Source organism: Rahnella sp. NRRL B-41462 (genome assembly GCF_003263525.1).
Taxonomy (GTDB): domain Bacteria; phylum Pseudomonadota; class Gammaproteobacteria; order Enterobacterales; family Enterobacteriaceae; genus Rahnella; species Rahnella aceris.
Genome location: NZ_JYDF01000046.1, coordinates 1 through 53,171, shown reverse-complemented (window position 1 = coordinate 53,171; position 53,171 = coordinate 1). Strand labels below are relative to the sequence as shown.

Below are 53,171 nucleotides of genomic sequence, written 5' to 3'. Positions count from 1 at the left end.
AGTTGGGTTTGGGGTTTCTAAGGCGGCATCCGCTACGGTGCTTCGAGCACTTATCGCGGGACAGGTCAGACGTTGGGTTGTCCTTCTCATCGGCCACCGCGCCGCCAGAGTAGCCACAGCCATCGCCGCGATACACCCACTGGCAGACATCGGCCAGGATGGTGCGCGCCGGGATTATGGCGTTATCGCAGTCCACCGGCGTGGCGAGGTTGTAGGTGACCGTTTCGAATGTCTCTTCTGCCATCTCTTCAATGACGTAGCGCGAAACCGCCTCCATCGTCGGATCCGCATCAGCGTTTCCGTTAGGGAAGTTCACCACGTCCAGATGCTTAACAAGCACCTGCCGGCGGGTCACCACGGCGCCCAGCGCGTCATCAAAGTCATGGTTGATGCCGGTGATTAGGCCAGTGATGTTCGCGACCTTCATTGTTGGCCGTGAATATGTCCCCTCCGATTTCACCTCAAAGCCTTCAACGGCGATCGGATAGGCCGAGTAAGCGCGGCCCTGCCAAATGACATCGTTGTAATAGCCATTGGTGCCAGCGTGGAAGCGGACCACATCACCGCCGAACGATTGCAAGTCGACTTCAAAAAGGTCGAGCATCGCGCCGACACCGGCATCAACGCTCTCAATGATGAGTTCTGCTGGTATGTCTCTCATCGCGGCACCTGCTCAAACGTTCCGGTTAACGTATATACGCCTTTGTTCTTCTGCATCGACCAGGATCGGCACACATACAGCCCTTGCACGCCGGTATCAGGAGGCGTCCAATAGAACGATTCAACTGCCATGCGCGCGGTCAGGAAAGCATCCACTGCTTTAGCCACGTTTACCCGGACGCATTTGGAATCGTCGTAGCCAATGAAGGTGAGCGGGTATTTCCCCATGAGTGGGTTGATACCCTTCACCTGGCGCTGTTCGTAGCCATCACCCAACTTCACGACGGCTAAATCAGGCGTGCGTTCGCCCGTGAAGCCCGCTTGGGGGCTCCATGTGAAAGTTTCAGGCATTGTTTCACCGGTATTAGATTGGTTAAAATTAGTGCGCTTGAATGTCTCAAGCATTCGAAAGGAAACTACTGATGGAAAAAGAATTACCAACTGAATTGCAAGTTATGGCGATGAGCACGCTACTCACATACGTAATTCATGTATTAAGCGACGAACAGAAGACTGCGCTCCGGCGTATGGTTTCATCAAAGCCCATTGAGGTGCCTGCCGAAGGTGCTACACCAGAGTTGATGAACTATATGCACTCGATGAATAGATACATTCAAGATATCGTTGAACAAACTTTCAAAGCTGCTGAGTAATATATATGGCGACAGATGTCGCCTTATTTAGTCAGCATACCGCCTGGCCTTTTTTGGTCCCTTATCGCGCGCAAAGACTGCTCATAAGCGATTTTTGCAAAGGTTGTTGCCACTTGCTGCTGATCGCCGCTCGCATTCTGGAATGTGAAGTTATTTATCTGCTGAATCATCCCACCAGACGAACCACTTCCGCCGATGTCCTTATTGCTAATCACAGAACCGTTATCACCGGAGATCATGTACTGGCTACCGTTGCTGGCTTTGAAGATTTCAGGTTTGTCACCTTCTCCAACCCGGTACATGCTGTCGGCGCTAACCGGGCCGCCGTTTTTACGAGCCCCAGCTACAGCCATTCCCTTTGATGCCAAGAGAGCTGTTGAATAAGCCGTGGTTCCTACCGTCGAGGCCGACCCCATGGTTGCTATTGATGCACTTACAGCGGCAGGGGCCCACATCCCAGCAGCAGCTGTAGCCTGCGCAGCGGTGGCACCAAGTGCAGCAGTCGCAGCCACTTGCCCCATCATCATGTTTTTCACATACTGCAGGCCCATATCAACCAGCCCACTCACCACGCTGTTGAGGATCGTGCTGCCTATATTGGAAAATGCTTCGCTTAAGCTTTGAGTTCCGTTTAAGAGGCCTGTTATGGCGTTAGACGCACCACCCTGCAGAGAATCGACTGCATCTGCAAGCAGGCTGTTTGCAGCGCTTTGGTTACGGTAAATTTGCCACTGTGCTGCTATACGCTGCTGCTCATACTGCGTATTGGCCGCATTCATCAACGCCAGCCCCTGCTGCTCTGTCAGGATTTTTTGCTGGGTATACTGCTGGATGAGGGCCAACTTTTGAGCGTTTTCGTTTGCCAACTGCTGAACAGGGTCTACAGTACCAGCCGCCTCTGCTGCAGGTGTCATAACGGAGTCTACGTTGGCTTTGGCGATATCATTCGCGTGGTCTTGAGCGAGTTTCAAGGTCTCCTGGTTGAATTGCTGCTGGTCAACGATCCCCTCGTCAAGCTGGCGTTTTAGCTGTTTGGTTGCATCAGAGTAAGTTTTATCAGCGTTTCTAACCGGGTCAGCAGCAATGGCAGCGTTAAGGTCGGACTGCTTTTGCTTGGCATCGAACAAAGCGCCCGCATACTCTCCAATAGCTTGCTTCTGAAGTTCGGTAGCCTTGCTTCCCGCGGATTGCACTGCGTTGTATACCGCAGCCTCTCGGCTGTTTTCATCGTAACTCAGCTTCAGATATTCCAGCTGTCGTTGAAGGTCAGCTATTTTCTTAGCGCCTTCATCTTCAATCTTAGCACCGGCCTTGGCGGCCTTGTTACGCGCCGCTTCCGCTTGCTGCAGGTCGTAGTTTGCCCCTGCAAGTTCGCCAACCTGATTGATGACGTTTTGGTTACCTTCGCCAGCGTTTATCGCATCAAGTCGTGCGGACTTTACAGCCCTAAGGCGCTTATCAGTTATCTGGAGTAATTCATTTTCCTGAGTAAGCTGATCAAGTTGCTTTTGTCCGGCCGCACTAACTCCAACTATCAAGCTTTGAGAGTTGAAATTATCCTTAGCCTTGGCTGCGACGTTCAGCGCATCTCCGAGCTGATTGAAAAGCCCGGCCGCAACTCCGGCCTCATGTCCATCACGTTTCAGGAGGTCAATACCCTGAGCGAATGTACCGTTGGCCTGCGCCTGCAGGATGCCGGTTTTGCTAATAGTCTGGCTGAGTTTGTTTCGCTCTCTCTCAACCTGGGCAGTTAGCTGAATTTGTTCGCTTTGAAGCGTGTTGAGATTGTCGACCGCAGACGCATATAGCAAATCGCTTTGACTCATTCCAGCAACAGCTTTTCTGGCTTCTTCCAAGCGGGCATTAAGTCCGGAAAGCGTGGCCTCATTGTTGCTTAGCAGTCCGTTCTGCACAGCAATAGACTTGTTTGCCTTGTCAATTTCTGCTGTCAGCTGGATCTGACTCATCTCCTTCATCTTGCCAATGAGACCATCGAGTTTGTCAGCAAAATCGATGCTTTCTTGTTTGGCCTGTTGAGCCTTTTGGAAGAAATAGAATATTGCTGCCCCTGCGATGACTGCTGCGCCAGCAGGGCCTCCAATTAGTGACAGTGCTCCACGCGCCAGACTTCCAATGGTTGTTGTGGCAGCAGCTGCTGCTGTGGATGCCGCAACAATAGCAGATGCCTGCGCTATTTGGGCTTCAGCGAATGTTGCTGAACGCTGTATAGCAACGGATTTAATTGTGTTGAGGTTTTCAAGCGCAAACGCCTCAGCGGCTGACCCTTTGGCGACGTTATATTCCGCCTGCGCCAGTGCCAGAGATGAGATCGCAGCTTCTTTGTCCAACAATGCCTTACGTGTTGTGACAGTCGCTGCGACCTCTGCAGCTGCGGCGGCTTGCGCTGTGGCCGTGGCTTGCGCCTGTGCTGCGAGCGTGTCGGTGATGCGAGCGCTGGTGGCCGCAGCCAGGGCGCCGACAAATCGACCACCCATGATCAGTGCGAACCCACCAATGACCGTCGCCACAGTGTCGAGATTTTCACTAAGCGTGATAACGCCTTGGTTAAAGACGTTTAATGTGGTGTTTACGCTTGATGCTTCACCCACAAATTTCGTGATGTTGTTTGTCGCAACAGTAAATGCCTGACTCATTGTCAGCGTGGTATTGCTGAACTCTTGGGCAATCTGATCGCTTTGTTTAAGCAGGCCATTAACCACGACTTCTGTGGTTAATTTCCCCTGAGCAGCCATTGCGCGTAACTGTCCTATCGTCACACCCAGTGAAGACGCCAGCGCCTGTGCTAAACGACTCCCGTTCTCAGATATTGAATTAAACTCTTCACCGCGCAGTACTCCAGATGCTAACGCCTGAGATAACTGAGTCATCGTTGATGACGCTTCTTCGGTTGTGGCCCCGGAGACAGTCAAACCTTTGTTAATTGTCTCCGTCAATTTCACCAGATCCGCTGTGCTGGTTCCGGCACTTCTTGTTGCCCTTTCCAGTCTGCCATAAAGGGTTGCAGTCGCCTCAAGGCTGGAACGCGTATCCTGAGAGATATCAAAAACACGTTGGGTGATAGTGAATAAGTCCTCGTTAGCCTTTACCGAGTTTACTAATTTATTGCTGACGGTGACCCATGCATTGCCGTACGCCGTGATCTGCTGAATGGAAATTGCCGCTGCAACGCCCTTCGCAACATTCGTCAGGCCTGACATGATTTTTGAAACGGTCGCAATAGAACGCTCTGTTCGATTCACGCTTGCCTCAAGGCGCCCCATCGTCCCACTCAGACCGCTAAGCGCTGAATCTACCTCCCTGCGGCCAGCTAGCAGGCGCGCAGTGTCTAAATCAACTTCATATACGATGCTACCTGCGTTAACTGAGCCTGCCATAGTTTCTCCGGGCATAAAAAAACCCCGCCGAAGCGAGGTTATTTGTATTCGATGCAAAAACCCAAAAAGGGTTCGTTTCTATTCCAAGGCGTTTATGACAATGGCTTGCTGCACTTGGCTGAATCCAATGCTTGAAGTTGATTTAGCCTGACTTGAGCTTTTTTCGTAGCTTCTGATTTTGCCATACCATTACCAATCCCAAAATCTCCCAGAGCCCCAAGCACAGTCCTGCCATCAAACTCCCCAGTAGTTTCAATTTCTTTCTGGATGCTGTGAGTTTTAGCAATCTCTTGCTTAACAGCTTGGCAGTCAAATGCCGAAGATTCCTCACCAGTAACAGCGGGCGCTTGTGGATATTGTTTTGTGGCACAGCCCGAAAGAACAAAGAGACTTGCAGCTATCATAAAAATATTTTTCATTGTTTTGTTTCCATTGGTTTCAATAAGAAATATCTTAACATTGAAATTCTCTCAGCAATTCAAAATGATTTGGCTGCAGATTATGTGTTACCCCGCTTTAGCGAGCCTTCGAGCTCTCTTGGCAAGGTAGTCATCCGCTACCGCCTCATACTCGTCTCGCGTCAGGCCTTTTTGATCTGGGTATTTGGCGGCTAGCATTAGCTGAAACTCCGTCATAGATAATTGCTCGGCCTCTGTACGCGACATGCTGAAGTGGTTACGTGCTGCGCTGATGTATTCGAAGGCTCTGAACTCTGTCGTCGCCTTGCCTGTCTCATTACGCTGTAATTGACGCACCTTTGCCTTGCCGATGACGCCGTGCGTAATCAGCGACTGCGCGATGAGTATCATGTCGATGGGGTGCATCAGGCCTTTGCGGTAGACGAACGCCCACTTTCCGGTTTTGCCAGGGATAATCTCGCCGGCCAATGGAGTAGCGTCTTTATCGCAACATGCCGCGATAACGGAGATTGCAGCCATTATTGCAGGTTTAGATATTTGGTGACTATTGGCGTACTGATAGAGCCATGCGGGAATAGTTCCGTAAGCATCCATAGCTCGCTGAAAGAGTGGCGTTACGGCGTCGTTGTGAAGGTCATAGAAGGCGCGGACTATCTCGTCTGGCTCACCAATGCGCGTCATGTTGGCGAATGACGGGCGAAAGAAATAATCATCATCGCCCGCAGTTATCAGGCACTCGCCAATCTCTTTCAGAGGGGCCATTTGCTGTCCTTTGGGCAAAAAAAACCTTCGGGGGCGAGGTTTTATATTTTCGATTTTTTTAAAACTTGCAATTGATATTCTTACCTATAAATCTCTATCTTTCTTTCCGAATGCGTAACCCAGGGCAAGTGTAAGTATTGGCGTAAAGATTGACCATATATCTTTAAGTGCAGCAATTACGTCTATTCTATCCGGATCATTTCTATCAAAAGCAAAATGAAAATATGCCAAAAAAATACACGCACTGAGAATGGCGCCAATATAGAAACAATATTTTAATGTCATCCATATAAATGAATCCTTAGCATGCTCTCCAGTGCCAATTTCTTTAGCTAAAGTACCTGGCATGCTTGCCCCAGAAACCCCTCCGTCCTTTATGGTGGGTATGCTCCCAGAATTTTTTTGGTTTTCTTCAGGGATGGTTACTGAAGGAGTTGCAGTATCATCCATCACTCATCCTCATATAATGAATACATGGTTGCTACAACCATGCGATTATTAGCAGTTTTTTGAAAAAATGAAAGCCAAGAAATATAGATTTTCTTCCCATTTGATTTAGTGCCAACTTCATTAGGGATAATCAATCCACATGGAGCTCCGAAAGCTTGCAAAGGGGCAGAATGCTTAAAAGTTATGCTATTACCCTCTACCGAAACTGACAATCCTTCGTTTTCGGTATGACTATCTGGCAAAATATTTGTAATAATATAAATATTAAGCCCTGCATACACAAGCTTCAAAGTGGCCTCTGAGTTCGTGTCCACTTCAGCATTAAACGTTCCTGACTCTATGAGTATTTTTTTATTACTTGTGGCTAATACAAGCATTTTTATAAAGCTCCCCAAATAATGTGGCTTTTCTAACTGGTTTTATTGAGTATAACTAACCCATCTTTTAAAGGTGCATTTATATCACGGAACATTGGCAAAGAAAAAGCTTGAAAAGCGATGTCGACCATCCCTGCGTTGTGCTTTTTTTAATTATCATCGCGGACACTCGAAAATGCCCGCTGTGATAATTACGCGGTAACAGTGATTGCACTGGTACCAGTTTTCGCACCGTCGGTGGTTGTGAATGTCATGGTGGCTGTGCCTACCGCCACGCGAGTGACGAGCCCGGTTGAGCTGACAGTAGCCTTCGTAGCATCTGAAGATGTCCATGCGCCGGTTTTAATGGTCGCATCGGCTGGCAGCACGTTAGCCGTCAGTTGGACGGTAGATCCTACTGCGCCCGTGGATGTCGCCGGGGTTACTATGACGCTTGCTACCGGCACTTCGGGGCTGACTTGCTCAACTTTTACCGTATTGCTATTCGCTACTTTGAATTCAACAGTGAAGGTAACCAGGTCGTTAGTCCCACCGTCTGCCGGAGTCAGAGCAGTGATGACCATGTATCCGGTGAACTCAATTGGACCCACCTCCAGGCGTACCCAGATGGTCGGCTGGCGAATTGGTTTAGCATTCAACTCATCTGCGAAGTACTTAACCAACTTGCCGAATCCGAACTGATCCAACTTGTCGTTTTTACGCACTTCACCTTCGAACGAAATCGTTGCGTCAGCGTTAGTCACGATGTTTTCTACCCACGCGCCCGTGTCATCAGCATCTGAGTTCACGGTGTTAGGAGAGAAGTCGAGGCCTTTGCTAGTACCAGCCCCCAAAGCCTGCCAGTCGCCCTCAGAAGGCGGAGTTTCTGGGCAGCCCAAAGACACCTCAAGGACGACGCGCGCCCGAATACTGCACCATTGTCGGTTGTGCAACCTTGCATATTAATTACCTCGTTTCAGATATAAAAAAAGGCCACCATTGGCGACCTTGAGGGGATTTGATTGTGCTTATTCAGCAAAAAGACAGGCGAAATGGAGTCGGTAAACTAATCGGCCTTCTGTAGTGAGAACGGGGGACGGGATTCCGCCAAAGTTTTCGATGTGGCCGATGCAATCATTCGGCATTGGGTTGGCCTGCACATTGGCGATTATCGCCTGCGTTGCATCGTCGGCAGCCTGATTGCCGTTCCTGGCACCGATGACATCAACAAGAACAAGGTATTCAGCGCCGAGGTCATTTCTGATGTTCGAGCCGCCATTCGGTCGGAATATCATGAACTTGTCTGTCAGAACTCCTGTGTCGTTCCAAACAAACTTCTGAACCTTGAATCCCGCCGTCAGGCCAGCATCCACGAAGTAATCACGCACCCTGTCAGCCATTGAAGGCGTCATAGCGACATCTCCTGAGCTACTGTTTTGTCGATAAGCCCTCTCTCATCCTCAAAGCCTTTAGTGAGGAACTCTTTCTCAGCCGTAGGGCGTCTGAAGTTCTGCACGTTAGCCGGGTCATGGACGTAAGCAGCATAGTTTGCCGAATATCCCACCCTGCCGGTGATACGAGTGCCGTTTACAACGATTTCGCGGAACTGACTGTTGAGCAGATGTGAGGTATCAATGGGCGTGTACAGCGCGGCCTGTGATGACCCGATAATCATCGCGCTTTGCAGTGCTCTGACTATCTTCTTGCCCTGAATGTTATTCAGGATGGCGTCCATGTTTCGCTGAGCCTGCTTAACGCCTTTAACTTTCACGCCCATATCAGACTCCCGTGAGAATGGCGTAATCATCTGCCACGCGGTCAAAGGTGTCGGCGTAGCAAATGACCTGCATAACCTCATCAGCACCCGCCGCCAGTGGGTCAGCATCTGTAGATGCACCAATAAGGATGTAGTCACCAGAAGCAGCGCTGGAATACTCCGTCCAGATGGTATTCTTCACCACGATTTCAGCGCCCAAGCTAGCCAGACGCTTACTCAGGCCACCCTCGTAATCACAGAAGATTGCCACCGGCGCAGCAAAGCCGAGCGAGTCACCACCATCACTGATTCCGAGATTCTTCCAGATAGTCGCAGTTGCTGTGTATGACCAATTGGCTGCTGCGCTCATGACAAATAGTCCTCGTACTGGTCAGGGCATCCCGGACAATTTAGACACTTCTCACAATCCGGCTTCTCTTCTTTGTCTTCTTCTTTCGGCTCAGACATCAGCAACCTCCTACAACATCGAAGAAACCAACCGATGAGCCAACCGTGATTGGCAGAACGCCTGTGCAACCTGAGGTATCTAGTGCAGACAGAGAATCCCGCAGCCAAGTAATAGAATCATCATCATACTCAAACGAGCGACTCGCTCCCGATGGAGCACTCTGCGATTTAATCTTCCTGGCACCGGATGAGGCAGACATTAGAGCGGCTGCATACATCATGATTAATGTCTGCGTGCAGTCGTCATAGCCTGCCCCATCCAAGCAATCGATAATCGAATTAACTCGGCAGAGGATGGGCGTCAGCAAGGATGAAGGAATGGTGTAGCCCAGCTCGGCGAGAAAGGCTTGAACATCTTCTGGCGTTAGCGGGGCTGCCATGATTACTTATCCTTTTTGGTTGCTGCTGCCAGAGCCGCTTCTGCGTCTTCTGCTCGCTTAGTTACTTCAGCTATAGATTCGGCATGTGCCGCTTCTGCGTCTTCTGCTGCTTTGGTCAGGGCATCAATCTGATCCTGCAAAGCTTTGGTATCAGATGAGACAGGAGGCGAAGGTGTTGCCACCTCAAACAACAGCTTCTCACCTTTCTTCTCGGTGGACTTCTCAGCCTTTCCGCTGGCGATCCATTTTTCAGCAACCCCGTCATCAACATCATATGACTGACCAATCTCCAGTTTCTGGAAGTTGGCACCGGCAAAAAGGTTTGCTACTAAAACTTTTACGAGTGTCATGGTTTTTCCTTAGCTGGATGCGTGGATGACAGAGAAGTGACCGGCGATGTCCTGTTTAACCATCAGGCCAGCAGCACCCCATGTACGCCACACGTAGTCGGAGTTGTAGAACTGGCGAGGGTCGGCAACGGTACCGAAAGCCTGCCCAACGATTGGAGCTATGACACCGGCTTGCAGAGGAACGATCACGATTTCATTGCCAGTCAGCTCAGCATCTTCTTTAATGGCTGAAATACCTGACAACTTCGCGATTTCTTCCAGCACGGTGCGCAGGGAGTTCACATCGAAGTACTGTTCCCAGTTGGACATGATGTCGCTGGAGACGTACCACGTCTGCTGACCATATTGCAGGTTTTGCAGCTTCAGAACGTCGCGCAGAGAAATGGCTGCCCCTCGCATGGCTTTCGGGTCAGTGCTGGTGGCGAAGTTGACGGTCAGGGTTACCTGAGCAACGCGCTCATCATGACGAATGCCCTTCCACGTCTTGCCGTCGAAGCTGATGTAGTTACCAGCCGCGTCGCGGAAACCTTCCCAGATGTAGTCAACATACTGGCGACGGACATCATCAACAGAACCGGCCTGTGCATCAGACAATGAAGCCAGTGCAGAGCCTTTGTTGAACACCGGATCACGCCAGTTGAACTTGAAGCCGCTGTCGTGGATAGGAACCATTGTACCGTCGAAGGTGTAGGATTTAGCATCGAGTGCCGCACCAATCTGGCCTGACATTGATGTGTGAGCCCAACCACGGCCACCGGTGCGAGCGTACTCATACACTGACTCTTCGAGACGAACTGAACGTGACAGAGGCATCAGGTCGTTCAGCAGGGTGAACTCAGTGTTGGGTTCAAACTCTTTCAGAACGGTCTGATCGTATGCTTTGTACAGGCGACGAATATCATCGACTGCGTTCACTGCATCAAGAGCCGGAGCATTGGCAGCTTCACCACGCACGCGAGTACGTGCAATAAAATCTGCTACTGCCTGAGCGCTGGAGTTACGGGCAAACTGAAGCTCGTGAAACTGAGCCATGTTAGCCTCAAGGTTTGCGGTCTCGGTCGCCTTCTTAGTGGAAAATGCAAACATTCGGTGCTCCTTACTTGATGACAACGCGCAGGAGCTGGCCTGCTGTCGCAATGGTGTATGAACGATCTTCTTCTACGTATGCACGGGTAGATTCTCCGGTTGCTTTAGCCTTCACTCGACCGTTAGCAATAGAGAGAGGCTGGCCTTTAGTGTATGTGCCTGCTGCTGCCGGAACGTTGAAGAAAACGCCTGGTGTTGGGTGCATTGCTACAACCCAATCACCCGCAGCAATGGTGTCATCCACCGTTTTGCAGCGCAGGTAGTCGTAGTTCGCGACATACAGGATTGCATCTTCATTGCCATCTACAGAGGCTGTGAATTTCTTGGTGGTGTTATCGAAGAAACCAACTGTCCCCGGAGGGGTTGCCGCCGCTGCCGCACCTTCACGATGCAATTGCGGATTTGCGAAGATGCCACCCGCGTGGATTACGTGCTTTCCATCTTTAGCCATTATTTACTCCGGCATTTCGCTGACTGATTCAGATGAGTTGGCTTGACGGAATGAACCATTCAGGCCGGTGGATGTTGAGCATTGAGCAAAGAGCTCATTCAGTGGTTCGCCGTCGAGCGCATTGACCGCGACATCAGTCATGCCGAACTTGGCTTTAACTGCTGCGCGCTTCTCGCCTTTCTCTTTGTCAGAGTTAGCAGTCAGGCCGGTTTCGATAGCGTTGAGCTTTTCAGCAAAAGGCTTGAACCAAACAGGAGCCTCTTCGTTGTTGGTGGTGGTCTCTTTGGCTTTTTTGTCAGCCTCTTCTTTGTCTTTCTTGGTTTTTTCTTCTGCATCAGCTTTCGCCTTAGCATCGTCGGCAACCATCTGGTTATACGCATCCATCAGCTCAGCCTCGGTCTTACCTTCGACCTCTTTGCCTTTCGCTTTCAGCGCGTTGGTGATGAGTTCTTTCATCGGTTTTGTTTCCTCTTTGACGGGCTTATTATTGGCGCTGAAAAACGCCATGAATTGGTTAAAGAACTGCTTAATAGCGGGGTCTTGCGGGTCGGGAATTGCTGAGTCAGCGATGTTTGCTGTTTCGATTTCTCGCTCATCACCTTCTGCGTTTACGAAGATGCCAACCCCTTCTTCTGGAGTCCCAGCCCCGGGCTGGTCAAGCAATACAGCGACGTGATCGAAGTCCATGTTGGTGACGATTTTCTCGTAACGCTTACCCTTGGATTCGCCATTCGCGGTGATTTCTTTGTGAAGCAGACCGGTTGAGATATGAACGGGGTCAACGTTCTTGCCTGCTGCCATATCATCCAGACGCTGAACGAGGCGTTTTCCGTTGTCGCTACCCTCTGCATAGCGCCGATCAACGTACATATCGCCTGAAACCTTGCCTCCATCACGGTTGACGTTCTGCAGCCAGGCACCTACGTGGTAGTCATTAACCGCTTGAACATCCCGCGCCGAAATATGCTTACCATTTACCTTCGGATGCCCGAACGGCATAGGGTTGCGTTCAAGCGACTTGTAGCTTTTTTCAATCTCAGCTGCCGGGTATAACTTCCGATTCATAACGATGTCGTCAACGATAGGCGTGACGCCACGAACCACGATGTGTGGTTTTCCGTTGATTGTTTCGGTGGTGATGTTTGAAGCGGAGTTGATGACCGACAGCACGTTTACGCAGATGCGTGACATGCTGTGTCCTCTCTGGTGGATTTCAGGCAATAAAAAACCCAGCGCTATGGCTGGGCCTGCAATGGGTTGCGGCTGCTGGACTCGAACCAGCACTCTCGTCAGGCGTCAACATCATGCCGTACCGAGCACGACCCAAGGGTCGCGTTGATGCGTTACTCTACCGATTAAGTTACGCCGCAATAACAGCCTCCTTTCAGAGGACAATTTTAAATTTCATCAGCAAGCGTGAGAATGATGCTTCTGAATCTTTCGTCGTAAGAAATGTAAGGTTCATCTGGCACTGGGTACCCATATGAAACATCATTTCGCCACATAGTGAAGTCTATTCCTGCATCAATCCAATCGTTAATGGCTTTTGCATACTTCTGACTTGGAACTACAATCTCGACGCATTCGAGAATATCAATTTCATCCGCCTTGAGCCGCCATTCCCTTTCCCATGTAAAATCCACACCCAATTTATTGGTGGTGGTTTCTGTCACTGGGTCGTACTGGACGTGTCTCCATCTTATTGATTTATCGATTAATGGAAGTTCACTAGATGGTTGGTAAATTACAGGCCTCCCTCCCATTTCAAATATTCTTTTCTTTGAAAATCCAAATCCGAATGGTTGATATCTTGAAACGTCACTAACAATGAAGTTTCGAGGTGATTCAGTGAAGCAAACGCATTTATCTTTCCCGATGATGAATTTATCGCTTCCTCTGATTACACCATCATGAATGATGCTTTTGATAACATCGAAAGCTGCGGGAAAAAGCACATCCGGATCATCGCTTTCTGTATCAGTTTTGATCCAATGATAAACGTAGTTGGAGGAGTCTTCTCTTTTCACTATCTGCACCTATCTCACGATTTTGTATCACTCATTATCGTCAACTAGTGTCCATAGTTTACGTTCTTTCATCAACTTATCCGCCAACCCCTCATTGAAGATGCTGCCGTCGTAGTTAAGCATCACCGGAATCTGGCTGCAGTAGCAGTGAAATCTATTACCATCTACCGCATACCAGTCGCGGACCTCTTGCGTAGTCCTTACTTTGCCATGCCAGAAAGCGTGAGTCTGTCGAGTGGTGGGTTTCAACGCCGATAAGTGAAGCAGTCCAGTATTTAGACCAAGCCTATCAGCAGCCCAGTCAGTCTCGTTCCATTGTGCCTCACGCAGTGCACCTACCTGTTCAGTCTGAGCAATGTTCTTCGCATCTGACATAGACACATCAAGGCGTTTACTAATCAGGCTGGCCGTTTCTTTCGGATTAACACCGCGCCCAATGCCATCAGAAATCACGTTGGCGAGGTCGGCGCGAGCCTTGTCGCTTATGCCTACCCAATCGCTGTACGTACTCACGTATGCCGCTGCTATCTGGTTCTGGTAGGCCGGTGATGAAAGTAACTGGCTGAGCGTTGTCTGCGATGCGTAAACCGGCGATTGAACAGATAGATTGGTGAAAGCATTCAATGTGCCCCGCTGATACTCTTCGGCGACATACGCAAGCGCCCACATGTCCTGACCTAAACCACCTAGAAGGTGATCATCAAGAATCACCTGCACACGTTCCAACAGGTCGGCGAGTTGCTGCGCAGTCATGTCGTAGACATAAGTGGCCGCATTCACCTGATAGATGATATCGCTATGCACCGCGAATGACACCTGAGCGTTACCCTCTCTTACCCTGCCGGTTAGCCTGGCATCAAGTAGTTGCTTCAGGTCAGTCTTGATGCCGAGATACCTTTCTTCGATATTCCGGTACATCTTGTTTACTGCTCGATATGACTGCGTAGGGTCGGCTTTATTTCGGGGTACGATTGGTGTCCCGAGTCGGGTCGCTGTTGTCATCTCCATTCAGCGGATCCTTACCGGTTGGTTTTGAGTTAGGGTCTGGTTCTGGCGACTCAGTCATTGGTTCAAGCTCACCGGCAGCACGGATTTCGTTAATCTCTACCGCTGGCGTTCCGTATGCCTGCTGAGTTTTCTGCGCGATGTCTGCAAGCTTGCCCATGTTATCGAGCTTCTCGCTGTCGCCTGGCGCGAGTAAGTCTGACCAATCGACGGTGACTTCTCCCGTCGTAGGCTGAGGAATTACCCCAAGATCACACCAGCTCTGAACGACGGTAGTGATGATGTACGATAGCCAACTACTTCTTCGGGAATTGCATCGCGCAGCCCACGCTTTCTTGTCTTCCGTTGAAGCAAGGTTGCCCGTTTGCTTACCGAATAGAATGTTGAATGGGCAGCGGATAGTTGCTGCGTAGCTGTTGGCTGAAACAGTCCATGATGGCGTTGGGTCAGCAGCGGCCACCGATAGAACTGAAGCCTGTCCCGCCTGCATCACCAAAGAAGAGTCAGATCCCCGATTGAGACGAGTTATCTTGTCATTGAGAGCATCACCTAAATCTTTATAGCCTGCTGCCACAGCCGCCTTTTTAAGGGTTTCCATGTCAGTATCTTTGGTGAACTCTATGCCAAGCTGGCGACTGGCGTTCTTCAGGAACCCTTCTGCGCTGCCGCCTTTGGTCTTCTCAATGTCCAGCAGATCATTAAATCCCGCCTCATTGAGAGGTTCACCGGAAAGCATATTGTCGTCTTCTGAGCCCTCGGCAAGAATTATCACTCGATCTGGATGCACTGTGATGCTTCTTACATTGCCGTATGTTCCGTCATCACCGACTGGCTGCTCATTGAACGTGTAGTTGACTGGCTGACTGTAAGTATCTGACCGCGTGTCTATGTCATAACTGCCAGGCTTAATCTGTGATTCCCATGCGGGTATCAACTTAACTAAAGCGGCCTCGCCTAGTCTTGCAACCAGCGCCTTATCTACGGGCTCTGACCAGTCACGATTGTCTTTTATTTGCAGAATGATCGCCGAGTAATGCCCGACCATGTTGCGACGGTCGGCATCCTTGATTTTTTCCCAATACTTTTTAAGAAGCTTGGTTACAGTCTTTTCCCAAGGCGTTTCTTTCTTCTTCTTATCAGCGAGAGGGCCATCAATGATGATTGGCTTATCTATCCAGCAGGAATCTAGAGTCACATGCACACCGGCATATGCGGCTGAATTTCTACGGTATGTTCGATAGAAAGTTGCAAAACTTACGGTGTCCGGGTACCCAAACTCTTCCCATAAGGTGGTGCGCTTGGTGTTCCCGTTAAACTGACCGGCGTATAACGCACGCTGGCGACCCACCGAGACTTGCTCAGCGAGGGCATTTACGAGGAATTGAACCTGATTATTGGCATTGCTCACTGATTGCTCCTTAGAAGAATACAGCGCCGACCTGCTTAGGTGAATGCAGAACGCGATATCGGGTTGCGTCCCAGTCGTGATCTTCCTGCGTGGTGTCCACGTCATCAGGGTTCTTTTCATCACGGACTAAAACTGGAACTCGGCTTATCCAGCCACGGCAATAATCGAATACGTAGAGAGCAGGCTTTTCAGGTATTCCTGATTCGGTCTTCTTGCCTTCAATGACAGCTTCGAGCATGTCGGCGAAGAGTGAAGCGCCGTTGATGCGTGATCCGGGCTTCTTGTTTGACTCAAGCCACTTAACGCCCTGGTTCTCCATCTTCTGGCCTATGGAGAGTTCATTGTCAGCAGTATTGTAAATCGCACTGTCAGCTGGTCCGGGGATAACCTTGGCGCAAATGCCAGGCATGATGTGCATTTGACCTTGCCCTTTAGTTTCCTCTGGCTCGTCAGCATCTTCGCCAACAAGTCGCTTATCCAACCACGCAACACCTTTGGCGACATTGGTAGATGACATGTTCAGGCCTTTGTTCAGCTCATCCGGCGGGCAGCCGTACCACTCACCGATTAGGATGAGGGACCCCGATGGCGGGCAGAAATTAGAACCATCGGGTAACACCGCCTCCGTACCATCTGCCTGAGCCCACCAAAGATTAGAGAATGGCTTAGACTCGCCCCAGTCATGAGACCGGTCTACAGTCCAACTTTCAGGAATAGTGAAAGGCTTAATAACATGTAAGGCGTCATTCCAAAGATGGTCAAATCTGCCGCCGCTGGTGACATCCCATGAACCTTCAACCCAAGCTTTGCGCTTGTTCGGGTCTTTGATGTTCATCAGCGTGGCGATGTATACGGGGTCGAGATAAGGGTTTTCTTTGAATGAACCGTGAATAGCAACGCGAGTCAGAGTTATCTTTTCTTCCTGCTGCGTCTGAGGGTTTGGAACTAATTGCGTGTCACGGATAATCGTTCCACGCGGCGCTGGCTCAATGAATCGCTTCTTTACCCATGTATGACCTATGCCGAATGGGTTAGTCGTGTTGAAAGTTTCAAGCGGGATGTTCGGCAGCAAAGTGCCATCTGCCAGCGGGTAATCCTGCGGCCTGAATGATGAACGCCTACATGAAAACATCGACTCGTAGAAATCAGCATTGGGTTGCTTTGTCAGCTCATTAAAGCCGATGAACGGGAATTCCTGACCGTGATAGTCCCAGTAGTCATTCTCTTCTTTGCCGAAGCGAAATAGTAACTCTTCACCAGTCGGCCATACCCAGCGAAGTTCTGACGCTGAGTTGAGGAATCGCGCACCATCACCAAACAGGCGGTACATACGTTTTGACTGGGTGATTATGTCGGCGAGGTTTTTGTATTCGGTATCGAAGATGACGCCACGCCAAAAAGTGCCGTACCCCAAGCCGACCTTGCGACGAAAGCGAGCCAACTGCGCTGCTGTCTTTCCGGGTCCTCGCGTTCCTTCAAACAATATCTCGTCACAGGGGCAGCTAAGCGAAAGCGACTGCGAGCCAGACAAAGGCTTCCAAACTACGTTGTAGCTCATTTGCCTAATACCTCGCTCTGCTGTTGCTGTGCGGCGGCCTCCCACTCTTCAGCACTGCTGCATGATGGAACTGGCATGATGTTGTGAGTGACTGAGCCTGATTGTTCTACTTGCTCTCTGAAGGCCATGACAGAAATGTGCTTGCCTAGCAATTCGAGGTTCTTGACCTTATCGGGCCATTTAATTTTCTTGAGGATGCCGACCATCTCGCGCTCTTCACCTCGTCCTTCAAACATGTCTGCTAGGTCGAAACCACTCAGGTAGCGACGCCAAGATGCAGGCCACTGAGAGACGGGTTTAATACTCATGTCATCGGTCATGATGTCGAGCACATCCATCTGGTCGATTTCAACCAAGCGTCTCAAAACATAAGCTGCGTCAATGTTAACCTGCTCATTCCGTTCTAATTTAAGTTCAGCGATTCTGTTCTGGACGTCTGGTTTTGTGAGGTTCTCACTGCCAATCTTCCGGGCGGTATTTTCGCTGTACCCCGCCCGAATTGCCGCTTGCGTGGCGTTCAAATCGATGAGGTACTCGCGACAGAACATTTCTTGCTTGTCGGTGAGTGCCATTTAATTACCTATGGAAGATGCTTATGAGTAATGTGAAAATTTACGCAGGTTTGGTTAATGGCGACCTAATGCCAATCATCGAGGACAAATCCTCTGCTGAGATGGTCACGGCTTTTACAGGTGATGACACTGGAGCCCCGCCAAATTCTGTAACCATTGAAGTTATTACTGATAGTGGTTCCAAGGTGCGAATTTACATACCAAACAGTTCTGCTAATGCCAGCGTTACCGTTGATGGGAAACGGATATAGCCAGCTCGGTACGCCGATTCGATGGCCTCCCAATCTGGTTTGGTCATTCGTTATTCCTTTTCTGTTTCCTCAGCCGCCTCTTCAGCAACCGGAGTGAAGTGCATCTTTGTTACCGTGTCGGGTTTCAGGAATATCCACTCGCCTTCTTCCGTGGCTACAGCAACGAATCCATTAACCAGTTCTGGTTGCTGTCTTGTCATAGCGCCTGTGAAGGTTTCGCCTAACTCTGTTGTTACTGTGATAGTCCACTTCTGAGTCATTGGTTGATCCTTAGAATTGCACTCTAAAGGGGAAGGAATTAACCCTCACAATAGATAATCAACCTACTGAGGGGTGCAACCATGTCGATTTTGAAAATTGTAATTTGCTTTATGAATGATTTAACGTTGCTGATAACGGCTGTTGATAGCCTTGTAAGAACGCTTCACTCTCTTGGCATTATCTAGCCCACTCGTAAATGGGATTTGTGAGTGCAGTAAAAATTAATAGTTAGGCTTTTATTATTTTTGTCGCATATACGATTTAAACGCCTCTAAAAGTTCATCGATGCTAATTTCAGACTCTTTTGCTGCTAATCTCATTTTTTCAACGTTTTGGCTTCGCTCTTCCAAATTTTGTGAATGACTCAAAGACTTGTAAACTACATTGCTTTTCTCAATGATAGAGTGAGTTTTTTTTAGTCTTTCCTCGAAGTCGATAAAATAGAGAGCTATCAGCACCCCAGCTTTTACATGTGTTTCTGGGTCAACGTGACTGTTGATAAGATCTTTTAGCTGATCTTTAGTGTAAGTACCTTGCAAGAAGCACATGCGGCCCGTCTGAAGAAAGTAATGCTCTTTCCTCCACTTAGATAAAATTAGATAAAGCTCTTCTCCTTTTTCTCTATAAAACTTCGTCCTTTCCTTTTCATCTTCTCTGTCTACCTGCTTCCGATATCTAACCTCTGCAAATCTATTAGCTAGATAAGCACCGCCAAAAGCACCGATAAGTGCTCCAGATACTGTAATAACTGATTGAATCAACGGCAATACTGATTGCATGAATTTTAGTCTCAGGGAAAATTTCATATTACCAGTATATAGCGCTCACTTCCCATACGAGTTATACCACGCCTGCCAGCGGTAGATATTCAGGCGAAGTTCTCGCAAACATTCTGCCGTTTCTTTATCCGCTTGCAGGTCTTCGTCACTATCCTTCCCAGCGTCACTTCCCTTGCAAGGTGGCGTCATCAAATCCTGCGATATTGTTGGCAGCGTCGATTGACTGCTGACGCAACCTGATAGCAGCAGCATCAAAATCACACTTGGTATGATTCGGGTCTTGGACATATTTCACCACGTCGCGGGTAATCGTTTTGTAGATGACCTTTCCGTCGTTTTTGGCGGTGGCGGCTTTCTTCTCTATTGGTTCAAGCTTCGCTTCGGCTTTCTTCTGCTTCTTCGCCGCCGCTGCGTTCATTTGGTCAGAGTGTGCATACCAGCCATTCCGGTACCTGATTTCTCCGTAGCCGATTGCCAGTAAGACGAGAATGAGGAAGGCGATTATTTGGGAGCGGAGAGACATAGTGCTTTCTCCTTCTCACGCCTGATAACTAAGCCGGGCAATTGCTTGCCGCCTCCATTTACCCAGCGCGGGAACTGATTGCACGCTTCGGTGAATTTGCCATCACGGAACATCCTGAACATCGTGGACTTCTGCATCTGGCTACAACCGGCGTTGAAGGTGATCGAGGTGACAGCGTCGAACTGGCCTTGATTCAGCTTCTTGCCGTTTGCGTATTTGTTCACGCAGGATTCAGCCTGGAGGATGTTCTTCTCCCAATCAGCTGCAATCTGAGCATCAGACTTCCTAACTCCAGCTTTAACGCCGTGAGTATTGCCAATGCCATCAGTGAGTACACCAGCAGGACAAACGTATGGGTCACGCTGGCAGCTCTCCGCGTCACCGATAAGCTTGAGGCCTGATTCGCTTGTTCTTACCGTTCCGCTTGATACCACAATACCGATAATAGTCATAACTGCGCAGACGCCGCCGACTACACCCTTCTTGGATACTGAAGCCATAGTCAGCCCTCAATCTTTGTCATAGCTTCTGTGATGACTTCTGCAGAAGCCGGACGGTCGTTAACTGGACGCTGAGCAACACCATCAATGTAGTCCTTCAGAATCTGAGTTCTGAGCCTCTCCTCTTGCATCCGATCTGCTTCCTCTTTGCGCTTGGCATAGTAGGTCTTGATCGTGAAGAAGGCGGAGATGACCGCACCAATGATGAAAACGTAGTCTTGGAGTGACAGCAGCGAAAAGAATCCAAGTGCCGCTGACCACCAGTAAGGCAGGTTGTGTTGGTTAACTGGATCCATTTTCATAGTTCCGCTCCCATTTGGTTAAATGGGCCGTGTATTAGTCATAGGGAATAGAGCTACGACCGCATGGTTTCATGAGGGTGAGGTGACTGATTGGTCGGGCTCTAAAACGAGAAAAGCCGCCAAATTGGCAGCTCTTGAATAGGGGCGAACATTTCACTTAAAGTTATTTATTTCACATCCGATAACTAAATTAATATTTACCAACGTAAGGAAATAAAATATGCCACTCCAATTTGGGGTAACTGCACCTTCAGTGATTCTGAACCAGTATGAAAGTGACTTTAACGCTCTTGATATCTTTTTCACGCAAACCAAAGTTTCCGGATCGCTCACGGTCACAGTGCTTGAAGATACCAATAATACATTTTCATCTCGGCAACTTTTCATTGATCAGATAAGCATCATTGTATCTCGCATCAGCCTCGCCCATATGAAGAGATTCAGAAATACGGGACACTCAAAAATAGAGATATTTTAGATGCCAAAAGCCCCGAGCTATTAACTCAGGGCTTTTTCATTATACTTTTCACTCACCGTAACAGACTCACGGATTTCTAGTGTTAGAGGAATATAAACCCAGTTTCGGGAAATTACAAGCTTTAACTGTTCGGATGATCAGTAAATAAAAAACCCCGCCGGAGCGAGGTTAGGTGATTGGAGGGGATTTGCGCCGATTAAGCTGCTATGCCGCTAATGCCGAGCATCTTTGAAAGTTTAGTTAACCCTTTTGCCGTTACGAGAACTTGTTCTACTACTTTTTCACTTCCATCACCGCGAGATACTGTGGTGACCTTATGTTCAAGAACTCCTTGCTGGATCCGCTCCTGATACGCCAACCATGTTTTTCCGCCAGTACGGCGATAAATCCAATGATTTTCAGACATCAAACGGAAGAGGAATTTCGGCTGAACCTGCAAATGCTTCGCGGCATTGGTGATGCACATAGTACCGTCTGCTTTTGCAATACGTTCCAGCGCATCAACATCAGGTCGCATCTCCTCAACCTTGTGTTCAAGGGCAATCACCTTTTCGCTGTATGTGAGCAAAGTACCGCGAAGGAACTCTGCATCGTTAAGCGCTGCCATTGGGTCAAATACTGTTTGAAGCTTGCCGGTCTTAAAGTCGAGGAAGGTTTGGTTGACCTTCAGACGGTACGACGCCGAAATCCAACCGGCATACTCGACTGCCAGAAGTTCGTGAGCGAAAGTACCCGGTGCTGCCCCACCCTTAACAGACTTGATTACTTCTTCACCTAAGCCCGAAATAGGGCTTTGCTTTTCAAGCTCAGAAATCAACTCTTTCGCTTGCTCGGTGGCGAGCCATTTGGATGGGCGCTTATGTGCCGATTCTCCGCTGGCCTTATGAAGTGCATTCAGGTTAAATCGCCCTTCAGCATCAGTAGTAATGTCAACGCCAGCGATGACAGGCAAAGATTTCTTTGCTACATTTGACTCGGTCATTAAAAAATCCTTCTGTGATTGGAAAGGGTTTCGACATACGCCAGTAGCTGCAAACTACTGGCTTTTTTATTGCCGTATGCCAGAGCAAACGCGTCATCCCATGCGCCTTTCAGTGAATCCCTTCCTTTCCATTCAAGCGATCTAACATCCCTTGTGCGTTACGGGCATGAAATCCATTCATGTCGATATTCTCAGTTTCGCGAACCAGACTTTCCCGCGCCTTGTCGATCATGTAGTGACTTTCGTTTGCCATATCGTAGAAGAAACCATGGTGAGGAGAGCCGAGTTGGTTCAGTGCCGGGTAAACCTGTTTGGCAACACGGCGGCCTTTGTCCATCCACACCCACATGTAGGAAAGGTTGATCAGTTCTTCATCGGTGAACTGCTTGGCAATCGGTGAATGAGCCACTTCGCGATCCAGAATGTCGAGTATCCAGCGACGGAATTCTTTGGCTACCGGCGTACGAGCGAACATTGCTATCAGGTGCGCACCACGTAGAGAGAAAACTCGCACCTTCATACGGCGCGATGACCCATTAATCCCATTGGTCACTGATTCGATGACCATTGTCATTCCCTGGGAAAACTCGTCCTCGTATTGCGCAAAAAGGTTTGAGATTGATTTAGTGCTTTTGTATCCCAGCGCCTTTGCCACATCTGCTGAGGTTAGCCAAACCCCATTAACATCTTGCACAGGAAAAAGTGCTGTACCGTGGAAATTAAGTTCTGAATTCGCTATACTTTTCATGTCGGTTACTCGCTTAAGGTTTCTGACGCCGAGGCCCTGACTATCGCAAGTAGTTAGGGCTTCACTGTTTTTACGCTGCATTAGATCTTTCCTCTCTCAAGCAACGCGCCAATCTCTGTACAATGGCCGAATTAATAGAAATCCCATCCATCTCCGCCATCCGCTTAATTTCTTCTTTCATTAGCTCTGGCAATCGCAGCATGAATTTCTCACTTTTTGCTTGGGTATATAAAGTATCCAAAATCCTTACCTCCAATGATGTCACGATGACATGATGTCACTATGACTCGATTTACTGATGATGTCAATGTGATAGCATCAAGAAAATTTCGAGGTGCTTATGTCAGAAAAACCAGTCAAAGATTACGATAAATTCATGCTCAGGCTTCCTGATGGCATGCGTGAAGCTATTGCAGATTTAGCTAAAAAAAGCGGCAGATCCATGAATGCTCAAATCGTTTATATTTTAGAGGATTACCTCACTCCGCCTAAAGTAGAGGAAATGCCGGAGATGGATGAAAATGAACTGCAATCCCCGGATAAATTGCAAGAATGGCTGAGGGTTTTGACTGATAAAGTTTCTGTCATTGAGAAAGTTGTGAAGAGAAACTTCCCTGAAGACAAATAATTAATTTTATTGATATTATGCTTAACTTCTAATGACATCGAAGATAGTAAACCACTCCAAATTTACTCTGTAAATAGGTGGAAATTACCTATATCGTCTTCAATCGTTAACAAGATCTGACATTTACAATTCACCTATCCACAAAAGGAGTTTTACTTTGCGTAGATTTGATCGAGAAAAGCAAAAAGAACTTTTGGAGATTCTTTCACGATATTTCCCACAATCACCTGATATGGACGGCGAAATAGAAATAAAGTCTTTGTTCGAGTCTGATGAAGAGTTTTTCCCTAATGCGATGTACTTAGAGGAGCATGGGCTGGTTATAACTAATGCCTTATACGGATTCCAAGGGGTTACCATTGAGACCCACCTTATGAAGATCACCGCCAAAGGGATTGACTTCATCCTCCAGGATGGAGGGCTTGGGGCAATCCTCGGTGTTCAAACAATTAAATTTCACCATAGTGCCGTGGTTGTGCTTGAAGACCTTATATCTCTATCTAACATATCCGATCCAGAAAAAGAGAAGGCAAAGACCAAGCTATCAGAGATGACGACAGAATCGCTGAAAGCCATTGTACAGACAGTGACTACAGCTGGGCTAGCCGCGCTCATGAAGTAGCCCATCAAAAGCAAAAACCCTCCGAGGAGGGCTGCTTTACCTATCACTGAGTGACCTTGTTTAGCGCAGAATTTGCCCACTCCTCTTCAATTTCAAGCTTGGTCGAAAGTCCGTCATAGAACGGCTTAACTGACTTCTTCCAAGTATCTAGGGTGATCGCATCGGTAATTTGACAGACTGCGCGGTGGACATCAGTAGATAGGATCCTCTCGAACCCTCTGCTGTTGCAGCGCTTGCATTTGCACCTTACCGGGACTCCCTGCCGCTTAGTTTCCTCCCTGTCTACTGCCTCACCTCGTCCACGGCAATCACTACAGGCGGTTGATAGAGTGCCTTTCCCATTACATTCCTTGCACAATACCCTGACCTGCTCGCGAATTTCCCGTCGCACTTCGTACTCTGATGGGATTACACCCTTAGCTCCCCACTTAATGGCCGTTCTCATGACATCTTGAGCAACAAACGGCATGTGTGACTTCATGGTGAAAACCTCCCCAGCAATGAATCCTTCACCCTTGCAGCATTCACACGGCTTCTTGCTGGATGCTGCCCGGCAATAATCCAAGTAGGCATAAGTTGCGAGAGTTTGCACAACGGCTGGTTTAACATCGATATCGAGTTTGCGTAAGGCTGCAACCTTATCGCAGGTTTGTAATGCATATTCTGTTAACAACGTGACGGCGCGTTCTGCGTCGTTTTTACTTACCCCAACCTTCCCCATAAAAGCGCTGAATCCCATCGGCGCAATAGACTGAACCATTCCCATGGCAGCCATCTGATCCGTACCGGTGAGAGCATCTAATTTAGTGGCTGGTGGCATGCCTTCGAAATTGGCCGTTTTCGGGAAGTGGTATTTGACTGTTGCTTCGAGGTTCATGCTGCTTCTCCGAGTTGTCTGAGGTCTTTTAGCTTCTGCACATACTCAGCCTTGATGGCCTTGCACTCTTCAATCGTCCAGCGGTGCCGGTCGTGGTTGCCTTCGATGCTTTCCACTTCAGCCAGACCAATGCGCCTGATGAGCTCTGCCCGGTACGGAACCAGATTCCCGCTTTTGTGCTGGTTGCATACGCTGCATTGCTTCCAGATTTGGCGAGGATCGAACCTTAGCTGAGGGGCGGCGGCCGTAGTTCGATAATGGCCGGCATCCCATTGAGCAGCGCTCAACGTTCCACATGAAACGCAGGGAAGGTGCTTGTCTCTTTCTCGGATGTAGGCGTTTACGGCTTGCTGGGCTTGCTTGATGAAGTAACTGCGGGGCTGTACTGCGAGCTTTCGAATCTTAAGGCTTCGTCGTTCCTGCTGGGTTGTTTCCTTTCGCTGTCGTTCCTGTTGCTGTATGCGCTTCTGTCGCGCTTTGGTTGCTAACTTGGTGATTAGCTCTTCCTTGTGTTCTTCGTTGCACCACCACTCATATGGCATGTTTGGTTTGAATCGTGTTTTGCAAATTTTGCAATTACGCCTTCTGGGTTGTTTCATAGCTGTAACCCCTAACATTTATATTTTTGTCATACCTTAGTTGTATTAGCTCGCATGTATTATATATATAGATGATGGTCTTTCATCTTCAAAGTATTAACATACCATTGAAGGTGAAGAGAACATTTTCATGTTAATACACACATCGTTGTTTTAAATAAAAATGGTGGTGACCTATGCATTACAAAATACCTTTTTTGTGTTTAATAATGCCTACTTATGTTTTTGCTGATGATGCGAATGTTAAAATATTCGTTGCTTCACATGACTTTTGCCTTGTGGAGATAAGAGAAGGAAACAAGCCTTTTCCTACTGATAATCAAGTAATATATTCGGGACCCATGAAAGCAGGAGAAAAAAAATCAACTACAGCTACATTCCTGTTTGCCCAGAGAGAGGCAAATCCAGGTATATGCGGCTCTGGGAGGGGGCAATGGAACTCCTGTAGTTGGGATACATGTCAATTAGATTAATAAAAAAATCAACAACCTCGGAGTTTCTATCATGAAAATAGTGCTATTTATTATTCTATCTTTGGTATCAACAACCACATTAGCAACTGAGTGTTATAGATGGAGGAATAACACAAACCAAAAGGTATCCCTGACATTTTACTTCCTTGACGGTTCATTCCAACCTAACGGTCAAACGCAATCACACATCATCGATGCACATGAACTATATCCTCCAACAGATGTGAATTGCTGGGGGCTTAATACTTATGCATTTGGTAAAGTAGTGAATGGCAAGGCTTCTTGGGATGTTAATTCCGTAGTTTTCGGAACTGCACCAGGCAGGATCTATGATATAAACTAAAATCATTAGAGGGCTATTTATAACCTAGCCCTCTAATTACCATTCTTTTCTTTATCATCCTATTTATCTAGCCTCGAATAATCTTACATGCCACTCTCCTTGCTGCCATTACCTGCAATACCGGCAGAATGCCAAAGTTCTGTTTGCACTCTTCGAATACGGTGTTGATGCATTGCGGCCTGCGCTTGCTGAGAAATACCATTGAGCTGCAGGTAGTGCGATGGTGTTGGTTGTGTCGGGAACTGCTACCCTTGCTCCTGCTTTCAAAAGTCTCCTGCTCGGCTTCTTCACAGACTCCATCTTTCTTACAGGCTGCTGCGCTTATCCAGTAGCGAGTCTTGTTGTGATTACCGCCGCGATAAATATCACCGCAGTTAGTCAGCATCATCAGAATGGAGCTTGCACGGCGATGGCCTACATGCAGAATTTTGCTTATCTGGTTGGTCTGACTGCCGGGATGCTCTGTGATGTATTGCTGCACAACTTGCCGGTATTCGTTTGTACGTTCGACGTTTACTTTCCCCATCATGCCGCCCTCTTTGTTTCGCCAAATCTCCGAGCCCACTCCAATGCCTGACGTGATTCATCAGACCACCTGACACCCTGCTCCGTGCCGAATGCGCTCATCATCTCGATAAGCTCACTCATCTCTCCGACTGTCATCCTACTGGTAGATTGGCCGAGCACAACAAAGCCGCCGTTAATGCCAGGAGCTGAACGCTGCCCTTTCAGACCTGCAGTCAGAATGTTCTTCCAGTCTTCAGTGCTGAGCTTCTGCCCATACCAAACGACCTGCTCGCTGATATCAGTCAGGCAACACCAAAGCTTGGCGTTCTGAGATAGAGAGCGAGTGGCTTCCTGAATGGTAACGAAGTAAGGTTTGTCTGGATTAAGCGGAGTGTTGCGGAGGTGGTTTATTGCGTTAGTTAGGATTTGTTCGTTGCGTAATTGGTAGGTTTGTTTGGTCACAACTCCCTCCTTCTTGCAGGTGCAATCATTCGGTCTTGTTCAATTAGTTTGCCTATTAGTGCAATAACAAATTCTATTTTTTGATCTCCAGAATATGTTTCATATCGTTGATAAAGGGTATGCTCTGGTCTATCGGAGTTGCTTAATATGGTTTGAATATCATTTGATGATAGGGATACGTTCATGGGGATTCTCACTTTAGATATTACCTGCCCTCACTGCTTAAGAGAGAGGGCTGTATTAACAGCGTATGGTCAAGTTCAAACGAACAGAAATGAGTATTGCGTTAGTTTTTTTTGCAGAAGCTGCACGAATCCTGTCTCTACAAAAGTAATGTCTCTATATGGAGATAGTCCGATGGATTACACTAGACAAAACAGCGATGACTCTCTGCCTCAGAGCCAGAAATTCCGGCTTGTAGATTATTTTCCAAAAGCTAGATCGCATACTGCCCCAGATGATTGCCCGGAAAGAGCCGCCAAGTTTTTCATTGAGGCAAAAGAGAATCTTCATAAAGGAAATTTCGAAACCTCCGTAATGCTATGTAGAAAGGTTCTTGACATAGCCACGCGGGAAATACTTGGGGATGAATCAAAAAAAGAACAACTTTCACAACGTATTTCAATGCTTCATGGCAAAGGTTTGATAACTGAACAAATGAAGGAGTGGGCGCATATCGTAAGGATAGATTCCAACGGTGCTGTACATTCTGATGAAGAGTTCACCAAGGATGATGCAGAAGAAATGATAGGTTTTACTGAAGTTTTCCTAATTTATTCCTTCACTCTTCCCGCAATGGTTGAAGCCAATAAACAATCAAAAGTACAACAATAAGCACTTGTAAGGCTGGCTAAGCCAGCCTTAATCTATAATTCCATGAAATAAACCCATCAGAATTCCCCTTTCACTTGCCCGGCACCTATCTGCACGAACACCTCAGCAACCTTCTCGCTGAATTCAAGCATGGTGGCTCGCTTGGCTGGTGCGTTTATGTCTTGTAACCAGTCGTAGTCATCAGCTGCGTAGCTGGCTATTACGGTGTAGTCGTCTGGTGTGATTATCATGGGTTAGCCTTCTTCAGACCGAGCTTCTCGCGAAGTTCTGCGACCTTCCGCAACCCATCGCTTTTGCTCATCGCGCTTTTAACGCTCATCTGTGGAATGCGGGCTACCGGTGCGGGAATCTTCTCCCCTGCTTCGATACGCTTCGCCATCAGTTTCAGCTCAGTGCCGCACCCCTTTCGGAGCTGAGCCTCTGACCAGTTCTCATGACGCATGTGATCGCACAGATTGGTCACCATCCAGTAAGCGGCTGAACTCGTCCATGGATAGGCCTCTGCACTGACGTAGCCACCACGGCGGCATGCGTATGTCATGGTCATTACGTAGAGTTCATCTTCGTCTGGCAGGCCAGCGGCTTTGAGAGCGCCCTGTTTGCACCACGCGATGAATTGACCAGGGGAAGGCAGATAAGGTGTTTCCTGCTTGCGAGCGATAGCCATTCCAGCGTTAACCTGAAAAACGTTGTTAATTCCGTTCTCCGAAAATGCCAGCACCCATTGACGCCGAAGCTCGTTCAAATCTTCCTGAGATTTGATATTTGCCATCGCAGCCGGGAACGCAGCTGTAAGCTGACGGAACAACTCATTGAATAACTTGATCGCCCGCTCAGGTATTGCGGCTGGCTTGGCTTGATCATCACTCCCAGCCTTACGTTGCAGTGCTGCTCCGTCGCGCTGCTGAATTGCGGTCACAATATTTTTCATATCTGAAGCCCTTCAGCCCAGTCCTGATTGTCGAAGTCAATGCTTCCACGTCCGGCAGGCGTTGATTGTTTCTGGATGGATTTGGCAGCCAGCGTGTCCCACTTCTCACGCAGCTTTGCAGGGGATAAAACGTTTGAAGACCAGAAGGTGTCTTTGTTCGCCCATTTGAAGAGTGAGCAGATTTCTTTGTGAGTACGGTTGTCCTGTAGTCTCATCAGCCGGATTGTGTTTGCCCATGTCGTCCAGTTAGGCTCTTTGGCAGTAGGACTCACTGTCAGGACGGCTGAGAAAATCCACTTGGCGGCGATCAGGTCATTCGCCGTTCCCCACTGCTCACCTGATGGTGTGTAAATTCCGCCGATCGCTTCAGGATGCTTAGCAAGAAATGATTCGACAGCCTTCTCACGGAATTCGCGAGAATTCTTTGAGGGAGGTTTTTTAATGTCTTTCTTGTATTTTATATTAGTGTCTTTTGTGTGTCCCTGAGGTAGTGACACCCCTGTCACCGTTTTAGTGACATCTTTTGTCACTACGGTAGTGACACTGACATTGTTTAAGTGACACTCTGGAATTTGCCATTCTGATAAGGCTTTATTTGGCCCTATCAGTTGCCCGTCTCTGAGCAAAACCTTCATGATTAATAGCTCATTTTTAGCCTTGTTAACTTTTTGCCGGGGCAATCTGGTTAATAGAGCTATCTGGCTATCAGCAATCCGATCCATCTTCTTGTTGAAGCCATATGTTTTCCGACAAACGGCATGAGCTACCTTAGCCTGATTCCTCGTCAGGTTTGCGCCGATAAGCTCCTCGTACAGCTCGTTTGCCAGACGGGTGAATCCATCGTCTGTATCGGCCACACGCTGCTCCACGACCTCCAGTGGAGGTCTTATTGGTATTACGTTTTCGTCATATGCAAGATTCATGATGCCTCCGTGCCAATACTGCTAATCCCCTTCCGGTACTCAGCAATGATTCGGTTAATTTCGTCAGATGTGTCCATGGCGAGAGCTAGATAATCACCATCACCATTTCTTTCGAATTCAGCATCGACCAAAAGCTCAACCAGACGGCGAGCCTTCACGGCACTGAACAGCGGAATGGCATCAGAACGCGTGAGCTTCGTTTTGCCAGCTAGCCTTCACCATCCGACCGGCTGCGACTGATGAGGCATTCACGCCATGCTCACGTGAGAGAGCGACAGCAGTTGTTGCTGCAACCTCGCCAGACTTAACCATCTCAATCAGGCCATCACCGACTTCCAGCAATGCAAGGTGATGCTCAACATCAGCAACAGAACGCTTTACCTTCTTGGCGATCTCCGCTGATTCCCATCCTTGGTTGCTGAGGCGTTGATAAGCAGCTGCGCGTTCAAGTGGTGCCAGTGGCTTACCCTGAGAACTGGTGACCATGAAGGCAATGCGATCGGCTTCACTGCCTACAAAGTCTTTGCACTCAAGACGCGGGATTTCGTGCCCGGCATCGGTAGCCAGCTTGGCGCCGTAATACCGGTGATGACCGTCGATAATCTTGACGCCCTGCTCTGTAACCTGAACAGCCAGAGGAGGCAGGTATTCACCGTCGATAAACGCATCACGGAATTCTTCAACATGCGCCTGGTCGATATCCCGGACGTTAAAGCCCGGTTCGACATATAGCTCACTCAGCGGAACCAGAAACGTTTTCTTTACCGTCGTCTCGGTGCCGTTTTTATCTTTCGATTTGTACAAAAGGGAAAGGGATGACATAATTACTCCTGTGAATTGATCCAGTTAATTTGCAACTACGCCTCGAAATGCTCGATACATTCCGGGGCGTTTTCTTTTGTGAGTAACCGCGCTACTGACTTAGCCAGCTTCGACAATTCCTCGTCCTCTACTCCCCATTCCAGAACTGCCAGAAGCATTCCCATCTTGGGGATCATCGTTTCTTTCCATCTAGTGATTTGTGACTCGTTAACGCCTATAGCTTTTGCTACTGCTCGCTGACCACGAATAGCTATGCCATTCATAATCTTGCTTGTGATTTCATTCGCTTTATTGCGAGTGCTTGCAATGTCCATGCGTGATACTTCCGTTGTTGGTTAGTTGTGTGTTTGCGTGATCAGCCCGTGGGGATGACCACAGTTAGATTTGCTTTTTTTTTTGGAATTCGCTTTGCAGCGACGTAGGACGAATGTCCATTGTGAAAAGAGCGGTGAGGATTAAGCGGCTTCGGCCAGTTCAGGCCAGATTTTAAACCAGTCATCTGGGTGCAGATCTTTACGCAGAACGCTGCACTTAGAGTTGACTTCAATTTGCACTGAAAGAGCTGCGCCAAGTTTTTGCTTTGTACTGATTGCCTTACGAAGATACTCAACAGATGTTCCGCAATTGGCTGCGAAATCACGCTGCATTGATATCGACAAGGCGTTTAAATAACTTCGTAGAGTTTCCATACGAGCTCCTTGCGTGATAATTAACTCAAGTATACTCGCAAGTATAGAACTTGCAATACTTTTAGGTTATTTACCTGAAGGTATTACTCGGTAAGATAACTGCATGAAAAGTGATGATGGTTTTGACATGTACGAGCGCAGACGGCTAGCACTGCAAGGGTTGGTGGATTCTCACGGCTCACAGAAAGCGCTTTCTGAAAAAGTAGGGATCGCCGAGTCGGTTATCTCCCGGATGCTCTATCCAGAAGGGAAGAAAAACAAAAGGAACATTGGCGAGAAATCCGTGCAGATGATCGAAGACGCTCTCAATCTTCCCCGCGGGACAATGGATGGCATTGTTGCCGCTAGCACAACAATACCCGATGAGATTGAATACGTTGGCAGGGTACGATTGGGTGCTGTGCCTGTCGTAGGCGAAGCTGCATTGGGGGTTGATGGCATGATTCAGATGGAAGAGCATCCAGCTGGCTGGTTGCAAATTTATAGTGCCGACCCTAATGCATATGGACTCCGGGTCCGGGGTGACAGCATGCATCCCCGCATTCAATCAGGTGAGTTCGTTGTTATTGAGCCAGGGACGAGAGTGCAATCTGGTGATGAGGTGTTTGTCAGAACTACTGATGGGCACAACATGATTAAGGTGATGACCAAGATGCGTGATGGGGCGTTTCAGCTTTCAAGCATCAACAACGATCACCGCCCTATTACGCTACAGCAATCCGAGATTGAGAAGATGGAATATGTATCTGCCATCATTAAAGCCACTCGTTTTGTTGCAAATGGTGATGTGTCAGATGAATAGGCGAAAGTCTGAGTCGGTTCAGTGGCATGAAGGGCTTTTCGTCAAACAGTTGGATTCGCATATGAAATTTAAATTTATACCCCCAGTTATCATACTGGTAGGTGCTGTAGGATTTATGGTGTGGTTCTTTGCCAGCGGTGCTGCAATGCCAAGTCTTTGAAAAATTAAAGTGCTAATCATCGATAATTCCGTCAATAGGAATTTGCGTTATTTTTTTAAAGTCTATCTAGATAAGTCTGAATTTATAACTTATAAATATTAATCTAAATTCACTTACAACAATAAGAAGAAGCTATTGGATTTGCCAAGGCGATTCAGTTAGTCTTCGATTGCTTCTAGATGGGCTACACTTAATGACAACTACCGCATATGACTGCCTTAACAAAATTGTAGCGAGCGATACTCGCTGGTCCGCAGATGTTGATCTCATTGATGGAATGCATATTCTTTATGTAGATGACACTGGATTCAACAAGATCTGTAATCGCCGGGGTGGTGCTTTAATCTGCGCAGGCGACGGCTTGACGATTCAGAATCTAAAGCAATGGTGGACTGCTGAGCCATTTGACCCTGACGCGATTCCAGAGTTAAAAATGCAGAGCAAATACCTAGTTTCAATAATGATGATCTCTGCTGAAGGAGAGCGTCTTTTTGATGCAGGGCCAAAGCATGTTGTCTATGACACTGAAAAAGATTCTTTGATTTCTGTTTTTTCTGGTTCAGGCGGAGCATATGCGGCAAGTGCATTCATGAAATGCGGTTGCCCTAAGTCTTCGGTAGAAGTAGCAAAATTCTCAGATCCTAAGTCTGGGGGTGAGGTGAAATTTCTTGAATTAGACACACAGAATCATAACTTAAACGATGAAAATCTGGATTATGATACCATAATGAACGCAATGACAGAGAGAGGTATCCTTATGAAATTTAAAGGGGTTTACGCCGCAAACTCTGAAAATGTAACCTCTATCCCATTGAGGGAGCACGCTCAGGCAGATGATATTATTCAGGCCTTGAAATCTGGCTCTATTCAAGCTTACGCCCCTACCGGAGGGTCGGCTATCGAATGGACAGAGGAACGAACAAATAAATTGAAAGAGGCTGCCCGCAGGGTTGCCAAATACGAAAAAGAAACTACAAATTGAAAGCAAGTTTTAAAAAACCCGGCCATGGAGCCGGGTTTTTTGTGCCTGTAATCCGCTAAATCCTCCCTTACCCACCAATTCACCACACCTAAACGCAGGCGCGATGAGTCACGCCTGAAGAAAATCAAAATTAAATTACTCTAACTATCAATACCTTTACTCGTAAGTAGTTAAATAATTTACTTGTGGGTATAGACAGATAGTTTACTCACGAGTATATTTGTTTCATCAAAACGAAACGACCCGCTTGATACGCTCTTTGAACAACGGTGAGGATCACCTACGTGGCCGCAAGGCCAATTAATACCAAAGCGTCAGTTTTGGGATGTGATGAATTGCAGCTCATCGAAGCAACCAGAAGATCAGCACCTGGCATCACATCCCAAAACTCACACAGGAGGTTTTTATGACACGCAGAACGCAATTCACTGGCACATCTGAGAGTCGTCGTCGTGAAGCTCGCAAGCACTTACAGGCCCTTCCAGTTAATGACTTCTCTACCGGTCTGGATGTATCACCGGCAGCGCCGAGCAAAGCTGAGCTGACCTGCAAACGTAAGCCAGCGATGAGATCTGTAGTAGCGACCATTACGACTACCACGAAGCATTACCCAAGCGTAGATAACGGATGCCTGCCAGATGTCTCCATATATAGAGCTGGTTTCAGGAACTCATCTGGCAGAATAACTGCTCGGTAATGCAAGGTCTATTAATCTGAACTATCAAACACAGACTCGATGGTGTTTTGTGGAACCCACTCTTCCATACCATTTGGATATCGAATACATATAGATGGTGGAGTTTTTGAAGTGTCTATGGCAATAACCAAGAATTTCCTCCTGTCTTTATCAAAGGTGCAAGTGACATACTTACCAACTTCAATCATAACTATCTCCTTTTTCAAAGCTAATGACATGATTTTTGACTCTAGTCATTTGAAATATAGCAACAAATGAACGATTTTGTATAAAATTAAATCATCGTTAAATGTGCTAACGTTAGTCATAAGATGCGTGGCAAAAGCATTCCACTGATTTAAACTTCCTGAATTATTTTAAGGAGTTTGCATGGAACCTACCACAGCACCATTTGATTGGCTTGATCTGATATCAAAAGCAGCGGGACCTGTTATTGCGGCATTCATCGCTGCATTCCTTGCAGCAAAATTTGCCGTAAATCGCTTTTATAAAGAAAAATGGTGGGAAAAAAGACTCGCAGCATTTACCGAAGTTATTGATTTAGCTTATAAGCTTAAAATGACGGAAGATTATTATCTCGAAGTTGAATCCATGAAAGAAGATCTTCAAAGTAGGGACTTCAAAAGACACCCACCCGAAACAGAGCGGTCGTTAACGGATAGTTATTGGGAAACTGTTCAAGAGATAGAGCGCATTGCTCAACTATCAGAATTTACTTTAACAAGTAAAGCATCATCCATTGTTAATGCATTCCTAAAAAGAAGACAATCCACTAGGGATGCCTTTAACGAGGACTCTCTGACTACTTTTGAGGCTGCCAATGAAGATTATGCCGCTGCTGAAGATTTGTTAAGTTCGTTGGTAGCAGAAGCAAAGAGAGAGTTAAAAGTAAAATAATGAAACGGGCAACACATCATCAAAGGTCACTTAGGTGGCCTTTTTTATTGCCAAAAATCATCGCCGCCGGTCATCGCAGCGATAAATACGAACATCCATATCACGTTATGAGAGGTTGAGAGAATGGAACAAAATAAACAATTAAGAGATGTTGTTAAGCAATCAGAAGAAGAAGGCATCAGTTTTAAAGATGCCTTAGAAATCTCCATCAAAGCCCTTCGCTATGAAATTCAGCGCAGGAAAACTTTTTCATGACACGCGTGTGCTGGGGGGTTATCTATTTCTTAGACAACCACCAAGATATATTTGCAACTTCAGTTACCAGTACAAAGTGACCACTTTTGACACTGCTAGCTATACCTCTGACTTCTTCCCTGACGTCAAAAGCATTGGAGCTTTTTGTAGCTGTATATTCCGCAGTAGGAAGATGAAACCAAGTGCCCTGACCATCTTGAATTTCTCTGCTGTAACCCTTTGCCTTCATCTTTTCGTGAAGACTTTCATAATCTTCTGAGCTTGCCGAATGAATCTCTACCCTGACTATGAACTGAGCCATAAAAATATTCCTTATTTTGACTGTGGAATAGCCACATTATCAATTTCCTTTGACTGTGGAAAGCAGGGAAACCATGCGCCGGGCATGGATAAATATCCCGGCATAACTACACCCCACCGGAGTCATCCCCATGCGATTAACAAACACTTTAACCGGTGAGCACTTTCTCGTCTTGAGGATGGCTGACCATAGAACTTACAGGCTAATAACTCCCGGCACTCGGGAATATAAAACCATGTCACAAGACCAGCTCAATACGTTTCGTGCAAGGGCTGAAATTAAAGTTGAGGAGGAAGTATGAGTGAGTGGATTAACATCAGCGACAGGCTGCCAGATGAGGACACTCTTTGCTTAGCTGTTGATGACTGTGACGTCATCTGGACTATGCATTTTACTGAAGATGATTTCTTTCCAGACACTGGGGATATATGCCCCAACGCCCTTACCCACTGGATGCCATTGCCAGAACTTCCAACTAAGTGAGCCCCTTCCTGCTGCGCATTCACTGAGTGCGCATCGTGATAGCGCCCCTTATCAACCTTAATGCTGTGTAGCTATTCGGCCTCTAATTTAGAGGCCATTTTTTTACTTATTTGGACCAGTCGGAGCCAGTTTGAATTCAAGGGGGTAAGTCTTCCCGTCAGGAGCTGCAAAGTCCACTTTAAAACTTTGAACCGGTTTGAAGGGATTCGGACAGTTTTTGGCGATGCATGTCGACCGCCAAGCTATGTGAGCCGATCCAAGTAAATTAGATTCCCACCATTCTTTCCATGACCAATCGTGTGGTTGGCCGCTGCCGATTTCACGTACATACCAATGGTTAAGTTTTGCCTGTTTTCCCTTCTCTGGAGTGTCATACATCGGAGATTTCAATTTTTTGTTTATCAACATTTCATCCACCTATTTCATTTCAAAGCGCATACATCAGTGTGCACTTCGACATGCTTATAAATCAATTACAGGAGTTGCCATGAGTGAGTCTACTGAACTGGTTATCGTCGAGCCTAAGAACGCGCTCACGGTATTTACTGCACCCGATGAGATAGAAGCCATCCTGCTGAAGGTTGAGCAAGAGGTCGGTTCGTTTGTGCCTGATGTATCGACTAAGAAAGGTCGCGACGCTATCGGCTCTCTTGGCTTGAAGATCGCCAAAACCAAAACATATCTCGACGGCCTCGGTAAAGACCTTGTCGATGAGTACAAAGAAATCCCCAAGAAAATTGACGCCAACCGAAAAACAGTTCGTGACCGGCTGGATGCTCTCAAGGCCAAAACGCTGAAGCCTCGCGAAGAGTGGGAGGCGGAACAGGAAAACATTCGCCTGGCTAAGTTGGCGGAAGCAGATCACGAAATCGCCCTGCTCATGAACGAGAAGTTCGACCGTGCCGCCGCCGACGCTAAAGCAGAAGCGGAACGCCAGCGCACTGCTCACGAAGAAGACTTAAAGCGTCAGGCAGTCGAGCAAGCACTGCGTGAGGCCGACGAAAGGATTCAACGTGAGCGTGAAGCATCTGCAAAACGTGAAGCCGATCTGAAAGCTCAGGCAGAACAAGCAGAACGTGACCGCATTGCACTGGCTCAGAAGGCAGAGCAAGACCGCATCGATGCAGCCAACAAGGCTGAAGCCGACCGGTTAGCAGCGGCGCAGCAAGCAGAACGCGAGAAGCAGGAGGCTATCGCAGCTCAGCAGCTTAAGGCTAAGCAGGAAGCTGACCGCATCCAGCGCGAAGCCAAGCAGAAAGAAGATGCTCGTCTGGCAGAAGAGAAGCGCATCGCTGATGAAGCTGCTGCCCGAGCTGCAAATGAAGCCCACCGTAAAGCAATCGGCACTGACGTTGTGAATGCTCTCGTAGCGCATGCCGGACTGACTCGAGTTCAGGCTATCGACGTTCTGATGCAAATCAAAGACGGCAACATTCCCCACACCACAATTAATTATTAATCAAACCGGAGTATCCCAAATGATGACCTTAGCCATCGTAGGGCAGTCCACATCGGGCTGCTCCACTAACTATTTGACCAAAATGCAGCACTCACCGGCTTTCCGAGTTACCTCAGCAAGTTTTAATCAGCCGCCTAAATCATTCCTCCAGAAGTTATTTGAACGGCTGGTAGCAACGTTAAATCAGGCAGACCAACCATGAGAATTCAATGCAAAGAAATCCACATCTCTCAGGAATTCTTCTCGAAGAAACCTGAGATCGACTTTGAGCCGCTGGATGAGCGAGAGCTTTACCACCAACTAGACCGTGAGCAGATGTGCGACTACCTCCGGTCTGAAGGCTATGGCGTGACTTTGCCAGCGGAGGACGCAGCATGACTCAGGACGAGCGATTTAACGCAGCGCTTGATAGCACATCAGTCTGGGAGCGACTGATTACTGACGAGCGATTCACGGATGAGTTGGCACAGATTGAGGCTAATGCAGATCACCGCACCACCCTGCAGATGAGTAGGATTCAGGAGGCACAGAATGACGGCTGTTTATAAAGCAATTGCTGGAGTGGCAAAGGACTTGTCGGAAGTAGGCATATCAAAGGACAGCAGGAACCAGCAGCAGGGATTCCAGTTCCGCGGCATTGATGCGGTCTACAACGCTCTCTCCCCGGCGCTGGTGAAGAATGGTCTGGTGATACTGCCACGCATAACGGAGCGGACAGTGTCTGAGCGTGTCACCGCAAAAGGCGGCGTTCTGTTCTATGTCGTCGTGAAGGCTGAGTTTGATTTTGTTGCCACTGAGGACGGTAGCAAGCACACGGTGATCACCTTTGGTGAGGCTATGGATAGCGGGGATAAAGCCACAAACAAAGCCATGTCTATCGCCTACAAGTACGCAGCATTTCAGGCGTTCTGCATCCCAACGGAAGAGACTGCTCAGGATGCTGATGCCTTTATTCATCAGCCAGCAGCCAGAAATCCAGACCAAATTCTCGCTGACTTTACGTCTCAAGCAGCAGCCTGTCAGAGCCTGGACGAGCTCAAAGGGATTTACACCCCAGCATGGAATGCACTGGCGGCATCATCGGAACATCAAACCAAATGCGTTGAGGTATTCAAAACGCGCGGCGCAGAACTTAAGAAGGCGGCATAAATGGCAAGCAGAGGCGTAAACAAAGTTATTCTCGTTGGTAATCTCGGACAAGATCCGGAAATCCGTTACATGCCAAACGGCGGCGCAGTAGCCAACATCACTCTGGCGACGTCCGAAAGCTGGCGTGACAAAGCCACCGGCGAGCAGAAAGAAAAAACGGAATGGCATAGGGTTGTGCTGTTTGGAAAGTTGGCTGAGGTCGCCGGTGAGTACCTGAAGAAAGGTTCTCAGGTTTACATCGAAGGCAAGCTGAACACACGGAAATGGACAGATCAGGCGGGAGTCGAGAAGTACACCACTGAAGTTCACGTCAATGTCGGAGGCACGATGCAGATGCTCGGCGGTAAATCAGAAGGCAGCAAGCCAGCGCAGAGCGGCGCACAGCAATCACGTCCTGTACAGCACAACCAACCGGCAGCTCAAAACAACGAGCCACCAATGGATTTTGATGATGACATTCCCTTTTAGTAGCCACATCTAGCCACCCCACTCCGCAGGTAAATCACATGATGCTAGACACCCTTAAGGTCAGTGATGACCGGACGGATTCCTCACGCCAGTACCGAGCCAATATCTTGGATGTAGTCAGCGCAATGGAATGCGCACTCGCTGGCAAGCCACATCCGCGAATCAACACTCTTACACCGGAACAGCGCTTCTGGAGAATGCTCGGCTTGAGAGCCTCTAATCAGCCACCTACTCGTGAGCGTTGGGAGCATGGCATTCAGGTTCGTAAAGCTGCTGCTGAGGCAAGAAATCGCAGCGGACTAAGCAAAGACCATGGTTATGGTCAGGGTCGCAAGATGGGCGACTAACCCTCTTTCAAGGAACACATTATGTCTATCAAGACTTATGAGATTCATAACAGCTATTTGCAGGATGCGCCGGACAGCACCGGAATAACCAGGATGGTGAGCGAAGCAGATTACCTCTCCCAAGATAGTCGTCGCCAGCCCAAACAGAAAAGATAAGTTCTGGACGGCTGCTAATGCAGGGTTCGTGGCGAAATACGATAACGAGTGGAAAACAGCTATCGAGGCCGCTGGCGGCATCGTGAAGGGTGGTTATTGATAGAAAGGCGAAAGGCCGCCTAAGCGACCTTTCTAAATAAGGAGCGGGATTCGAACCCGCGAACCGGCTTTCACCGATGGCTCAGTATCAATGAGCTGCCTTAAACCACTCGGCCACCCTTCCATTGGTTTCGATTGCTCGAAGACCTAGGTGTCTGAATCTTAGAGTTTTATATTATTTTGTCAACGCCTTCCATTTTAAATCTATAATCCTTCCAACAGTGAAGGATATATGTCATACAATCTTGCTGACCTACCCAAAGACGAAATGGACAAAATTAACGTGGATTTAGCTGCGGGCGGTGTTGCTTTCAAGGAGCGGTATAACCAGCCGTTAGTCGCTGAGATTGTCGAACGTGAGCAGCCTGAGCATCTGCGTGAATACTTCAGGGAACATCTGGCACATCACAGAGCGAAGAAGGCGACGCTTGGTAAGATGGAGATTCATATTAATGAGGGTAAATGATAATGGATTGTGACTTTATTTTGTTTGGGCACGGACACGAAGGCGCGTTGAGAAATAAAGAATACAATGGTGATGCCACTGTTTCATTTATGCCTGCGGTAAGAATTCAAGGGTTTCGCCCTGGAGAAGTTCACGAAATAATTGCCCAACAGGTCGGATATGCCGAATTCAATGTTGTAAGGCATCGCTCAGAAATGGATGGGAATGTATACCTGCTGGCTGTTGCAGACGGCGTCACACCTGAAGGGGTTGATTTAAAGATTCTTGGAGAGCACCCAAGGCCAGCGCCTTAAAATAGCCCTGTGAACTAAGCAAACGAACCTCGCAAATGCGGGGTTTTTTATTGCCTTAAATGCATGAATTAAGCCAAATACTCAAACAGGGATTGTGGAGCATGACAGGAGTCGAACCAGCTGATGTGCGGGTATCACGGCACGAAGGGACGAACATTCTTGCTGCTGGCTGTGATGTTGGTGCGGTGACCGAAATACTGAAAATTGGAGAGAAATATGGCCGATGAAATTGATAACGCAGCAGCATTAGAAGAACTGGAACGCGAGATTGCCCTTCTCAACCGGTCACGCGATTTCCTCAAGTTTACCGGCAAGTGCCACTACTGCGAGCATCCACTATTACGGGGTAACTTCTGTGATTCAGAATGCAGGGATGATTACGAGCTTGAGAAGAGACAGAAGGCGCAGCGGAGGCATGCGGCATGAATGTCACGGTGAATAGTTACTTCTGCGGCGCAGGTCTCATGGACTCCGGCCTTATCGATGCGGGCATTCAAATTAACCAGGCGTTCGAGTTAGATGCCGACGCCTGTAAGACTTATCGTGCCAATCACGGCGACCACATCAAGCAATGCGATATAGCTAGCGAACTGGTTCTGGAGCAGGACTCATGTGACGGAATGGTATTCACGTACCCTTGCACGAAGTACTCAACCATCGGCGATATTCACGGCGTGCGTACCGGCGATGAGTTGTTCCTGCATGCTCTTCGTCACCTGGCTATTGCTCGGCCTGAATTCTATGTCGTGGAAAACGTCCCCGGGATGCGGGCATTCCCGATTGTTGTCGAGGCTATGACAAAGATGCCTGATTACTACGTCACAGTGTTTTGCCCGATAAAGTCGGAGATATGGCTACCACAAAGACGCGACCGGCTAATCATTATTGGCACCAAGCGAGGGTTCACAGTGCGTCCGCCGGAGAATAGCCGCCGCATTACCCTGGCTGAAATCATTGAGGATGATCCAGACGTCACCCTGCCGTCAGCAATAGCAGCTCGCATGAACGGCGCATACCGCGACCTGCCAATTATCTCTGACCCGGACAAAGGGGACATCGCACCGACTTGTGTCGCTCATTACGCCAAAGACAAATCAACCCGCCTGGTAGCAGACAAGCGCTTTCCTATGGGCGTGCGTCCTTACTCGGTTCGTGAATATGCCCGGCTTCAGGGATTGAAGGACGATTTCGTTTTCCCGGTATCTCAGACATCTGCTTACCGGCAAATCGGTAATGGCGTGTCTCGTCACGTAGGCATGTGGATTGGCGGCGAGATGAACCGGTATATGAAACAGAGAATAGCAGCATGAGGTGACACATGACGCCAGAAGAGGCAGACAACGCAGTCAGAAGCATCACAAAGAAACTCCTCACCGAACTCCGCAGTAAAGACAACACTCAATCACTCCGCGAACTCCTCGATAAATACTCACCTCAAGCTCAGCCATTCTGCCCTAAGCGGCATGAACCGTGGCTGTTTTTGAACGTGCATGTCTATCGGGTGTTCGCAGGTAAATAGAGGAAGTTACAATGTCACAGGTTATTCAGCTAACACCTTCTAAGTGGGTAACAGAAGATGTCCTCATCATTATTACTGGCCTTCGCCCCGGAACAATTAAGCGAGCAAGGGAGAAATCATGGCTGCAGGGTCGGGAGTATCTCCATTTCGCTCCTGAAGGTGATCCGAAACCTAACAGCGAGTGCATGTACAATCACCAGGCAATTGAGCAATGGATTGAGCGTCAGGCCGCAAATCAGCCTGATGCTTTAGTCCGCAAGAAAGCTTAACCTGTTCGCCCACTAAAAGCGGAGGTGAGATGTGGCTGATTTAAAATATCCTACCGGAGTAGAAAGCCATGGAGGGTTTCTGCGGGTTTGGTTTATGTACAAAAAAACGAGAGCAAGGGAAGCTTTGGGTGTGCCTGATACGGCGAAGAATAGGAAGGTGGCTGGAGAGCTAAGGGCGTCAGTTGTTTACGCAATAAAGACGGGGAATTTTGACTACCAGAAGCAATTCCCCTCCTCCCCTAATCTAAGAAAGTTCGGTCTCGCATCAAAGCAGTTAAGTATCGGTGATCTATACGCTAAATGGTTAGAATTAAAGGAGGTAGATTTATCAACCAACAGTCTTTCCCGTTATAAATCGCGAATGAAGGCAATGATGTTGGCATTTGGTGGGGACATGATCGCCTCATCAATCAGAACCGAAGACCTTATCAGGATAAGAAATTCTCTGTTAACGGGCGTCCAGCAACTTGGTCGAGGAAAGAAGACCGAGAAGGTTGGTCGTTCAGTAAGAACTGTAAACGGTCAGATGTGCGATCTGGGCTCAGTATTGAAGTTCGGTCACGATAATGGATATCTGCCATCAAACCCAATGGCTAACCTAAAACCACTGAGAAAAGCAAAAGCAGAACCAGACCCGGTCACAAGAGATGAATTTATGCGGATCATCTCAGCGTGCAATCATCGACAAGTGGCGAACTTGTGGTCACTGGCTGTTTATACTGGAATGCGTCATGGGGAGTTGTGCGCCCTTGCGTGGGAAGACATTGACCTGATAGCTGGAACTATCAAGGTTAAAAGAAACCTGACAGCGGTTCATGAGTTTACTCCGCCAAAGACTAATGCTGGTACGAGGGAAATCCATCTCATTCAGCCCGCTGTAGATGTTTTGCGTGATCAGGCCGAAATGACCAGGATGACAGCGAAGACCAAAATTGAAGTTGTGCAGCGTGAGTATGGGAAAAAGGACATCGAAGATTGCACCTTCGTTTTTAACCCACAAGTCAGCGCCATTAACAGCCGCAGCGGAACCTACTATTCCGTCTCTTCGATTGGTCAGTCATGGAATACCGCTTTGCGCCGGGCAGGTGTTAGGCATCGCAAAGCATACCAATCGAGGCACACATATGCGTGCTGGTCACTTTCAGCAGGGGCTAATCCAAACTTCATAGCCAGCCAAATGGGACACACTTCAGCCCAGATGGTTTACTCAGTGTATGGAACCTGGATGAACGACAATAACGGAGAGCAGATTGCAATGCTCAACCAAAAATTAGGAGACTTTGCCCCATCCATGCCCCATAAGAAAACAGGATAGTATAATTATTCAATTTAATCAGTCACCTAACCAACTTACACCGACATGTTCATCACATCCTGATACGCTGCTACCAGTTTATTTCTTACCTGGACCCCAAGCTGCAATGAAATCGAGGATTTTTGCAGATCGACCATCACGTCGTTCAGACTGACACCGGGAACCCCCATCTCCAGCTTTTCAGATTCCAGTTTTGCGTTGTTCTGGGTCTCGCTGATCTTACCTAATGCCGCTTTTAATTCGCTGGCAAAACCGGCCTCTGATGCGGTATCGGTCTTTGGTGCGGCACCGGCCTGGATAGCCGTGGCCTGCATCTGCTGTAAAACGCTCTCAATGCCTTGAATTGACATGCTTTCTCCGGTTATCGGGGTGTCGGTGAACAAATGGCTTCTTTCATGGAATGACACCCTATCACATCAGTTTTTTCCTAAACGCGGTAATTGAACCTAAAAACCATGGCTTATCGGGCCATTAACTTTGCGTTAAGCGGCAAATAATGGCTCACCTAGAAAATAGGCCTGCCTGTATGGAGGACTGAAAAATGTCACGCTTCAACGATTGCGCACTTGGGAGTCTGTTTTGTTAAGAGACAACATGAACACCACCATTCAACAGCTAAATAGGGATCTTGTATGAGTTCCGCAATAGCCGGCGCAGAAACCCCTCCAAGCGGTTTTACTGCGTTGCTTAATCGCCTGCGCGCCAACCCAAAAGTTCCTATCGCCATCGCTGCTGCGGCAGCCGTGGCTATTGTTGTTGTCATGATGCTGTGGGCTAAGCAGCCTACTTATAAGGTGCTCTTCAGTAATCTCGGTGACCAGGATGGCGGCGCCATCGTCACTCAGCTGACCCAAATGAACATTCCTTATCAGTTTTCTGATAACGGCGGTGCGTTGCTGATCCCTGCCGACAAAGTGTATGAAACGCGTCTGAAACTGGCGGCTGCCGGTTTACCTAAAGGCGGCGCGGTTGGTTTTGAATTAATGGATCAGGAAAAATTCGGCATCAGCCAGTTTAGCGAGCAGATCAACTATCAGCGCGCGCTGGAAGGTGAACTCTCACGTACCATCGAAACGCTGGGCCCGGTCAGCAGCGCCCGTGTCCATTTAGCCATTCCTAAGCCTTCCTTATTTGTCCGCGAACAAAAAAAATCCTTCCGCCTCTGTGACCCTGAATTTACAGCCGGGGCGTGCGCTGGATGACGGCCAGATCAACGCCATCGTTTATATGGTGTCGAGCAGTGTTTCCGGTTTACCGCCTGCGAACGTTACCGTGGTGGATCAGAGCGGCCATCTGCTGACGCAATCTGATAATAACGGGCGCGACCTGAATGCTTCCCAGCTGAAATATGCCAATGAAGTGGAAGGCCGTCTGCAACGTCGTATCGAGTCCATTCTGCAACCGGTGGTCGGCAACGGTAACGTGCATGCGCAAATCACCGCGCAGATTGATTACGCCAGCCGTGAACAGACAGATGAAAACTATCAGCCAAATGGTTCAGCCGATAAAGCGGCTGTGCGGTCACGTCAGTTAAGCACCAGCGACCAGATTGGCGCGTCATCGGTCGGCGGCGTGCCGGGTGCACTGAGCAACCAGCCTGCTCCGGCAGCGACGGCACCGGTGACGAACCCGCCAGCGGCAAACAATGCAAATGGCACACAAAATCAGACCGGCAATAATGCGCAAAATGCAGCCACCACCGCGAATGCCAATGTGCCGTCTAACCGTCGTCGTGATGAAACCACCAACTATGAAGTTGACCGCACCATCACGCATACCCAGCACAGCGCCGGCGCCGTGCAGCGTCTGTCTGCGGCGGTTGTCGTTAACTACCAGGTCGGGCCAGATGGCAAAGCGAAGCCGCTGACTGACGATCAGTTGAAGAAAATTGATGATCTGGTACGCGAAGCGATGGGCTTCTCTCAGGAACGTGGCGATACGCTGAACGTGGTGAATACACCGTTCAACGAAGCGGCTGACGATTCCGGCGAGCTGCCGTTCTGGAAACAACAGGCGTTCTTCGATCAGTTACTCAATGCAGGTCGCTGGTTACTGGTGCTGATTGTGGCCTGGCTGTTGTGGCGCAAGATGGTTCGTCCGATGCTGCGCAAACAGCAGGCAGAGAAAGATGCCGCAGCCGCAGCCGCGCTTGCCGCCACCATGCCACAGCCTGAAGGCAGTAAACCGGTCAAACTCAGCAATGACGAGCTGGAAAAACGTAAACGTTCACAACAGCGTGTCAGTGTTGAAGTTCAGACCCAACGTGTGCAGGAGCTGGCCGATAAGGATCCTCGTATCGTCGCCCTGGTTATCCGCCAATGGATGAGTACCGAACAACCATGACTATGACCGGAACCGAAAAAAGCGCCATTTTGATGATCACGCTGGGTGAAGACCGCGCGGTGGAGGTGTTCAAACACCTCTCCCCTCGCGAAGTGCAGCAAATCAGTGGCGCGATGGCGAATATCCATCAAATTTCTAACAAGCAGCTGGCGGAAGTGCTGAACGAATTCGAGGACGAATCCGAGCAGTACGCCGCACTGAGCGTCAATACCAGCGAATATCTGCGTGCGGTACTGACCAAAGCGCTGGGCGAGGAGCGTGCGTCAAGCCTGCTGGAAGACATTCTGGAATCGCGCGAGACCACCAGCGGCATGGAAACACTGAACTTCATGGAACCGCTGATGGCAGCCGATCTTATCCGCGACGAACATCCGCAGATTATCGCCACCATCCTCGTTCACCTCAAACGTGGTCAGGCTGCCGATATTCTGGCGCTGTTCGACGAGCGTTTGCGCAACGACGTCATGCTGCGTATCGCAACCTTCGGCGGTGTCCAGCCAGCGGCGCTGGCGGAACTGACCGAAGTGCTGAACAACCTGCTCGACGGCCAGAACCTCAAACGTTCGAAGATGGGCGGTGTTCGTACTGCGGCAGAAATTATCAACCTGATGAAAACTCAGCAGGAAGAAGCGGTTATCGAAGCCGTTCGCGGTTACGACGGCGAACTGGCGCAGAAAATTATCGACGAGATGTTCCTGTTCGAAAACCTGGTGGATGTGGACGACCGCAGTATCCAGCGCCTGTTGCAGGAAGTCGAAGGCGAATCGTTACTGGTTGCACTGAAAGGGGCGGAACAGCCATTGCGCGACAAATTCCTGCGCAACATGTCGCAACGTGCAGCAGATATCCTGCGCGACGATCTGGCAAACCGCGGACCGATGCGTATGTCTCTGGTCGAGAACGAACAAAAAGCAATTCTGCAGACGGTTCGCCGCCTGGCAGAGTCCGGCGAAATGATGGTTGGCGGCGGCGAGGATTCTTATGTCTGATGCTCCTAATACTGACTCACCAGAGTCTGACAAACCGGCACCGGAAAAGAAAACGGCGGAAGAACGTCATGCTGAGCGCATCAATGCTTTGCCATGGCAGCGGTGGAGACCGGGCGACCTCAGAATGCCCGTCTTTACCACGCCCGATGAACCTTTGCTGGCCGGCGGCGAACCAGAGCAAGACGACGGTCTGCCAAAAGTTCAGGTAGACCAGAATGAATTGCTCAATCTTCAGCGTCACGCCGAACAACAGGGTTTCCAGCAGGGTCTCGAAGCCGGACAGAAACAAGGTTACGCCGCCGGTTTCCAGCAAGGTCTGGAAGCCGGGCAGCAGCAGGGTTTGCAGGAAGGTCAGCAACAGCAGGCGGTTCTGACTGAACACTGGCAGCATATGGTTTCTGACTTCCAGCAAACACTGGATGCGCTGGACAGCGTCATTGCTTCCCGTCTGATGCAAATGGCGCTGACTGCCGCCAAACAGATTATTGGTCAGGCGCCGATTTGTGACGGTTCCGCCCTGCTTAATCAGATCCAACAACTTATCCAGCAGGAACCGATGTTCAAGGGCAAACCGCAACTGCGCGTTAACCCGGCAGATTTCGAGCGTGTGGAACTGCAACTGGGAGCCAGCCTGAGCATGAACGGCTGGCGACTGCTGGCCGACAGCCAGATCCACAGCGGCGGCTGTAAAGTCAGTGCCGAAGATGGCGATATGGACGCTTCGCTGGCCACCCGCTGGCATGAACTGTGCCGTCTCGCCGCACCGGGAGATCTCTGATGACCGCCCGACTGAGCCGTTTGCTGAAAACGCTGGATGACGCGGAAAAACGCATGGCGCGCACGCCGTCAGTCCGTCGTTATGGCCGTCTGACGCGGGCAACAGGTCTGGTACTGGAAGCCACCGGTTTGCAGTTACCGCTGGGTGCGACCTGCCTGATTGAGCGCCATGACGGGCCGGTCGTACAGGAAGTCGAAAGCGAAGTGGTCGGCTTTAACGGTCAGAGCCTGTTCCTGATGCCACTGGAAGAAGTGGAAGGTATTTTGCCGGGCGCGCGGGTGTATGCCCGTATTGCCGCCGACGGCCAGACCGCAGGTAAACAACTGCCGCTCGGTACGCAATTACTTGGCCGTGTGTTAGATGGCAGCGCCAAGCCACTGGATGGATTACCGCCGCCGGACACCGGCTATCGCGCGGCGCTTATCACGCCGCCGTTTAACCCGCTGCAACGTACACCGATCACCGATGTGCTGGATGTCGGCGTCCGCGCCATTAACGCCCTGCTGACCGTGGGTCGCGGACAGCGTATGGGGCTTTTCGCCGGTTCAGGTGTCGGGAAATCCGTCCTGCTCGGCATGATGGCGCGCTACACCAAAGCCGACGTGATCGTGGTCGGACTGATTGGTGAACGTGGCCGTGAAGTCAAAGACTTTATCGAGAATATTTTGGGCGACGAAGGTCGTGCCCGTTCTGTGGTTATCGCAGCACCGGCTGACGTGTCTCCTCTTTTGCGTATGCAGGGTGCCGCTTACGCCACGCGTATCGCCGAAGACTTCCGCGACCGCGGTCAGCACGTATTGCTGATTATGGATTCCCTGACCCGTTATGCCATGGCGCAGCGTGAAATCGCCCTGGCGATCGGCGAACCGCCGGCCACCAAAGGCTACCCACCTTCCGTGTTTGCAAAACTGCCTGCGCTGGTTGAACGCGCGGGTAACGGCATCAGCGGCGGCGGCTCGATTACCGCGTTTTATACCGTACTGACCGAAGGGGATGACCAGCAGGATCCGATTGCTGACTCCGCCCGCGCCATTCTTGACGGCCATGTGGTGCTGTCGCGCCGTCTGGCGGAATCCGGCCATTATCCGGCAATCGATATTGAAGCGTCGATCAGCCGTGCCATGACCTCGCTTATTGACGACGCCCAGTACGGGCGCGTTCGTAATTTCAAACAATTGTTGTCCAGCTACCAGCGCAACCGTGACCTGATCAGCGTCGGTGCATACGCCGCAGGCAGCGATCCGATGCTCGATCGCGCTATCAAGCTGTATCCGCAGATGGAGAACTTCCTGCAACAGGACATCATGGAACGCAGCACATATGAAGACGCCTGTCTGGAACTGAACATGTTGTTCCCGGGCTAAACCAAGATAAGCGAGGCATAAATGGAAAGTTCATCGCCGTTAATCACACTTTGCTCGCTGGCGCAAAAAGCGCTGGATCAGGCGACCAGTCATTTGGGCCAAATCCGACAATCGCAACGTCAGGCTGACGAGCAGCTCACCATGCTGCTCAATTATCAGCGTGAATACCGGGAAAAACTCAATTCCACCATGACCGACGGGATTGCCGCGAATACCTGGCAAAACTACCAACAGTTTATCGGCACACTGGAAGTGGCGATTGAGCAGCACCGCAAACAGCTACAACAATGGGATCAGCGGCTGAATATGGCGGTTAACCAGTGGCAGGACAAGCAGCAACGGCTCAACGCGTACCAGACGTTGCAAACCCGCGCCAGTGAGCAGCAACGTTCTCTGGAAAATAAGATTGATCAAAAGCAGAACGATGAGTTCGCCCAGCGCAGCGCACACAGGAAGAAACAACCATGAATCTGAATATTTTGCCTGCAGCCGTTACCACGGCGAAGACCACCGCGAGCGCGGCGACCGGCAGTGCCTCTGTCAGTACGTCACCGGCAACGGACGTCAGTGCGATCACCGAGCCGGGCGCTACCAGCCCGGCGGATTTCGCCAGCCAGCTTGAAGCCCAGCTCGGCGAAAAAGTGGATCCGAAAATCACCAGTACGTTAGCCAAACTCGGCCAGCAAATCTCTGCCAAAGGGGTGGTCGTCGATAAAACAACCCTGACGCAGGCAGTGACTTCTGGTGAAGAAGACGGCAGCCTGATGCTGGATGAAAGTGATCTGAGCAAAATGATCGCCGCGATTCAGATATTGCCGACCGGCAATCTGAAAGGCACGGGCTCCGTCCCGGTCAAAGATGCCGCCCTGAGCGATAAAGATAAAGACAGCACTGACGCCGGTGCTGACCTTTCTGTTCAGTCATTGCTCGCGCAACTTGCGGCGCAGCAGCAACCGGCTCAGCAGATTCAAACCGCCACCACCGTCGCCACGCAAACAGTCAGCAGCGAACCCACCACAACCGATAAGCAGAGTTCACTGCTCGCCGGTCTGACCGCCTCTTCCTTACTGACGGCTGATGGCAAAACCGCTGCAGTAACGGACACCGATCCGAAAGCAGCGGCCGCCGCCTCAGGCAATACCGCGTCGGGCTCCGCACAACATGCCGCCAGCAGTAAAGCGGCCACCAGCAACACACCTGATTTTAGCAGCGCGCTGGCGTCAATGAGCGCAGCAGCCGGCAATGCCGCGGCTCTGCAGCAAAATGACAGCCGCGCTGCCGATAATGGCACGCAGGCACTGAATCAGCTCAACACAGCCGCCGTTGCTGTCTCTTCCGCGCCGGTTTCCAGCACGCCAACCATGACCAGCGCCGTGACCGCGCCAACAACGCCGCTGCTTAATGCACAGCTCGGTACACCGGAATGGCAGCAACAGCTGGGCCAGCAGGTGATGATGTTCAACCGTCAGGGGCAACAGACCGCAGAACTTCGTCTGCATCCGGCTGATCTGGGTTCTATCCAGATCAGCATGAAGATTGAAAACAATCAGGCACAGCTCCACTTTGTGTCCGGTCACAGCGGCGTGCGCTCGGCAATTGAAGCCGCCATGCCGGAGCTTAAAACCGCGCTGGCAGACAACGGCATCAGCCTGGGTCAGAGCAGCGTCGGCAGTGACAGTTCGCAGTGGCAGCAAGCCCAGCAGCAAAGTCAGTCCGGTTCGCAGCAAGGTAATGCCGCCAGTTGGGCAGCGTTCAGCTCCGGCAGCACTCCCTCTGCCAGCGATGCCTTGCAGGTTCCGGCCTCCCTCGCTTCACGGGTCAGCGGCAACAACAGCGTGGACATTTTTGCGTAGGAATTTGCGTAAAAGTTCGCAGAATTGTTTCAGATAATTGCTGACGGTCAGTTCGTCCTTAATTCAAACGGCAGAGCTGACCTTATTTACCCCGCCTATTCTGACTATTGAACAACGGGATAAGCGGGATAATCGTTTTCAGAATTGACTCAGCAGTGTGGTGCTTCTCGCGCCAGACGGCTCATACTTACAGGAAATCGCCTCATCCATGTCTGACTCTGCTCTCTCGGCGTCGCGTAAAAAAAAGCGGCCGTTAATGATCATTCTGCTGTTACTGATTGCCATCGGAGCCTGTGGTGCGGCCGGTTACGCCTGGTGGATGTTGCACAAGCAACAATCCGGAAATGGAACACAGACGACTGAAGTGAAAAAGAACGAACCGCCTGCGGCACCGATTTTCCTGGCACTGGATACCTTCACCGTTAACCTGCAAACGGCGGATAACGATCCTGACCGCGTGCTGTATGTCGGGCTGACCCTGCGTCTGCCGGACGAAAAAAATCGCGCTACGCTTAATGAATACCTGCCTGAAGTTCGCAGCCGCCTGCTGTTGCTGCTCTCCCGTCAGAAGTCGACGGAGTTAGCCAGCGAAGCGGGTAAACAACAGCTGGTTCAGGACATCAAACAGGTTCTGGACGCGCCACTGGTCAAAGGTCAGCCTCCTCAGGTGATCAACGACGTGCTTTTCACTGCTTTCATACTGCGATAAACAAATTATGGGCGACAGCATACTTTCACAGGCCGAGATCGACGCGCTGCTCAATGGTGACAGTGACAGTGATAATGCAAGCAACACTGCGGCTGCAGCAAAGACTGCCGCGTCTGATGACGGTGTAAAACCTTTTGACCCTACGACGCAGCGTCGCGTTGTGCGTGAGCGGTTGCAGGCTCTGGAAATCATTAACGAGCGTTTTGCCCGTCATTTCCGTATGGGGCTGTTCAACCTCTTGCGCCGTAGCCCGGACATCACCGTAGGGGCGATCAAAATCCAGCCCTACCACGATTTCGCACGCAACTTACCGGTGCCCACCAACCTGAACCTTATCCACCTGAAACCTCTGCGCGGCACGGCGCTGTTTGTGTTCGCACCGAGCCTGGTGTTTATCGCAGTGGATAACCTGTTCGGGGGCGATGGTCGTTTCCCGACCAAAGTGGAGGGCCGCGAATTTACCCACACCGAACAGCGCGTGATTAAGCGCATGCTCAGGCTGGCACTGGATGCCTACGAAGATGCCTGGAGCGGCGTTTACAAGCTCAGCGTTGAATATGTGCGTGCCGAATTGCAGATCAAATTCACTAACATCACCTCTTCCCCGAACGACATCGTGGTGACCACGCCGTTCCATGTGGAAATCGGTGCGCTGAGCGGTGATTTCAACATCTGTATTCCGTTCAGCATGATCGAACCTTTACGTGAGTTACTGACCAATCCGCCGGTCGAAAACTCACGTAATGAAGAAAGTCAGTGGCGTGAAAACCTGGTGCATCAGGTTCAGCAGTCTGAGCTCGAACTGGTGGCGAATTTCGTCGAAATCCCGCTGCGCCTGTCGCAGATCCTGAAACTGAAACCGGGCGATGTACTGCCGATTGAGAAGCCGGACCGCCTGATCGCTCACGTCGATGGCGTGCCTGTGCTGACCAGCCAATATGGCACCTTAAACGAACAATACGCCCTGCGCGTTGAACATTTGATCAACCCAATTTTAAATTCTCTAGATGAGGAACAGCCCCATGAGTGACACCAATAAACCGTCTGACGCCGGATCGGATAACGTTGACGATTTATGGGCTGATGCGTTTAACGAACAACAGTCTGCGGGCGGCGCGAAAGCGTCAACTGACGGTGTTTTCGCCGCGCTGGGTGCCCAGGACGGAACAGGCAGTTTGCAAGATATCGACATGATCCTCGATATTCCGGTGAAACTGACCGTGGAATTAGGTCGCACTAAAATGACCATCAAAGAACTGCTGCGTCTGTCGCAGGGTTCCGTGGTGTCGCTCGACGGTCTGGCCGGTGAACCGCTGGATATCCTGATCAACGGTTATCTGATTGCTCAGGGTGAAGTGGTGGTGGTCGCCGATAAATACGGCGTGCGTATCACTGACATCATCACCCCGTCCGAACGTATGCGTCGCCTGAGCCGCTGATGAGCCAGAATGCCGCGACGGATTCTCCGTACATTTCCGGCCCGGTCAATCACGCCACCACCCAGGCATCACCTCAGGCGATGCCTGCCAGTTCGGTGCTGACACAAGTCAGTACTGTACTCGGCGGCATCCTGCTACTGATCCTGTTTATCGGCTGGGTGGTTAAGCGTGCCGGTTTCGCGCCACAGTCTAAAAATAACAAACTGCTGAAAGTGACCGCCAGTGTACAGGTCGGTCGCAGTGAAAAAGTAGTGATCGTAGAGGTCGACAATACCTGGCTGGTGCTGGG

At 49.4% G+C, this 53,171-nt stretch carries 70 protein-coding genes, 2 tRNA genes and 2 pseudogenes; 30 read left to right on the top strand and 44 right to left on the bottom strand.

The genetic code is table 11. From position 1 onward, the window contains the following. Nucleotides 1-661: phage minor tail protein L (locus tag UC14_RS12630; protein ID WP_112197826.1), on the bottom strand; the 661-nt coding region annotated here is incomplete at its 3' end. Further along, entirely contained in the window at nt 658-1,011 is a 354-nt protein-coding gene (locus UC14_RS12625) for a phage tail protein (RefSeq protein WP_112197825.1), read from the bottom strand. The genes UC14_RS12625 and UC14_RS12630, both read right to left, overlap by 4 nt. 71 nt (nt 1,012-1,082) lie before the next feature. On the opposite strand from UC14_RS12625, the gene UC14_RS12620 reads away from it, so the two are divergent. Next, the gene (locus UC14_RS12620) at nt 1,083-1,313 is read left to right on the top strand and encodes a hypothetical protein (RefSeq protein ID WP_112197824.1); all 231 of its coding nucleotides are present in this window, start codon (nt 1,083-1,085) and stop codon (nt 1,311-1,313) included. Between the two features lie 23 nt (nt 1,314-1,336). Here UC14_RS12620 and UC14_RS12615 read toward each other — a convergent pair whose 3' ends face one another. From UC14_RS12615 to UC14_RS12475, 28 genes are all read right to left on the bottom strand, one after another. Further along, complete coding sequence (locus UC14_RS12615; protein ID WP_198670069.1) at nt 1,337-4,573, bottom strand: tape measure protein; 3,237 nt, start codon at nt 4,571-4,573, stop codon at nt 1,337-1,339. 227 nt (nt 4,574-4,800) lie between these two features. Next, nucleotides 4,801-5,127, bottom strand: coding sequence for a hypothetical protein (locus tag UC14_RS12610; RefSeq protein ID WP_112197822.1), 327 nt, complete (start codon nt 5,125-5,127; stop codon nt 4,801-4,803). 87 nt (nt 5,128-5,214) lie between these two features. After that, a complete protein-coding gene (locus UC14_RS12605) occupies nt 5,215-5,889 on the bottom strand; it encodes a DUF6246 family protein (protein ID WP_112197821.1) in 675 nt (224 codons plus the stop codon). A gap of 84 nt (nt 5,890-5,973) precedes the next feature. Next, on the bottom strand, nt 5,974-6,339 hold the full coding sequence (locus UC14_RS12600; protein WP_112197820.1) for a hypothetical protein: 366 nt from the start codon (nt 6,337-6,339) through the stop codon (nt 5,974-5,976). Then, nucleotides 6,339-6,716: a hypothetical protein gene (locus tag UC14_RS12595; protein WP_112197819.1), complete on the bottom strand. Its 378-nt coding sequence runs from the start codon at nt 6,714-6,716 to the stop codon at nt 6,339-6,341. Before UC14_RS12595 ends, UC14_RS12600 begins: the two co-directional genes overlap by 1 nt. A gap of 191 nt (nt 6,717-6,907) precedes the next feature. Next, on the bottom strand, nt 6,908-7,459 hold the full coding sequence (locus UC14_RS12590) for an Ig domain-containing protein (protein ID WP_370447466.1): 552 nt from the start codon (nt 7,457-7,459) through the stop codon (nt 6,908-6,910). Nucleotides 7,460-7,723: 264 nt separating this feature from the next. Next, on the bottom strand, nt 7,724-8,107 hold the full coding sequence (locus UC14_RS12585) for a hypothetical protein (RefSeq protein ID WP_112197818.1): 384 nt from the start codon (nt 8,105-8,107) through the stop codon (nt 7,724-7,726). After that, nucleotides 8,104-8,472 (bottom strand): HK97 gp10 family phage protein, encoded by a 369-nt coding sequence (locus UC14_RS12580; protein WP_112197817.1) that lies wholly within the window; start codon nt 8,470-8,472, stop codon nt 8,104-8,106. Before UC14_RS12580 ends, UC14_RS12585 begins: the two co-directional genes overlap by 4 nt. 1 nt (nt 8,473) lies before the next feature. Next, on the bottom strand, nt 8,474-8,821 hold the full coding sequence (locus UC14_RS12575) for a hypothetical protein (RefSeq protein ID WP_112197816.1): 348 nt from the start codon (nt 8,819-8,821) through the stop codon (nt 8,474-8,476). Nucleotides 8,822-8,918: 97 nt separating this feature from the next. Then, entirely contained in the window at nt 8,919-9,299 is a 381-nt protein-coding gene (locus UC14_RS12570) for a hypothetical protein (protein ID WP_112197815.1), read from the bottom strand. Nucleotides 9,300-9,301: 2 nt separating this feature from the next. After that, on the bottom strand, nt 9,302-9,649 hold the full coding sequence (locus tag UC14_RS12565) for a hypothetical protein (protein WP_112197814.1): 348 nt from the start codon (nt 9,647-9,649) through the stop codon (nt 9,302-9,304). A 9-nt stretch (nt 9,650-9,658) separates the two neighbouring features. Then, a complete protein-coding gene (locus UC14_RS12560; protein ID WP_112197813.1) occupies nt 9,659-10,735 on the bottom strand; it encodes a major capsid protein in 1,077 nt (358 codons plus the stop codon). Between the two features lie 10 nt (nt 10,736-10,745). Further along, a complete protein-coding gene (locus tag UC14_RS12555) occupies nt 10,746-11,186 on the bottom strand; it encodes a hypothetical protein (protein ID WP_112197812.1) in 441 nt (146 codons plus the stop codon). A gap of 3 nt (nt 11,187-11,189) precedes the next feature. Continuing rightward, nucleotides 11,190-12,377 (bottom strand): DUF2213 domain-containing protein, encoded by a 1,188-nt coding sequence (locus UC14_RS12550; protein WP_112197811.1) that lies wholly within the window; start codon nt 12,375-12,377, stop codon nt 11,190-11,192. 66 nt (nt 12,378-12,443) lie between these two features. Beyond that, a tRNA-OTHER gene (locus tag UC14_RS26725) sits at nt 12,444-12,556 on the bottom strand. Between the two features lie 27 nt (nt 12,557-12,583). Next, nucleotides 12,584-13,213: a hypothetical protein gene (locus UC14_RS12545; RefSeq protein ID WP_112197810.1), complete on the bottom strand. Its 630-nt coding sequence runs from the start codon at nt 13,211-13,213 to the stop codon at nt 12,584-12,586. 27 nt (nt 13,214-13,240) lie between these two features. Then, nucleotides 13,241-14,215 (bottom strand): phage minor head protein, encoded by a 975-nt coding sequence (locus UC14_RS12540; RefSeq protein ID WP_370447468.1) that lies wholly within the window; start codon nt 14,213-14,215, stop codon nt 13,241-13,243. Continuing rightward, nucleotides 14,169-15,626, bottom strand: coding sequence for an anti-CBASS protein Acb1 family protein (locus UC14_RS12535; RefSeq protein WP_112197808.1), 1,458 nt, complete (start codon nt 15,624-15,626; stop codon nt 14,169-14,171). Before UC14_RS12535 ends, UC14_RS12540 begins: the two co-directional genes overlap by 47 nt. Nucleotides 15,627-15,636: 10 nt before the next feature. Then, on the bottom strand, nt 15,637-17,184 hold the full coding sequence (locus UC14_RS12530) for a terminase (RefSeq protein ID WP_112197807.1): 1,548 nt from the start codon (nt 17,182-17,184) through the stop codon (nt 15,637-15,639). Beyond that, complete coding sequence (locus UC14_RS12525; RefSeq protein WP_112197806.1) at nt 17,181-17,756, bottom strand: terminase small subunit; 576 nt, start codon at nt 17,754-17,756, stop codon at nt 17,181-17,183. Before UC14_RS12525 ends, UC14_RS12530 begins: the two co-directional genes overlap by 4 nt. A gap of 301 nt (nt 17,757-18,057) precedes the next feature. Continuing rightward, the gene (locus UC14_RS12515; protein ID WP_112197804.1) at nt 18,058-18,267 is read right to left on the bottom strand and encodes a hypothetical protein; all 210 of its coding nucleotides are present in this window, start codon (nt 18,265-18,267) and stop codon (nt 18,058-18,060) included. 240 nt (nt 18,268-18,507) lie between these two features. After that, nucleotides 18,508-19,047 carry a hypothetical protein gene (locus UC14_RS12510; protein WP_157962104.1) on the bottom strand — a complete coding sequence of 180 codons (540 nt, stop codon included), beginning with the start codon at nt 19,045-19,047 and terminating at the stop codon, nt 18,508-18,510. A 163-nt stretch (nt 19,048-19,210) separates the two neighbouring features. Beyond that, on the bottom strand, nt 19,211-19,570 hold the full coding sequence (locus tag UC14_RS12505) for a hypothetical protein (protein ID WP_112197802.1): 360 nt from the start codon (nt 19,568-19,570) through the stop codon (nt 19,211-19,213). Further along, nucleotides 19,549-20,070 (bottom strand): lysozyme, encoded by a 522-nt coding sequence (locus tag UC14_RS12500; protein WP_112197801.1) that lies wholly within the window; start codon nt 20,068-20,070, stop codon nt 19,549-19,551. Before UC14_RS12500 ends, UC14_RS12505 begins: the two co-directional genes overlap by 22 nt. 2 nt (nt 20,071-20,072) lie before the next feature. Further along, nucleotides 20,073-20,372: a hypothetical protein gene (locus tag UC14_RS12495; RefSeq protein WP_112197800.1), complete on the bottom strand. Its 300-nt coding sequence runs from the start codon at nt 20,370-20,372 to the stop codon at nt 20,073-20,075. Between the two features lie 674 nt (nt 20,373-21,046). Next, a complete protein-coding gene (locus tag UC14_RS12485) occupies nt 21,047-21,832 on the bottom strand; it encodes a phage antirepressor KilAC domain-containing protein (RefSeq protein WP_112197798.1) in 786 nt (261 codons plus the stop codon). Between the two features lie 109 nt (nt 21,833-21,941). Then, the gene (locus UC14_RS12480) at nt 21,942-22,580 is read right to left on the bottom strand and encodes a P22AR C-terminal domain-containing protein (RefSeq protein WP_112197831.1); all 639 of its coding nucleotides are present in this window, start codon (nt 22,578-22,580) and stop codon (nt 21,942-21,944) included. Between the two features lie 70 nt (nt 22,581-22,650). Further along, entirely contained in the window at nt 22,651-22,821 is a 171-nt protein-coding gene (locus UC14_RS12475) for an Arc family DNA-binding protein (RefSeq protein WP_112197797.1), read from the bottom strand. Between the two features lie 99 nt (nt 22,822-22,920). Between UC14_RS12475 and UC14_RS12470 the strand changes: the two genes are divergently transcribed. After that, nucleotides 22,921-23,208: an Arc family DNA-binding protein gene (locus UC14_RS12470; RefSeq protein WP_112197830.1), complete on the top strand. Its 288-nt coding sequence runs from the start codon at nt 22,921-22,923 to the stop codon at nt 23,206-23,208. A gap of 157 nt (nt 23,209-23,365) precedes the next feature. Further along, nucleotides 23,366-23,830, top strand: a complete 465-nt coding sequence (locus UC14_RS12465) for a hypothetical protein (protein WP_232829677.1) — start codon at nt 23,366-23,368, stop codon at nt 23,828-23,830. Between the two features lie 43 nt (nt 23,831-23,873). Here the strand turns inward: UC14_RS12465 and UC14_RS12460 are convergent, their stop codons facing one another. From UC14_RS12460 to UC14_RS12445, 4 genes are all read right to left on the bottom strand, one after another. After that, nucleotides 23,874-24,707, bottom strand: coding sequence for an antitermination protein (locus UC14_RS12460; RefSeq protein ID WP_112197796.1), 834 nt, complete (start codon nt 24,705-24,707; stop codon nt 23,874-23,876). Next, the gene (locus UC14_RS12455) at nt 24,704-25,306 is read right to left on the bottom strand and encodes a recombination protein NinG (RefSeq protein ID WP_112197828.1); all 603 of its coding nucleotides are present in this window, start codon (nt 25,304-25,306) and stop codon (nt 24,704-24,706) included. The genes UC14_RS12460 and UC14_RS12455 overlap by 4 nt, the downstream gene beginning before the upstream one ends. An 883-nt stretch (nt 25,307-26,189) precedes the next feature. Next, nucleotides 26,190-26,687, bottom strand: a complete 498-nt coding sequence (locus UC14_RS12450) for a hypothetical protein (protein WP_157962103.1) — start codon at nt 26,685-26,687, stop codon at nt 26,190-26,192. Beyond that, nucleotides 26,648-27,091 carry a recombination protein NinB gene (locus UC14_RS12445; RefSeq protein ID WP_112197794.1) on the bottom strand — a complete coding sequence of 148 codons (444 nt, stop codon included), beginning with the start codon at nt 27,089-27,091 and terminating at the stop codon, nt 26,648-26,650. The genes UC14_RS12450 and UC14_RS12445 overlap by 40 nt, the downstream gene beginning before the upstream one ends. A gap of 357 nt (nt 27,092-27,448) precedes the next feature. On the opposite strand from UC14_RS12445, the gene UC14_RS12435 reads away from it, so the two are divergent. Beyond that, complete coding sequence (locus UC14_RS12435) at nt 27,449-27,925, top strand: DUF4145 domain-containing protein (RefSeq protein ID WP_232829676.1); 477 nt, start codon at nt 27,449-27,451, stop codon at nt 27,923-27,925. Between the two features lie 56 nt (nt 27,926-27,981). Here the strand turns inward: UC14_RS12435 and UC14_RS26720 are convergent, their stop codons facing one another. The 6 genes and pseudogenes from UC14_RS26720 to UC14_RS12410 form a co-directional block, all read right to left on the bottom strand. Then, nucleotides 27,982-28,155: a hypothetical protein gene (locus tag UC14_RS26720; protein ID WP_157962101.1), complete on the bottom strand. Its 174-nt coding sequence runs from the start codon at nt 28,153-28,155 to the stop codon at nt 27,982-27,984. Further along, nucleotides 28,152-28,856, bottom strand: a complete 705-nt coding sequence (locus UC14_RS12430; protein ID WP_112197791.1) for a replication protein P — start codon at nt 28,854-28,856, stop codon at nt 28,152-28,154. Before UC14_RS12430 ends, UC14_RS26720 begins: the two co-directional genes overlap by 4 nt. Next, complete coding sequence (locus tag UC14_RS12425) at nt 28,853-29,779, bottom strand: replication protein (protein ID WP_112197790.1); 927 nt, start codon at nt 29,777-29,779, stop codon at nt 28,853-28,855. The genes UC14_RS12430 and UC14_RS12425 overlap by 4 nt, the downstream gene beginning before the upstream one ends. Continuing rightward, nucleotides 29,776-30,601, bottom strand: a pseudogene (locus tag UC14_RS12420) (ParB/RepB/Spo0J family partition protein). The gene UC14_RS12425 and the pseudogene UC14_RS12420 overlap by 4 nt, the downstream one beginning before the upstream one ends. Nucleotides 30,602-30,636: 35 nt before the next feature. Next, a complete protein-coding gene (locus tag UC14_RS12415; protein ID WP_112197789.1) occupies nt 30,637-30,915 on the bottom strand; it encodes a CII family transcriptional regulator in 279 nt (92 codons plus the stop codon). Between the two features lie 141 nt (nt 30,916-31,056). Continuing rightward, nucleotides 31,057-31,290 (bottom strand): Cro/Cl family transcriptional regulator, encoded by a 234-nt coding sequence (locus tag UC14_RS12410; protein ID WP_112197788.1) that lies wholly within the window; start codon nt 31,288-31,290, stop codon nt 31,057-31,059. Between the two features lie 103 nt (nt 31,291-31,393). Here UC14_RS12410 and UC14_RS12405 point away from each other — a divergent pair, with 103 nt between their 5' ends. Together UC14_RS12405 and UC14_RS12400 are read left to right on the top strand one after the other, a co-directional pair. After that, the gene (locus tag UC14_RS12405; RefSeq protein WP_232829675.1) at nt 31,394-32,092 is read left to right on the top strand and encodes a S24 family peptidase; all 699 of its coding nucleotides are present in this window, start codon (nt 31,394-31,396) and stop codon (nt 32,090-32,092) included. Between the two features lie 353 nt (nt 32,093-32,445). Further along, nucleotides 32,446-33,234: a hypothetical protein gene (locus UC14_RS12400; protein WP_112197787.1), complete on the top strand. Its 789-nt coding sequence runs from the start codon at nt 32,446-32,448 to the stop codon at nt 33,232-33,234. Nucleotides 33,235-33,942: 708 nt separating this feature from the next. Here the strand turns inward: UC14_RS12400 and UC14_RS26715 are convergent. Further along, nucleotides 33,943-34,119: a hypothetical protein gene (locus UC14_RS26715; protein ID WP_157962099.1), complete on the bottom strand. Its 177-nt coding sequence runs from the start codon at nt 34,117-34,119 to the stop codon at nt 33,943-33,945. 181 nt (nt 34,120-34,300) lie between these two features. Here UC14_RS26715 and UC14_RS12390 point away from each other — a divergent pair, with 181 nt between their 5' ends. Together UC14_RS12390 and UC14_RS27285 are read left to right on the top strand one after the other, a co-directional pair. After that, the gene (locus UC14_RS12390; protein ID WP_112197785.1) at nt 34,301-34,828 is read left to right on the top strand and encodes a hypothetical protein; all 528 of its coding nucleotides are present in this window, start codon (nt 34,301-34,303) and stop codon (nt 34,826-34,828) included. A gap of 123 nt (nt 34,829-34,951) precedes the next feature. Beyond that, nucleotides 34,952-35,083, top strand: a complete 132-nt coding sequence (locus tag UC14_RS27285; RefSeq protein WP_255563058.1) for a hypothetical protein — start codon at nt 34,952-34,954, stop codon at nt 35,081-35,083. Between the two features lie 22 nt (nt 35,084-35,105). On the opposite strand, the gene ghoS is transcribed toward UC14_RS27285, so the two are convergent. Then, a complete protein-coding gene (gene ghoS, locus UC14_RS12385) occupies nt 35,106-35,384 on the bottom strand; it encodes a type V toxin-antitoxin system endoribonuclease antitoxin GhoS (protein ID WP_112197784.1) in 279 nt (92 codons plus the stop codon). A gap of 297 nt (nt 35,385-35,681) precedes the next feature. On the opposite strand from ghoS, the gene UC14_RS12380 reads away from it, so the two are divergent. From UC14_RS12380 to UC14_RS27280, 6 genes are all read left to right on the top strand, one after another. After that, a complete protein-coding gene (locus UC14_RS12380; RefSeq protein ID WP_112197783.1) occupies nt 35,682-35,867 on the top strand; it encodes a DUF551 domain-containing protein in 186 nt (61 codons plus the stop codon). A gap of 487 nt (nt 35,868-36,354) precedes the next feature. Continuing rightward, a complete protein-coding gene (locus UC14_RS12370; protein ID WP_112197781.1) occupies nt 36,355-37,326 on the top strand; it encodes a hypothetical protein in 972 nt (323 codons plus the stop codon). Nucleotides 37,327-37,857: 531 nt separating this feature from the next. After that, entirely contained in the window at nt 37,858-38,475 is a 618-nt protein-coding gene (locus UC14_RS12360; RefSeq protein ID WP_112197779.1) for an ERF family protein, read from the top strand. Next, a complete protein-coding gene (locus UC14_RS12355) occupies nt 38,476-38,943 on the top strand; it encodes a single-stranded DNA-binding protein (protein WP_112197778.1) in 468 nt (155 codons plus the stop codon). A 38-nt stretch (nt 38,944-38,981) separates the two neighbouring features. Next, nucleotides 38,982-39,290: a hypothetical protein gene (locus UC14_RS12350; RefSeq protein WP_112197777.1), complete on the top strand. Its 309-nt coding sequence runs from the start codon at nt 38,982-38,984 to the stop codon at nt 39,288-39,290. 21 nt (nt 39,291-39,311) lie between these two features. Beyond that, complete coding sequence (locus UC14_RS27280) at nt 39,312-39,446, top strand: hypothetical protein (protein WP_255563057.1); 135 nt, start codon at nt 39,312-39,314, stop codon at nt 39,444-39,446. 135 nt (nt 39,447-39,581) lie between these two features. On the opposite strand, the gene UC14_RS12345 is transcribed toward UC14_RS27280, so the two are convergent. After that, nucleotides 39,582-39,669 (bottom strand) — tRNA-Ile (locus tag UC14_RS12345). 108 nt (nt 39,670-39,777) lie between these two features. On the opposite strand from UC14_RS12345, the gene UC14_RS12340 reads away from it, so the two are divergent. The 6 genes from UC14_RS12340 (at nt 39,778) to UC14_RS12310 (ending at nt 43,407) form a co-directional block, all read left to right on the top strand. Next, nucleotides 39,778-40,011, top strand: coding sequence for a DNA polymerase III subunit theta (locus tag UC14_RS12340; RefSeq protein WP_112197776.1), 234 nt, complete (start codon nt 39,778-39,780; stop codon nt 40,009-40,011). A gap of 2 nt (nt 40,012-40,013) precedes the next feature. Beyond that, the gene (locus tag UC14_RS12335; RefSeq protein WP_112197775.1) at nt 40,014-40,304 is read left to right on the top strand and encodes a hypothetical protein; all 291 of its coding nucleotides are present in this window, start codon (nt 40,014-40,016) and stop codon (nt 40,302-40,304) included. Nucleotides 40,305-40,520: 216 nt separating this feature from the next. Next, nucleotides 40,521-40,730 carry a hypothetical protein gene (locus UC14_RS12330; protein ID WP_112197774.1) on the top strand — a complete coding sequence of 70 codons (210 nt, stop codon included), beginning with the start codon at nt 40,521-40,523 and terminating at the stop codon, nt 40,728-40,730. Then, nucleotides 40,727-41,614: a DNA cytosine methyltransferase gene (locus UC14_RS12325; RefSeq protein WP_112197773.1), complete on the top strand. Its 888-nt coding sequence runs from the start codon at nt 40,727-40,729 to the stop codon at nt 41,612-41,614. Before UC14_RS12330 ends, UC14_RS12325 begins: the two co-directional genes overlap by 4 nt. A gap of 220 nt (nt 41,615-41,834) precedes the next feature. Beyond that, nucleotides 41,835-42,092 (top strand): excisionase family protein, encoded by a 258-nt coding sequence (locus UC14_RS12315; RefSeq protein WP_112197771.1) that lies wholly within the window; start codon nt 41,835-41,837, stop codon nt 42,090-42,092. 31 nt (nt 42,093-42,123) lie between these two features. After that, nucleotides 42,124-43,407 carry a site-specific integrase gene (locus UC14_RS12310; protein WP_112197770.1) on the top strand — a complete coding sequence of 428 codons (1,284 nt, stop codon included), beginning with the start codon at nt 42,124-42,126 and terminating at the stop codon, nt 43,405-43,407. Between the two features lie 35 nt (nt 43,408-43,442). On the opposite strand, the gene fliE is transcribed toward UC14_RS12310, so the two are convergent. Further along, nucleotides 43,443-43,757, bottom strand: coding sequence for a flagellar hook-basal body complex protein FliE (gene fliE / locus UC14_RS12305; RefSeq protein ID WP_013575795.1), 315 nt, complete (start codon nt 43,755-43,757; stop codon nt 43,443-43,445). A gap of 282 nt (nt 43,758-44,039) precedes the next feature. On the opposite strand from fliE, the pseudogene fliF reads away from it, so the two are divergent. The 10 genes and pseudogenes from fliF to UC14_RS12255 form a co-directional block, all read left to right on the top strand. Beyond that, nucleotides 44,040-45,750: pseudogene (gene fliF / locus UC14_RS12300) on the top strand (flagellar basal-body MS-ring/collar protein FliF). Beyond that, nucleotides 45,747-46,739, top strand: coding sequence for a flagellar motor switch protein FliG (gene fliG / locus UC14_RS12295; protein ID WP_013575797.1), 993 nt, complete (start codon nt 45,747-45,749; stop codon nt 46,737-46,739). The pseudogene fliF and the gene fliG overlap by 4 nt, the downstream one beginning before the upstream one ends. Nucleotides 46,740-46,863: 124 nt before the next feature. Next, nucleotides 46,864-47,517, top strand: a complete 654-nt coding sequence (gene fliH, locus UC14_RS12290) for a flagellar assembly protein FliH (RefSeq protein WP_370447467.1) — start codon at nt 46,864-46,866, stop codon at nt 47,515-47,517. After that, a complete protein-coding gene (gene fliI, locus UC14_RS12285; protein WP_013575799.1) occupies nt 47,517-48,881 on the top strand; it encodes a flagellar protein export ATPase FliI in 1,365 nt (454 codons plus the stop codon). The genes fliH and fliI overlap by 1 nt, the downstream gene beginning before the upstream one ends. A 21-nt stretch (nt 48,882-48,902) precedes the next feature. Next, nucleotides 48,903-49,349, top strand: coding sequence for a flagellar export protein FliJ (fliJ, locus tag UC14_RS12280; RefSeq protein ID WP_013575800.1), 447 nt, complete (start codon nt 48,903-48,905; stop codon nt 49,347-49,349). After that, nucleotides 49,346-50,734, top strand: coding sequence for a flagellar hook-length control protein FliK (locus tag UC14_RS12275; RefSeq protein WP_112197769.1), 1,389 nt, complete (start codon nt 49,346-49,348; stop codon nt 50,732-50,734). Before fliJ ends, UC14_RS12275 begins: the two co-directional genes overlap by 4 nt. Before the next feature lie 208 nt (nt 50,735-50,942). Then, the gene (gene fliL / locus UC14_RS12270; protein ID WP_037034434.1) at nt 50,943-51,443 is read left to right on the top strand and encodes a flagellar basal body-associated protein FliL; all 501 of its coding nucleotides are present in this window, start codon (nt 50,943-50,945) and stop codon (nt 51,441-51,443) included. Between the two features lie 7 nt (nt 51,444-51,450). Next, nucleotides 51,451-52,473: a flagellar motor switch protein FliM gene (gene fliM, locus UC14_RS12265; protein ID WP_013575803.1), complete on the top strand. Its 1,023-nt coding sequence runs from the start codon at nt 51,451-51,453 to the stop codon at nt 52,471-52,473. Further along, nucleotides 52,466-52,882 (top strand): flagellar motor switch protein FliN, encoded by a 417-nt coding sequence (gene fliN / locus UC14_RS12260; protein ID WP_013575804.1) that lies wholly within the window; start codon nt 52,466-52,468, stop codon nt 52,880-52,882. The genes fliM and fliN overlap by 8 nt, the downstream gene beginning before the upstream one ends. Further along, nucleotides 52,882-53,171: flagellar biosynthetic protein FliO (locus UC14_RS12255; protein ID WP_112197768.1), on the top strand; the 290-nt coding region annotated here is incomplete at its 3' end. The genes fliN and UC14_RS12255, both read left to right, overlap by 1 nt.

Coding starts and splice junctions, on each gene's coding strand:
- ghoS (WP_112197784.1), bottom strand. CDS start 35,384: ATGGCTCAGTTCATAGTCAGGGTAGAGATTCATTCGGCAAGCTCAGAA.
- UC14_RS12530 (WP_112197807.1), bottom strand. CDS start 17,184: ATGAGCTACAACGTAGTTTGGAAGCCTTTGTCTGGCTCGCAGTCGCTT.
- UC14_RS12430 (WP_112197791.1), bottom strand. CDS start 28,856: ATGAAAAATATTGTGACCGCAATTCAGCAGCGCGACGGAGCAGCACTG.
- UC14_RS12390 (WP_112197785.1), top strand. CDS start 34,301: ATGGAACCTACCACAGCACCATTTGATTGGCTTGATCTGATATCAAAA.
- UC14_RS12510 (WP_157962104.1), bottom strand. CDS start 19,047: ATGCAATCAGTATTGCCGTTGATTCAATCAGTTATTACAGTATCTGGA.
- UC14_RS12435 (WP_232829676.1), top strand. CDS start 27,449: ATGGATTACACTAGACAAAACAGCGATGACTCTCTGCCTCAGAGCCAG.
- fliN (WP_013575804.1), top strand. CDS start 52,466: ATGAGTGACACCAATAAACCGTCTGACGCCGGATCGGATAACGTTGAC.
- UC14_RS12585 (WP_112197818.1), bottom strand. CDS start 8,107: ATGACGCCTTCAATGGCTGACAGGGTGCGTGATTACTTCGTGGATGCT.
- UC14_RS12560 (WP_112197813.1), bottom strand. CDS start 10,735: ATGTTTGCATTTTCCACTAAGAAGGCGACCGAGACCGCAAACCTTGAG.
- UC14_RS12460 (WP_112197796.1), bottom strand. CDS start 24,707: ATGAACCTCGAAGCAACAGTCAAATACCACTTCCCGAAAACGGCCAAT.
- UC14_RS12595 (WP_112197819.1), bottom strand. CDS start 6,716: ATGCTTGTATTAGCCACAAGTAATAAAAAAATACTCATAGAGTCAGGA.
- UC14_RS12340 (WP_112197776.1), top strand. CDS start 39,778: ATGTCATACAATCTTGCTGACCTACCCAAAGACGAAATGGACAAAATT.
- UC14_RS12355 (WP_112197778.1), top strand. CDS start 38,476: ATGGCAAGCAGAGGCGTAAACAAAGTTATTCTCGTTGGTAATCTCGGA.
- UC14_RS12315 (WP_112197771.1), top strand. CDS start 41,835: ATGTCACAGGTTATTCAGCTAACACCTTCTAAGTGGGTAACAGAAGAT.
- UC14_RS27280 (WP_255563057.1), top strand. CDS start 39,312: ATGTCTATCAAGACTTATGAGATTCATAACAGCTATTTGCAGGATGCG.
- UC14_RS12605 (WP_112197821.1), bottom strand. CDS start 5,889: ATGGCCCCTCTGAAAGAGATTGGCGAGTGCCTGATAACTGCGGGCGAT.
- fliH (WP_370447467.1), top strand. CDS start 46,864: ATGCCCGTCTTTACCACGCCCGATGAACCTTTGCTGGCCGGCGGCGAA.
- UC14_RS12360 (WP_112197779.1), top strand. CDS start 37,858: ATGACGGCTGTTTATAAAGCAATTGCTGGAGTGGCAAAGGACTTGTCG.
- UC14_RS12380 (WP_112197783.1), top strand. CDS start 35,682: ATGAGTGAGTGGATTAACATCAGCGACAGGCTGCCAGATGAGGACACT.
- UC14_RS12495 (WP_112197800.1), bottom strand. CDS start 20,372: ATGAAAATGGATCCAGTTAACCAACACAACCTGCCTTACTGGTGGTCA.
- UC14_RS12370 (WP_112197781.1), top strand. CDS start 36,355: ATGAGTGAGTCTACTGAACTGGTTATCGTCGAGCCTAAGAACGCGCTC.
- UC14_RS26720 (WP_157962101.1), bottom strand. CDS start 28,155: ATGATAATCACACCAGACGACTACACCGTAATAGCCAGCTACGCAGCT.
- fliM (WP_013575803.1), top strand. CDS start 51,451: ATGGGCGACAGCATACTTTCACAGGCCGAGATCGACGCGCTGCTCAAT.
- UC14_RS12515 (WP_112197804.1), bottom strand. CDS start 18,267: ATGACTCAGAAGTGGACTATCACAGTAACAACAGAGTTAGGCGAAACC.
- UC14_RS12580 (WP_112197817.1), bottom strand. CDS start 8,472: ATGGGCGTGAAAGTTAAAGGCGTTAAGCAGGCTCAGCGAAACATGGAC.
- UC14_RS12455 (WP_112197828.1), bottom strand. CDS start 25,306: ATGAAACAACCCAGAAGGCGTAATTGCAAAATTTGCAAAACACGATTC.
- UC14_RS12415 (WP_112197789.1), bottom strand. CDS start 30,915: ATGGACATTGCAAGCACTCGCAATAAAGCGAATGAAATCACAAGCAAG.
- UC14_RS12335 (WP_112197775.1), top strand. CDS start 40,014: ATGGATTGTGACTTTATTTTGTTTGGGCACGGACACGAAGGCGCGTTG.
- UC14_RS12540 (WP_370447468.1), bottom strand. CDS start 14,215: ATGACAACAGCGACCCGACTCGGGACACCAATCGTACCCCGAAATAAA.
- UC14_RS12500 (WP_112197801.1), bottom strand. CDS start 20,070: ATGGCTTCAGTATCCAAGAAGGGTGTAGTCGGCGGCGTCTGCGCAGTT.
- UC14_RS12470 (WP_112197830.1), top strand. CDS start 22,921: ATGTCAGAAAAACCAGTCAAAGATTACGATAAATTCATGCTCAGGCTT.
- UC14_RS12565 (WP_112197814.1), bottom strand. CDS start 9,649: ATGACACTCGTAAAAGTTTTAGTAGCAAACCTTTTTGCCGGTGCCAAC.
- UC14_RS12330 (WP_112197774.1), top strand. CDS start 40,521: ATGGCCGATGAAATTGATAACGCAGCAGCATTAGAAGAACTGGAACGC.
- fliJ (WP_013575800.1), top strand. CDS start 48,903: ATGGAAAGTTCATCGCCGTTAATCACACTTTGCTCGCTGGCGCAAAAA.
- UC14_RS12405 (WP_232829675.1), top strand. CDS start 31,394: ATGAAAAGTGATGATGGTTTTGACATGTACGAGCGCAGACGGCTAGCA.
- UC14_RS12600 (WP_112197820.1), bottom strand. CDS start 6,339: ATGGATGATACTGCAACTCCTTCAGTAACCATCCCTGAAGAAAACCAA.
- UC14_RS12325 (WP_112197773.1), top strand. CDS start 40,727: ATGAATGTCACGGTGAATAGTTACTTCTGCGGCGCAGGTCTCATGGAC.
- fliG (WP_013575797.1), top strand. CDS start 45,747: ATGACTATGACCGGAACCGAAAAAAGCGCCATTTTGATGATCACGCTG.
- UC14_RS26715 (WP_157962099.1), bottom strand. CDS start 34,119: ATGATTGAAGTTGGTAAGTATGTCACTTGCACCTTTGATAAAGACAGG.
- UC14_RS12480 (WP_112197831.1), bottom strand. CDS start 22,580: ATGAAAAGTATAGCGAATTCAGAACTTAATTTCCACGGTACAGCACTT.
- UC14_RS12275 (WP_112197769.1), top strand. CDS start 49,346: ATGAATCTGAATATTTTGCCTGCAGCCGTTACCACGGCGAAGACCACC.
- fliL (WP_037034434.1), top strand. CDS start 50,943: ATGTCTGACTCTGCTCTCTCGGCGTCGCGTAAAAAAAAGCGGCCGTTA.
- UC14_RS12575 (WP_112197816.1), bottom strand. CDS start 8,821: ATGAGCGCAGCAGCCAATTGGTCATACACAGCAACTGCGACTATCTGG.
- UC14_RS12425 (WP_112197790.1), bottom strand. CDS start 29,779: ATGAATCTTGCATATGACGAAAACGTAATACCAATAAGACCTCCACTG.
- UC14_RS12525 (WP_112197806.1), bottom strand. CDS start 17,756: ATGGCACTCACCGACAAGCAAGAAATGTTCTGTCGCGAGTACCTCATC.
- UC14_RS12610 (WP_112197822.1), bottom strand. CDS start 5,127: ATGAAAAATATTTTTATGATAGCTGCAAGTCTCTTTGTTCTTTCGGGC.
- fliI (WP_013575799.1), top strand. CDS start 47,517: ATGACCGCCCGACTGAGCCGTTTGCTGAAAACGCTGGATGACGCGGAA.
- fliE (WP_013575795.1), bottom strand. CDS start 43,757: ATGTCAATTCAAGGCATTGAGAGCGTTTTACAGCAGATGCAGGCCACG.
- UC14_RS12555 (WP_112197812.1), bottom strand. CDS start 11,186: ATGGCTAAAGATGGAAAGCACGTAATCCACGCGGGTGGCATCTTCGCA.
- UC14_RS12550 (WP_112197811.1), bottom strand. CDS start 12,377: ATGTCACGCATCTGCGTAAACGTGCTGTCGGTCATCAACTCCGCTTCA.
- UC14_RS12485 (WP_112197798.1), bottom strand. CDS start 21,832: ATGACCGAGTCAAATGTAGCAAAGAAATCTTTGCCTGTCATCGCTGGC.
- UC14_RS12350 (WP_112197777.1), top strand. CDS start 38,982: ATGATGCTAGACACCCTTAAGGTCAGTGATGACCGGACGGATTCCTCA.
- UC14_RS12410 (WP_112197788.1), bottom strand. CDS start 31,290: ATGGAAACTCTACGAAGTTATTTAAACGCCTTGTCGATATCAATGCAG.
- UC14_RS12620 (WP_112197824.1), top strand. CDS start 1,083: ATGGAAAAAGAATTACCAACTGAATTGCAAGTTATGGCGATGAGCACG.
- UC14_RS27285 (WP_255563058.1), top strand. CDS start 34,952: ATGGAACAAAATAAACAATTAAGAGATGTTGTTAAGCAATCAGAAGAA.
- UC14_RS12570 (WP_112197815.1), bottom strand. CDS start 9,299: ATGGCAGCCCCGCTAACGCCAGAAGATGTTCAAGCCTTTCTCGCCGAG.
- UC14_RS12505 (WP_112197802.1), bottom strand. CDS start 19,570: ATGTCTCTCCGCTCCCAAATAATCGCCTTCCTCATTCTCGTCTTACTG.
- UC14_RS12400 (WP_112197787.1), top strand. CDS start 32,446: ATGACAACTACCGCATATGACTGCCTTAACAAAATTGTAGCGAGCGAT.
- UC14_RS12625 (WP_112197825.1), bottom strand. CDS start 1,011: ATGCCTGAAACTTTCACATGGAGCCCCCAAGCGGGCTTCACGGGCGAA.